The sequence below is a fragment of the Aquibium oceanicum genome (assembly GCF_001889605.1).
GTDB classification, from domain to species: domain Bacteria; phylum Pseudomonadota; class Alphaproteobacteria; order Rhizobiales; family Rhizobiaceae; genus Aquibium; species Aquibium oceanicum.
In genome coordinates, this window is sequence record NZ_CP018171.1 from 500562 (window position 1) to 556558 (window position 55997).

Annotated in this window: 53 protein-coding genes and 1 pseudogene (2 of these 54 cut by a window edge); 29 read left to right on the forward strand and 25 right to left on the reverse strand. The window is 64.6% G+C overall.

Features of this window, described 5'->3' with window-relative positions; all coding sequences use genetic code 11:
- From BSQ44_RS02565 to BSQ44_RS02575, 3 genes are all read right to left on the reverse strand, one after another.
- Nucleotides 1-479: the 5' portion of a TadE/TadG family type IV pilus assembly protein gene (locus tag BSQ44_RS02565; protein ID WP_072601797.1), read on the reverse strand. 148 nt of this gene lie to the left of the window's left edge; 479 of the gene's 627 nt are visible here — the first part of the coding sequence; it begins with the start codon at nucleotides 477-479; its stop codon lies off the left edge, out of view.
- A 49-nt stretch (nucleotides 480-528) separates the two neighbouring features.
- Nucleotides 529-1080, reverse strand: coding sequence for a TadE/TadG family type IV pilus assembly protein (locus BSQ44_RS02570; protein WP_072601798.1), 552 nt, complete (start codon nucleotides 1078-1080; stop codon nucleotides 529-531).
- Between the two features lie 196 nt (nucleotides 1081-1276).
- Entirely contained in the window at nucleotides 1277-1678 is a 402-nt protein-coding gene (locus BSQ44_RS02575; protein WP_072607813.1) for a pilus assembly protein N-terminal domain-containing protein, read from the reverse strand.
- 361 nt (nucleotides 1679-2039) lie between these two features.
- Between BSQ44_RS02575 and BSQ44_RS02580 the strand changes: the two genes are divergently transcribed.
- The 9 genes from BSQ44_RS02580 to BSQ44_RS02620 all read left to right on the forward strand — a co-directional run bounded on the left by BSQ44_RS02580 (nucleotide 2040) and on the right by BSQ44_RS02620 (nucleotide 11095).
- Nucleotides 2040-2213, forward strand: coding sequence for a Flp family type IVb pilin (locus BSQ44_RS02580; RefSeq protein WP_072601799.1), 174 nt, complete (start codon nucleotides 2040-2042; stop codon nucleotides 2211-2213).
- Between the two features lie 122 nt (nucleotides 2214-2335).
- Complete coding sequence (locus BSQ44_RS02585; protein WP_072607814.1) at nucleotides 2336-2857, forward strand: A24 family peptidase; 522 nt, start codon at nucleotides 2336-2338, stop codon at nucleotides 2855-2857.
- A 144-nt stretch (nucleotides 2858-3001) separates the two neighbouring features.
- Nucleotides 3002-3811 (forward strand): Flp pilus assembly protein CpaB, encoded by an 810-nt coding sequence (cpaB, locus tag BSQ44_RS02590; protein WP_072601800.1) that lies wholly within the window; start codon nucleotides 3002-3004, stop codon nucleotides 3809-3811.
- A complete protein-coding gene (locus BSQ44_RS02595; protein WP_072601801.1) occupies nucleotides 3808-5358 on the forward strand; it encodes a type II and III secretion system protein family protein in 1551 nt (516 codons plus the stop codon). The genes cpaB and BSQ44_RS02595 overlap by 4 nt, the downstream gene beginning before the upstream one ends.
- A 62-nt stretch (nucleotides 5359-5420) precedes the next feature.
- Complete coding sequence (locus tag BSQ44_RS02600) at nucleotides 5421-6095, forward strand: CpaD family pilus assembly protein (RefSeq protein ID WP_235633328.1); 675 nt, start codon at nucleotides 5421-5423, stop codon at nucleotides 6093-6095.
- A 24-nt stretch (nucleotides 6096-6119) separates the two neighbouring features.
- Complete coding sequence (locus BSQ44_RS02605) at nucleotides 6120-7400, forward strand: CpaE/TadZ family protein (protein ID WP_072601803.1); 1281 nt, start codon at nucleotides 6120-6122, stop codon at nucleotides 7398-7400.
- 31 nt (nucleotides 7401-7431) lie between these two features.
- Nucleotides 7432-8910 carry a CpaF family protein gene (locus BSQ44_RS02610; protein ID WP_072601804.1) on the forward strand — a complete coding sequence of 493 codons (1479 nt, stop codon included), beginning with the start codon at nucleotides 7432-7434 and terminating at the stop codon, nucleotides 8908-8910.
- A gap of 32 nt (nucleotides 8911-8942) precedes the next feature.
- Nucleotides 8943-9956, forward strand: coding sequence for a type II secretion system F family protein (locus tag BSQ44_RS02615; protein ID WP_072601805.1), 1014 nt, complete (start codon nucleotides 8943-8945; stop codon nucleotides 9954-9956).
- A 119-nt stretch (nucleotides 9957-10075) separates the two neighbouring features.
- Entirely contained in the window at nucleotides 10076-11095 is a 1020-nt protein-coding gene (locus BSQ44_RS02620) for a type II secretion system F family protein (protein WP_072601806.1), read from the forward strand.
- Nucleotides 11096-11608: 513 nt separating this feature from the next.
- On the opposite strand, the gene BSQ44_RS02625 is transcribed toward BSQ44_RS02620, so the two are convergent.
- Nucleotides 11609-12421, reverse strand: coding sequence for a tetratricopeptide repeat protein (locus BSQ44_RS02625; protein ID WP_072601807.1), 813 nt, complete (start codon nucleotides 12419-12421; stop codon nucleotides 11609-11611).
- A gap of 117 nt (nucleotides 12422-12538) precedes the next feature.
- Between BSQ44_RS02625 and BSQ44_RS02630 the strand changes: the two genes are divergently transcribed.
- Both BSQ44_RS02630 and BSQ44_RS02635 read left to right on the forward strand, forming a co-directional pair.
- A complete protein-coding gene (locus tag BSQ44_RS02630) occupies nucleotides 12539-13909 on the forward strand; it encodes a leucyl aminopeptidase family protein (RefSeq protein ID WP_072607815.1) in 1371 nt (456 codons plus the stop codon).
- Nucleotides 13910-13995: 86 nt separating this feature from the next.
- Nucleotides 13996-14856, forward strand: a complete 861-nt coding sequence (locus BSQ44_RS02635) for a C40 family peptidase (RefSeq protein ID WP_072601808.1) — start codon at nucleotides 13996-13998, stop codon at nucleotides 14854-14856.
- A 10-nt stretch (nucleotides 14857-14866) separates the two neighbouring features.
- On the opposite strand, the gene BSQ44_RS02640 is transcribed toward BSQ44_RS02635, so the two are convergent.
- The 8 genes from BSQ44_RS02640 to BSQ44_RS02675 are packed head-to-tail and all read right to left on the reverse strand — an operon-like array spanning nucleotide 14867 to nucleotide 24265.
- Complete coding sequence (locus tag BSQ44_RS02640; protein WP_072601809.1) at nucleotides 14867-15817, reverse strand: 2-hydroxyacid dehydrogenase; 951 nt, start codon at nucleotides 15815-15817, stop codon at nucleotides 14867-14869.
- A 25-nt stretch (nucleotides 15818-15842) separates the two neighbouring features.
- Nucleotides 15843-17465 (reverse strand): ABC transporter ATP-binding protein, encoded by a 1623-nt coding sequence (locus BSQ44_RS02645; RefSeq protein ID WP_072607816.1) that lies wholly within the window; start codon nucleotides 17463-17465, stop codon nucleotides 15843-15845.
- Nucleotides 17466-17473: 8 nt separating this feature from the next.
- Nucleotides 17474-17863, reverse strand: coding sequence for a type II toxin-antitoxin system VapC family toxin (locus BSQ44_RS02650; protein ID WP_072601810.1), 390 nt, complete (start codon nucleotides 17861-17863; stop codon nucleotides 17474-17476).
- Complete coding sequence (locus BSQ44_RS02655) at nucleotides 17860-18108, reverse strand: type II toxin-antitoxin system VapB family antitoxin (protein WP_072601811.1); 249 nt, start codon at nucleotides 18106-18108, stop codon at nucleotides 17860-17862. Before BSQ44_RS02655 ends, BSQ44_RS02650 begins: the two co-directional genes overlap by 4 nt.
- A 49-nt stretch (nucleotides 18109-18157) precedes the next feature.
- Nucleotides 18158-19309 (reverse strand): ABC transporter permease, encoded by a 1152-nt coding sequence (locus BSQ44_RS02660; RefSeq protein ID WP_072601812.1) that lies wholly within the window; start codon nucleotides 19307-19309, stop codon nucleotides 18158-18160.
- 1 nt (nucleotide 19310) lies between these two features.
- On the reverse strand, nucleotides 19311-20411 hold the full coding sequence (locus BSQ44_RS02665) for a microcin C ABC transporter permease YejB (protein WP_072601813.1): 1101 nt from the start codon (nucleotides 20409-20411) through the stop codon (nucleotides 19311-19313).
- Nucleotides 20412-20450: 39 nt separating this feature from the next.
- Complete coding sequence (locus BSQ44_RS02670; RefSeq protein WP_072601814.1) at nucleotides 20451-22319, reverse strand: extracellular solute-binding protein; 1869 nt, start codon at nucleotides 22317-22319, stop codon at nucleotides 20451-20453.
- Nucleotides 22320-22336: 17 nt separating this feature from the next.
- Nucleotides 22337-24265, reverse strand: coding sequence for an extracellular solute-binding protein (locus BSQ44_RS02675; protein ID WP_072607817.1), 1929 nt, complete (start codon nucleotides 24263-24265; stop codon nucleotides 22337-22339).
- Between the two features lie 338 nt (nucleotides 24266-24603).
- On the opposite strand from BSQ44_RS02675, the gene BSQ44_RS02680 reads away from it, so the two are divergent.
- The gene (locus tag BSQ44_RS02680; RefSeq protein ID WP_072601815.1) at nucleotides 24604-24801 is read left to right on the forward strand and encodes a hypothetical protein; all 198 of its coding nucleotides are present in this window, start codon (nucleotides 24604-24606) and stop codon (nucleotides 24799-24801) included.
- Nucleotides 24802-24821: 20 nt separating this feature from the next.
- Here BSQ44_RS02680 and BSQ44_RS26750 read toward each other — a convergent pair whose 3' ends face one another.
- Nucleotides 24822-25241, reverse strand: coding sequence for a helix-turn-helix domain-containing protein (locus BSQ44_RS26750; protein ID WP_157894494.1), 420 nt, complete (start codon nucleotides 25239-25241; stop codon nucleotides 24822-24824).
- A gap of 169 nt (nucleotides 25242-25410) precedes the next feature.
- Here BSQ44_RS26750 and BSQ44_RS26755 point away from each other — a divergent pair, with 169 nt between their 5' ends.
- Nucleotides 25411-25557, forward strand: a complete 147-nt coding sequence (locus tag BSQ44_RS26755) for a hypothetical protein (RefSeq protein ID WP_157894495.1) — start codon at nucleotides 25411-25413, stop codon at nucleotides 25555-25557.
- A 120-nt stretch (nucleotides 25558-25677) separates the two neighbouring features.
- Here BSQ44_RS26755 and BSQ44_RS26760 read toward each other — a convergent pair whose 3' ends face one another.
- Together BSQ44_RS26760 and BSQ44_RS02685 are read right to left on the reverse strand one after the other, a co-directional pair.
- Complete coding sequence (locus tag BSQ44_RS26760; RefSeq protein WP_157894496.1) at nucleotides 25678-26271, reverse strand: hypothetical protein; 594 nt, start codon at nucleotides 26269-26271, stop codon at nucleotides 25678-25680.
- 413 nt (nucleotides 26272-26684) lie between these two features.
- Nucleotides 26685-27455, reverse strand: a pseudogene (locus BSQ44_RS02685) (c-type cytochrome); the annotation flags it as partial.
- 170 nt (nucleotides 27456-27625) lie between these two features.
- Between BSQ44_RS02685 and BSQ44_RS02690 the strand changes: the two are divergent.
- Together BSQ44_RS02690 and BSQ44_RS02695 are read left to right on the forward strand one after the other, a co-directional pair.
- On the forward strand, nucleotides 27626-28354 hold the full coding sequence (locus tag BSQ44_RS02690; protein WP_072601817.1) for a 3-deoxy-manno-octulosonate cytidylyltransferase: 729 nt from the start codon (nucleotides 27626-27628) through the stop codon (nucleotides 28352-28354).
- A 10-nt stretch (nucleotides 28355-28364) separates the two neighbouring features.
- Nucleotides 28365-29234 (forward strand): prephenate dehydratase, encoded by an 870-nt coding sequence (locus BSQ44_RS02695; RefSeq protein WP_072601818.1) that lies wholly within the window; start codon nucleotides 28365-28367, stop codon nucleotides 29232-29234.
- A gap of 7 nt (nucleotides 29235-29241) precedes the next feature.
- Here BSQ44_RS02695 and nudC read toward each other — a convergent pair whose 3' ends face one another.
- Both nudC and BSQ44_RS02705 read right to left on the reverse strand, forming a co-directional pair.
- On the reverse strand, nucleotides 29242-30183 hold the full coding sequence (gene nudC, locus BSQ44_RS02700) for an NAD(+) diphosphatase (protein ID WP_072601819.1): 942 nt from the start codon (nucleotides 30181-30183) through the stop codon (nucleotides 29242-29244).
- A 25-nt stretch (nucleotides 30184-30208) separates the two neighbouring features.
- A complete protein-coding gene (locus BSQ44_RS02705) occupies nucleotides 30209-30562 on the reverse strand; it encodes an HIT domain-containing protein (protein WP_378214934.1) in 354 nt (117 codons plus the stop codon).
- A gap of 420 nt (nucleotides 30563-30982) precedes the next feature.
- Here BSQ44_RS02705 and BSQ44_RS02710 point away from each other — a divergent pair, with 420 nt between their 5' ends.
- From BSQ44_RS02710 to BSQ44_RS02730, 5 genes are all read left to right on the forward strand, one after another.
- Nucleotides 30983-32263, forward strand: coding sequence for a PRC-barrel domain-containing protein (locus BSQ44_RS02710; protein WP_072601821.1), 1281 nt, complete (start codon nucleotides 30983-30985; stop codon nucleotides 32261-32263).
- A gap of 101 nt (nucleotides 32264-32364) precedes the next feature.
- A complete protein-coding gene (locus BSQ44_RS02715; RefSeq protein WP_072601822.1) occupies nucleotides 32365-32841 on the forward strand; it encodes a DUF421 domain-containing protein in 477 nt (158 codons plus the stop codon).
- A 144-nt stretch (nucleotides 32842-32985) separates the two neighbouring features.
- Entirely contained in the window at nucleotides 32986-34446 is a 1461-nt protein-coding gene (locus BSQ44_RS02720; RefSeq protein ID WP_072601823.1) for a phospholipase D-like domain-containing protein, read from the forward strand.
- A gap of 19 nt (nucleotides 34447-34465) precedes the next feature.
- Nucleotides 34466-34684 carry a hypothetical protein gene (locus BSQ44_RS27140; protein ID WP_072601824.1) on the forward strand — a complete coding sequence of 73 codons (219 nt, stop codon included), beginning with the start codon at nucleotides 34466-34468 and terminating at the stop codon, nucleotides 34682-34684.
- Between the two features lies 1 nt (nucleotide 34685).
- Complete coding sequence (locus BSQ44_RS02730) at nucleotides 34686-35342, forward strand: cytochrome c oxidase assembly protein (RefSeq protein ID WP_235633329.1); 657 nt, start codon at nucleotides 34686-34688, stop codon at nucleotides 35340-35342.
- A 355-nt stretch (nucleotides 35343-35697) separates the two neighbouring features.
- On the opposite strand, the gene BSQ44_RS02735 is transcribed toward BSQ44_RS02730, so the two are convergent.
- From BSQ44_RS02735 to otsB, 5 genes are all read right to left on the reverse strand, one after another.
- Entirely contained in the window at nucleotides 35698-36894 is a 1197-nt protein-coding gene (locus BSQ44_RS02735; protein WP_072601825.1) for a hypothetical protein, read from the reverse strand.
- Nucleotides 36891-37286, reverse strand: a complete 396-nt coding sequence (locus BSQ44_RS02740) for a phage holin family protein (protein WP_072601826.1) — start codon at nucleotides 37284-37286, stop codon at nucleotides 36891-36893. The genes BSQ44_RS02735 and BSQ44_RS02740 overlap by 4 nt, the downstream gene beginning before the upstream one ends.
- Nucleotides 37283-37882, reverse strand: a complete 600-nt coding sequence (locus BSQ44_RS02745; RefSeq protein WP_072601827.1) for a hypothetical protein — start codon at nucleotides 37880-37882, stop codon at nucleotides 37283-37285. The genes BSQ44_RS02740 and BSQ44_RS02745 overlap by 4 nt, the downstream gene beginning before the upstream one ends.
- 293 nt (nucleotides 37883-38175) lie before the next feature.
- Nucleotides 38176-39597 (reverse strand): alpha,alpha-trehalose-phosphate synthase (UDP-forming), encoded by a 1422-nt coding sequence (locus tag BSQ44_RS02750; RefSeq protein ID WP_072601828.1) that lies wholly within the window; start codon nucleotides 39595-39597, stop codon nucleotides 38176-38178.
- Nucleotides 39598-39680: 83 nt separating this feature from the next.
- A complete protein-coding gene (otsB, locus tag BSQ44_RS02755) occupies nucleotides 39681-40445 on the reverse strand; it encodes a trehalose-phosphatase (protein WP_072601829.1) in 765 nt (254 codons plus the stop codon).
- Nucleotides 40446-40555: 110 nt separating this feature from the next.
- On the opposite strand from otsB, the gene BSQ44_RS02760 reads away from it, so the two are divergent.
- On the forward strand, nucleotides 40556-40876 hold the full coding sequence (locus BSQ44_RS02760) for a hypothetical protein (protein WP_072601830.1): 321 nt from the start codon (nucleotides 40556-40558) through the stop codon (nucleotides 40874-40876).
- A gap of 89 nt (nucleotides 40877-40965) precedes the next feature.
- On the opposite strand, the gene BSQ44_RS02765 is transcribed toward BSQ44_RS02760, so the two are convergent.
- On the reverse strand, nucleotides 40966-41253 hold the full coding sequence (locus BSQ44_RS02765) for a hypothetical protein (protein ID WP_072601831.1): 288 nt from the start codon (nucleotides 41251-41253) through the stop codon (nucleotides 40966-40968).
- Nucleotides 41254-41535: 282 nt separating this feature from the next.
- Here BSQ44_RS02765 and BSQ44_RS02770 point away from each other — a divergent pair, with 282 nt between their 5' ends.
- The 7 genes from BSQ44_RS02770 to BSQ44_RS02800 all read left to right on the forward strand — a co-directional run bounded on the left by BSQ44_RS02770 (nucleotide 41536) and on the right by BSQ44_RS02800 (nucleotide 53710).
- Nucleotides 41536-43581 (forward strand): alpha-1,4-glucan--maltose-1-phosphate maltosyltransferase, encoded by a 2046-nt coding sequence (locus tag BSQ44_RS02770; protein ID WP_083534939.1) that lies wholly within the window; start codon nucleotides 41536-41538, stop codon nucleotides 43579-43581.
- Nucleotides 43578-46883 (forward strand): maltose alpha-D-glucosyltransferase, encoded by a 3306-nt coding sequence (gene treS, locus BSQ44_RS02775; RefSeq protein WP_072601832.1) that lies wholly within the window; start codon nucleotides 43578-43580, stop codon nucleotides 46881-46883. The genes BSQ44_RS02770 and treS overlap by 4 nt, the downstream gene beginning before the upstream one ends.
- Complete coding sequence (glgB, locus tag BSQ44_RS02780; RefSeq protein ID WP_072601833.1) at nucleotides 46880-49090, forward strand: 1,4-alpha-glucan branching protein GlgB; 2211 nt, start codon at nucleotides 46880-46882, stop codon at nucleotides 49088-49090. Before treS ends, glgB begins: the two co-directional genes overlap by 4 nt.
- Nucleotides 49091-49097: 7 nt before the next feature.
- On the forward strand, nucleotides 49098-51167 hold the full coding sequence (gene glgX, locus BSQ44_RS02785; RefSeq protein ID WP_072601834.1) for a glycogen debranching protein GlgX: 2070 nt from the start codon (nucleotides 49098-49100) through the stop codon (nucleotides 51165-51167).
- Nucleotides 51164-53005: a malto-oligosyltrehalose trehalohydrolase gene (gene treZ, locus BSQ44_RS02790; protein ID WP_072601835.1), complete on the forward strand. Its 1842-nt coding sequence runs from the start codon at nucleotides 51164-51166 to the stop codon at nucleotides 53003-53005. The genes glgX and treZ overlap by 4 nt, the downstream gene beginning before the upstream one ends.
- A 78-nt stretch (nucleotides 53006-53083) precedes the next feature.
- The gene (locus BSQ44_RS02795; RefSeq protein ID WP_157894497.1) at nucleotides 53084-53368 is read left to right on the forward strand and encodes a DUF2934 domain-containing protein; all 285 of its coding nucleotides are present in this window, start codon (nucleotides 53084-53086) and stop codon (nucleotides 53366-53368) included.
- 30 nt (nucleotides 53369-53398) lie between these two features.
- A complete protein-coding gene (locus BSQ44_RS02800; protein WP_072601837.1) occupies nucleotides 53399-53710 on the forward strand; it encodes a hypothetical protein in 312 nt (103 codons plus the stop codon).
- 31 nt (nucleotides 53711-53741) lie between these two features.
- Here BSQ44_RS02800 and BSQ44_RS02805 read toward each other — a convergent pair whose 3' ends face one another.
- Both BSQ44_RS02805 and BSQ44_RS02810 read right to left on the reverse strand, forming a co-directional pair.
- A complete protein-coding gene (locus BSQ44_RS02805) occupies nucleotides 53742-54290 on the reverse strand; it encodes a sigma-70 family RNA polymerase sigma factor (protein WP_072601838.1) in 549 nt (182 codons plus the stop codon).
- A gap of 173 nt (nucleotides 54291-54463) precedes the next feature.
- On the reverse strand, nucleotides 54464-55120 hold the full coding sequence (locus tag BSQ44_RS02810) for a hypothetical protein (RefSeq protein ID WP_072601839.1): 657 nt from the start codon (nucleotides 55118-55120) through the stop codon (nucleotides 54464-54466).
- A gap of 264 nt (nucleotides 55121-55384) precedes the next feature.
- Here BSQ44_RS02810 and ku point away from each other — a divergent pair, with 264 nt between their 5' ends.
- Nucleotides 55385-55997 carry the 5' portion of a non-homologous end joining protein Ku gene (gene ku / locus BSQ44_RS02815; RefSeq protein WP_072601840.1) on the forward strand. Its footprint extends 209 nt past the window's final position, so the window shows 613 of its 822 coding nt (coding positions 1-613); the start codon lies at nucleotides 55385-55387; the stop codon falls past the right edge of the window.

The following is a 55997-nucleotide window of genomic DNA, read 5'->3' on the forward strand; positions in this document are numbered from 1 at the left end:
ACCTCGGCGCGAATGAGAAAGCTGCCCGGTACCTTGAGCGCGGCGGGAACGGTCGTCGTGCTGTCCTTCGCCAGGTAGTTGCTGGCCCCGCCGTTCACGAGCTTGCGCGACCAGACCACCTTCACCTTGGGCACGGATTCGTTCGTGATCCGGATTGCGGTCACGTAGACCGACGGCGATGAGCGGTTGTAGGGCTGGACCACGGCCTCCCCGACCCGCATGATCGCGTCGATCTCGGACCTCGAGATCGTCTGCTGCTGGGTGATCAGGTCGCCGACGATGACGCCGACGCGCGACGTCTTCTTGTTGGCTTCCAGGCCCTGGGACACCTCCATGGTCATGAAGTAGAGTCCCAGGAGCACCGGCACCACGAAGGCGAACTCGATGGCCGCGACGCCGCGTTGATCCTTCGCCAGTTTCTCGATCTGGTCGCGGATGCGCATGAAAATGCCCGTCTTGTTCCGACTTGCCTTGAGCATGGTGGTCACGCCTTTTCCCCTGGACCGCGGTCGGTCCCCCGGATGTCCGTCAATCGTTGAAAGGTTCGTTCTGCCAGGTCACCGTCGCGAAGTGCAGCGTGTAGCCGCCCTTGATGTTGGACATGGACTTGCGCATGAAATCGGTGATGACCGGCCAGCGGTAGAAGACCCGCAACATGTTCTTGCTCAGCGACGGACCGGGCTTCACGGCGAAGCCGGTGGTGTCGATGTCCCCGTCGGAGGTGAACTTGATGCGCTCTTTCGCGGCGTCGGCGAACGTCGCGTACTGGCGAAGGTCGACGACCAGGCCCGGACATCCCGCCGCCACGATGATCTTGAGATCGTCGCAGATCGCCGACTTCAGCGAGGCCTCGGTGACGTCGGCCGCCTTGATCTGGCCCGTGCGTATCTGCCGCGCGATGGTGTCGGTGGTGTTGACGAGGACCTGCTGTCCCGCGAACGAGATGCAACTCTCCAGGATCGCGAATACCAGCAGGGAAAAGGGGATCGCGAGCGCTGCGAACTCGATGGCGACCGCGCCGTCCTCGTCCCGTGCGAAGCGCACGAAGGACCGGCGAGGCACACCCGGCCTTGCGTCCATTCTCGAAAACTTGATCCGTCTTGCCATGATCCGATACCTGCTAACCCCGTGCAGATTAAATCGGACCATACCGGAGGGCCGTTGAATTCCCGTTTGCCCGACCGGGACAATTGTCGGTTACGCGGCAACGGTTTCTTAACGGGAGTTTGGTCGCTGACCGGGCGACCCCGCCGCGATGACCTGCGGCGTTCTCGAACTACTGGCTCACATTCATTTCCGCTTCGGACATCCGCTCCGCATCGCTCTTGTAGGAGCCTTCGCAATAGGGCGTGCAGGACAGTGTCTGGACTTCCGAGCGGCGATAGATGCGCACCGACTTGGCGTCCTGGCGGCTGACGTAGATCTGCTCGTCGACGATCGGCGCGCCTTCCATGTCCAGGACGACGAGATTGGTGACGCCGAAACCCTTGCCGGTCAGAACGATCGTCGTCGCATCCTGCACGGACGCATCGGCGATCTCGGGATTGCCGACCACGATCGTGTCGGCCGGCCGGGCCAGCTTCACGATCTTTGCCTCGTTCATCAGAATGGAAATGCCCGCGTCCGCGTGGGCGGGAGCTGCGTATCCGGCCATTGCTGCCAGGAAAAGGGCGCCCATGAGCGCCTGCGCGCGTTTTTCGGTGTTCCGAGCCATCGATCGTCTCCGCCTGCGGGATCAATCGCGAAGATGCGCCCGGAATGGTGAATGTTCGGTTAAGCGCCTCTCGCGCGAGTCCTTATATGCGGCAGGGCGTCCGGCGCGGGCGGGAGATCGTTTCCTGGCGGTCGGGCCATCCTGCCGACCCTCCGCTTTATCCGCCCGTTAACCACCGGAAGTTGGTCGTGCGCGTTAGGAATTCGGTAAGGCAATTTCTTAAGTCGATCGCAATTCCTTCCGCCTAGATTGCCCTCATCCGATCAACACGCCGTAGAACAGTTGACGGTACTGCTGTAACCAACGTCGAGTAGGAGTTCAGGAAATGACTAAGCTTTTCGCACGTTTCGCCAAGGACGAGTCCGGTGCAACCGCCATCGAGTACGGCCTCATCGCCGCTCTGATCGCTGTCGCCATCATGGTCGGCGCCCAGGCGCTCGGCACCTCGCTGAACACGAAGTTCAACGAAATCTCCACCGCGGTCGACGGCGCCAGCTAATAGGCGTCCCGCGCTAGGCGGTTTGCGACAGGGCCGCTCTCCGGAGCGGCCCTCTTGCGTTGACGGCTTCCTGGCCGTCCCCAGTCGAGAAAGACTTGAACGAGATCGATCGGAGCCGGGATATGCTCGAGGCAGCCATTTTCGTCATCTTTCCTTTCTGTATGGCGTTCGCCGCCATTTCCGATCTTTTGTCCATGACGATCGCCAACCGGGTGTCTCTTCTCCTGGTCGCGTCCTTCGCGGTGCTGGCGCCGCTGACGGGAATGGACTGGTCCGTATACGGGATGCATTTCGCGGCGATGGCCTGTGTCCTCGCGGTGACCTTCACGCTCTTCGCGATCGGCGGCATGGGAGGCGGCGACGCCAAGCTCATTGCCGCGACCTCGATATGGATGGGCTTCGGCCCGGTGCTGATGACGTACCTCGTCATATCGGCCGCCGTCGGCGGTCTGCTCACGCTCGCGATCCTGCGCTATCGCGGGTCGACGCTCGAGGTTTACACGGGCGGCAACATCTTCCTGAGGAATCTCGCCGATCCGTCCAAGGGTGTGCCCTACGGAGTCGCTCTCGGCATTGGCGGCCTGTTCGCCTTCGCCGAATCCCCGCTCGCGATATGGGCGCTCGGTCAGATGAGCGGCTCCTGAGCCTCTTTCGAGTGCGTTGATCGCGAGGGATGTGACGTAACGTTCGATTAAGCACGATCGTAAGCGTTGCATTAACCCTAATTTGACGATTCGTGCCCCATTCTTCGTCCGGTGAAAAAAATCGCCGGGTAAAGGTGCGGGTCGATGAATACTTCACGCTTGATCATTCTGGGCGTCGCGGCTGTTGCCGCGGGTGGCGCTGGCTACATCGCCAAGAACATGACGTCGCCGCCGCCGCCGGACCTCGTCGCCGCCGCGCCGCCGAGGCCTGCGATAGAGCTGACCGAGGTTCTCGTCCTCGGCGAGGACGTTCCCGTCGGGCAGCCCCTCGAAAACCAGATGCGCTGGCAATCCTGGCCTGAATCGGCGGTGAGCGAAGGCTTCATCCTGCGCCGCGATGAAGCCGATGCTATGGAGAAGCTTCAAGGCTCGATCGCCCGTCTGGCAATGTATGCCGGCGAGCCGGTGCGGCGCTCCAAGCTGATCGGCGAAGGCCAGAGCTTCATGTCGGCGATCCTGCCTTCGGGCAAACGGGCGGTCGCGACGCAGATATCGGCCGACACCTCGGCTGGCGGCTTCATCCTTCCCAACGACAATGTCGACGTCATCATGACGCGCCGGGCGGAATCGGGCGGCAGCAACGGCTTCATCACCGAGACCATCCTCAAGAACATCCGCGTCCTCGCGATCGATCAGATGATCCAGGAGGACGAGGAGGGCAAGAAGGTCAAGGTCGGCGAAACCGCCACACTCGAACTCACGCCGCAGCAATCTGAAATCATCACGGTCGCCCAGCAGTTGGCGGACCGTCTCACCCTGGCGCTGCGACCGGTCGCGGACGCCCAGGACAAGCAAGAAGGCGATGCCGAGTACCTGGTCTCAGGCAATGGGCGGCGGGGAACCGTGCGCGTCATCCGGTCCGGGGAAGTGAGCGAAGTGGGGGCGCGCAAATGACGTCACGAGCAGTTTTCGGCCATCAGATCCGCGGCGTCACGAAGGTGACGTCCCGTCTGGCCGCGGCACTCTTGGTCGCCGGTTCCATCGGAGCGATCACGGCCGCCGTTCCCGCCTCCGCGGAAACGGTGATCAAGTCCACGAACCACGGCAGCGAGCGCATCAAGCTCGGGCTGAACAAGTCCGTGGTGATCGACCTGCCGCAGGACGCATACGATATCCTCGTCGCCAATCCGGCGGTCGCCGACGCCGTCACGCGCACCGCGCGCCGCATCTACCTGTTCGGCAAGCAGGTGGGCGAGACCAACATCTTCGTCTTCGGCGCCAATGGCGAACAGATCGCCAGCCTCGACCTCAACGTCGAACGCGACGTCGCCGGCCTGGAGGACTATCTCGAGCGCTTCATCCCCGGCTCCGACATCCGCGTCGAACTGCTGAACGACAACGTGGTCCTGACCGGTACCGTGGAGACGCCGCTCGATGCGGCCCGCGCCGTGCAGCTCGCGCAGGCCTTCGTCAAGGGCGGTGAAGCGACCACGGGGCAGTATTCCCAGACCGCGGCGGCTCCCACCGATGGCGGCGGCGTCGACATCGACAATCCGGACTCCGAGCGCCAGACGAGCGCGATCATCAACATGATCAAGATCACCGGCGAGGATCAGGTCACGCTGAAGGTGACGGTGGCCGAAGTGAGCCGCGTCGTCATGAAGCAGCTGGGCGTCAACCTCATCGGCAGCGGTTCGTCCGACGGCATAACCTGGGGCGCGATCAGCGACGGCATATCCGGCCTCGGCAAGCAGCTTTCGGGATCGCAGCTGCAGCTCGGAGCCGCCTTCGGCTCCACGACCATCAATTCCTACCTCAACGCGATGGAACAGGCCGGCGTCATGAAGACGCTCGCCGAACCGACGCTGACCGCCGTCTCCGGCGAGAAGGCAACCTTCAGGGTCGGCGGCGAGTTCAATCTGGTAACCGGTCAGGACGTGGACGACGACGGCGTCATCACCTACGACATCGAGAAGATCGACTACGGCATCGGGCTTGAATTCCAACCGGTCGTGCTGTCGCCCGGCCGCATCAGCCTCAAGATCCGCACCTCCGTCTCCGAACCGACCACCGAAGCCTCCGTCGCGCTGAGCACCGGCGGCAGAAATAGCGGAACCAACCTCCTGTCGATCCGCAAGCGCCTGGCCGACACGACCGTCGAGCTTCCGTCCGGCGGTTCGATGATGATCGCCGGCCTCGTGCGAGACGACATCCGCCAGGTCTCGGCGGGGCTGCCGGGACTGGCCAAGCTTCCCGTGCTCGGAACGCTCTTCCGCAGTCGCGACTTCGTCCGCAACGAGAGCGAACTCGTGATCATCGTCACGCCCTATCTGGTGCGGCCGGTCGCGCGGCAGGAACTCGCGCGCCCCGACGACAACTTCAACGCGCCCAGCGACGGCGCCGGCATATTCCTCGGCCGGGTCAACCGCGTCTACGGCACCATGAACACGCAAAAACCCAACGGCCGCTACCACGGCGTCGTCGGCTACATCTACAAGTGATCCGGGGGACGGACCTCATGTGCAGCGCCTTCAATAGAATGTCGTCCGCGGGACGTTCCCGCGTGTTTTCGGCGCCCGGTGCGCTCCTGGTGGTCGGCGTCGCCGCCGTCCTGACCGGTTGCGCCAAGCGCGACTCGATCGTCGTCGGCTCGGTTCCGGACGACTACCGCACCAACCATCCCATCGTCGTGTCGGAGAAGGACGAGATCCTCGACCTGCCGGTGGGTGTCAGTGATCGGCGGATGACCCAGGTGCATCGCGTCGCGGTCGCCGGCTACATTGCCCACTACGATCATCGCGCCGCGGCACCCGTATCGATCATGGTGCCGGCCGGCGCGGCCAACTCCGCCGCCGCCAGCGCGGTGGCGCACGACATCGCGTCCTATCTATATGCCAAGGGCGTCCCGTCGGGGCGCGTCGTTACGGTGCCTTACAGTTCGGGTGCGCCGGATATCGCCGCTCCGCTGCGGATCATCTATCCGAGGATGCGGGCAAGCACCGACCAGTGCGGACGCTGGCCCGACGATCTTCTGAAGAACAGCGAGAACAAGCACTATTCCAACTTCGGCTGCGCCTATCAGAACAATCTCGCGGCGCAGATCGCCAACCCCGCGGACCTTCTCGGCCCGCGCGAACCGGGCGAGATCGATGCGGAGAACCGCGGAAATGCGCTGGAGCAGTACAAGCAGCGCCAGATTGCGCCCGAGTTCATCACCACGTCCGAAGTCAACTATTGATCAGCAGATGCGGGACCGATCGCGATGAGCAATCTTGCCTACGATACCGACGTTCTCGGAAGCGCGAGCGCCGAAGAGATCGCCCAGCTGAATGCAATGCGGCCGGTTCCCCGGATCTCGATCCACGCCTTCTGCGAGACGGAAAGCGTCTCCAAGCCGATCGAGCGAGCCGGCGAGGACAGGCGGCTGTCGAAAGCGCACATGCGCATCGTCATGGGCGGCCTGGAATCGGCCCTCGACTACTACGTGACGACGCCGACGCCGAACCTCATCATCCTGGAATCCCGGGCCGAGCCGAAGGAACTCCTGCACTCGCTGGAAAGACTGGCCGAGGTCTGCGACCCTTCCACCAAGGTCATCGTCATTGGCCACTACAATGATGTCGGCCTCTATCGGGAACTGCTCCGTTTCGGCATTTCCGAATACGTCGTGGCGCCGATCTCGCTGGCCGACGTCGTCGCCAACATCTCCCGCATCTTCGTCAACCCGGAAGCCGCGCCGCTCGGCAAGGCCGTCGCCTTCATCGGGGCCAAGGGCGGCGTGGGATCCTCGACCATCGCGCACAACGTGGCATGGACCATGTCGACGAGCTTCGAATCCGAAGTCGTCGTGGCCGATCTCGACCTGCCGTTCGGCACCGCCAACATCAATTTCGACCAGGACCCCGCCCAGGGCATCGCCGAGGCGGTGTTTGCGCCGGAGCGGATCGACGAGGTCTATCTCGACAGGCTGCTGGCGCAGTGCGCGGAGCACCTTTCGCTCCTCGCAGCGCCCTCCAGCCTGGACCGGGTCTACGACTTCGATCCCGAAGCCTTCATGCAGATCATCGACACCGTCCAGCGCAGCGCGCCGCTCCTGGTGCTCGACGTGCCGCACGTCTGGAACGGCTGGACCCGCAACATTTTGACCGAGGCGGATGAGGTCGTGATCACGGCCACGCCGGAACTCGCCAACCTGCGCAACGCCAAGAACCTCGTCGACACGCTCAAGAAGCTGCGTCCGAACGACCGGCCGCCACATCTGGTCATCAACCAGGCGGGCGTTCCGAAGCGGCCCGAGATCAGCGCGGTCGATTTCGCGGAACCGCTGGGCCTGATGCCGCTCGCGGTCATCCCCTTCGAGGCGCAGCTGTTCGGAAACGCCTCCAACAACGGCCGCATGCTCGGCGAGATGGATGCCCAGCACGCGATCGTGAAGTCGATCTCCGAGATCGCGCACATCCTGACGGGCAGGGCGGAACTGAAAGCGAAGCCGAAACCGGGCCTGGCGAACCTGATCGGCAAGTTCAGGCCGAAGAAGAAGTAGTCGGAATTCCTGCGAAACTGGTGTTTGGGACATGTTTGGAAAAAGAGGCAGCGACAGCGGCAACAGGACGATACCGGAACCGCGGCCGGCATCCGCCGCGCAGCCGGCAGGTGTCGCCGAGCGGCCGGCCGCGCCCGCCACTCCGTCGAAACCGGCCGAACAGCCGCGTCGCGTCGTCGAGGCGCCGCCGCTTGCCGCTGAGCCGAAGAAGGCGCCGCGCGAGCGCAGCGAAGGCTACTACGACACCAAGAGCCAGGTGTTCTCGGCCCTGATCGACACGATCGATCTGTCCCAGCTCGCCAAGCTCGAACCAGACAGCGCCCGCGAGGAAATCCGCGACATCGTCAACGACATCATCGCGATCAAGAATTTCGCGATGTCGATCTCCGAGCAGGAGGAACTGCTCGAGGACATCTGCAACGACGTCCTCGGCTACGGCCCGCTCGAGCCCCTTCTGGCGCGCGACGACATCGCCGACATCATGGTGAACGGGTCGAAGCACGTCTACATCGAGGTGAACGGCAAGGTCGAGCAGACCGGCATCCGGTTCCGCGACAACCAGCAGCTCTTGAACATCTGCCAGCGCATCGTCAGCCAGGTCGGCCGCCGCGTCGACGAATCGAGCCCGATCTGCGACGCGCGCCTTCCCGACGGATCCCGCGTCAACGTCATCGCGCCGCCGCTTGCCATCGACGGCACCGCGCTCACCATCCGCAAGTTCAAGAAGGACAAGCTCACCCTCGACCAGCTCGTGAAGTTCGGCGCCATATCGCCGGAAGGCGCGGAAGTGCTGAAGATCATCGGGCGCGTGCGCTGCAACGTCGTGATCTCGGGCGGCACCGGTTCGGGCAAGACGACGCTGCTCAACTGCCTGACCAACTACATCGACCGCGACGAGCGCATCATCACCTGCGAGGATTCCGCCGAGCTGCAGCTCCAGCAGCCGCACGTGGTGCGCCTGGAAACCCGCCCGCCGAACCTCGAAGGCGAGGGCGAGATCACCATGCGCGATCTCGTCAAGAACTGCCTGCGCATGCGTCCCGAGCGGATCATCGTCGGCGAGGTGCGCGGACCCGAGGTGTTCGACCTGCTCCAGGCGATGAACACGGGCCATGACGGCTCGATGGGCACCATCCACTCGAACTCGCCGCGCGAGTGTCTGAACCGTATCGAATCCATGATCGCCATGGGCGGATACACTCTGCCGCAAAAGACGGTGCGCGAGATCGTCGTGGGATCCGTCGACGTCATCATTCAGGCCGCCCGCCTGCGCGACGGTTCGCGCCGCATCACCCACATCACTGAGGTGCTGGGCATGGAAGGCGACGTAATCATCACGCAGGATGTCGTCCTCTACAACATCCAGGGCGAGGACCAGAACGGCCGCCTCATCGGCAAGCACGTGTCGACCGGCGTCGGACGCCCGAAATTCTGGGAACGCGCGCGCTACTACAACGAGGAATCGCGCCTCGCCAACGCTCTCGAGGCGATGGAAAAGCAGGCTGGCTGAGGACTGGATGGCAGTGAACGGGGCACCGCGCAATGTTCGGAATTGATACGACGGTCCTGGCGATGATCGCGCTCGCCGGCCTGTCCGCCGGCGCGCTCGCCTATGCGTTCATGTTCAACTCGATCACCAACGAGCGCAAGGCCGGCAAGCGGCTCGAAACGATCAAGAAGGCCGAGACCGACCGCACCGTGGTGAAGGCCTCGCGCGACCGCCTGGCCGAGGCCGCCAAGCGCCGCAAGTCGGTGCAGGACTCCCTGAAAGACCTCGACGAGAAGCAGAAGAAAAAAGACCTCAACATCAAGAAGCCGCCGCTCAAGGTGCAGATCAAGCAGGCGGGGCTCGAAACCCCTCTACAGCGCTTCTATGTCTATTCGGCCATCTCGGCGCTTGTCTTCGCGGCCCTTGCCTTCGGTCTGGGCGCGCCCTGGTGGGTGGTGCCGGGCGCCGCGCTGGCCGGCGGCTTCGGCGTTCCCCGCTGGGTGATCGCCTTCATGCGCGGCCGGCGGATCAAGGCTTTCCTCGACGAGCTGCCGAATTCCCTGGACATCATCGTGCGCTCGGTGAAGTCGGGCCTGCCGCTCAACGACGGTGTCCGGCTGATTGCCAACGAGGCCCGGGAGCCCGTCCGTACCGAATTCCGCCGGATCGTCGAAGCGCAGCAGCTTGGCCTCTCCATTCCCGAGGCGTCCATGCGCATGACGGAGACCATGCCCTGCGCGGAAGCCGGCTTTTTCGGCATCGTGATCCAGATCCAGAGCCAGGCCGGCGGCAATCTTTCCGAGGCGCTCGGCAACCTGTCGCGCGTGCTGCGCGACCGCAAGCGCATGAAGGCCAAGATCGGGGCGCTGTCGATGGAAGCCAAGGCCTCGGCCGCCATCATCGGCGCGCTGCCGTTCATCGTCGCCTTCCTCGTCTATCTTTCCAGCCCGGCCTACATCATGCCGCTCTTCACGACGAGCACGGGACATCTGGTGATCGGCTGCTCGCTGGTCTGGATGTCCGTCGGCATCTTCGTGATGAAGAAGATGATGAACTTCGACATCTAGCGCGGGTCGTCCGAAGGCGGGACCGGCCTCGCCAAGGACGACGGCGCAGGAACATGAACGGGAAGCGCGGCACGCGGATCTGAACGGCCGATGAGCGCTTTGGAGTGGAAGCGGAAGCGATGACCGAACAAATCAGCAAGGCGATCTTCGATCCCTCCTTCCTCATCGCGCTGCTCGTGGGCGTCGCGGTCTTCGCCACGATCTTCACGGCGCTGCCGGCGCTCGGCGGCAACGAGTTGAAGACCCGCATGAAAACGGTGGCGCTCGAGCGCGACGAGCTTCGCGCCAAGCAGCGTGCGCGGCTTGCGGCGGATGCCGAGCGGCGGCGCAAGGGCCTGCGCGAGGAGCAGTCCGTGGGCATGCGCAGCATCGTCGACCGGCTCGACCTGAGACGGGCGCTCGCCGACGAGGCGACGCTGTCCAAGCTCAGGATGGCCGGCTTCCGCGGCCAGAACCCGCTGACGCGGTTCCTCTTCTTCCGCCTCGTCCTGCCGTTCGTCGGCCTGCTGCTCGGCGCGGCCTACATCTTCCTGTTGAACGGGCTCCCCGAACAGCCGCTGTTCATCAAGTGTTTCGTCATCGTCGTATGCGCCTATGGCGGCTTCTACGCCCCGGTCGTCTACGTCAACAACAGGGCGACCAAGCGCAAGCAGTCGATCCAGAAGGCCTGGCCCGACGCGCTCGACCTGATGCTGATCTGCGTGGAATCGGGCATGTCAATCGAGGCCGCCTTCCGAAAGGTGGCCGAGGAGATTGGCGTCCAGTCGGTGGAACTCGCCGAGGAACTCGTGCTGACCAACGCCGAGCTCTCCTTCCTGCAGGAGCGCCGCCAGGCCTACGAGAATCTGAGCAACCGCACCGGACTGGAATCGGTCAAGAGCGTCAGCCAGGCACTGATCCAGGCGGAACGCTACGGCACGCCGATCGCGCACGCGCTGCGCGTGCTGGCCCAGGAAAGCCGGGAAATGCGCATGAACGAGGCCGAGAAGAAGGCCGCCGCCCTCCCGCCGAAGCTCACCGTGCCGATGATCCTGTTCTTCCTGCCGGTCCTGTTCGCCGTGATCCTCGGCCCCGCCATCATGCAGTTCAGCGAGCAGGGCGTGTTCGGCGACAAGGGCCAGTCGACGGCGTCGGAGTAGCGTACACGGAAACCGCCTCCCGCCGCATGGCGGGGCGCGGAGCTTTAGAACTGCTCCCGACGCGTTTGAGCTGCGGCGAACCCTCGCCTTCTCAGGCACTCGTTTTCGATGCTCTGTAGGAAGATCCGTCCGCGCCGATGAGTTGGTGGGGCTTCTTCCCTTCATCCCGTCGACGGGGAGAAGTGCCCTGACGGGTCGGATGTAGGCCGCGGGAACAAACCAACGCCGCGAGCTGAACCACCCACGAGGCAACACGGGCCTGTGCTCCACCCACTCCCTCCGCCATCCCTCATCGGAACTCGGTGACGCAAAACCACCACTGCCCGCAAGCGACGAGCAACGCTCCGATCCTCGCTTCAGGGTTCTCGGCGACAAAGGGATGAGCCCCCGGATGGCGGACAAACTTGATTGTGGAATGAAAAAACTGCCGGCCGTGCGATACGGCGTATCGGCCGCGACCATGCGCGGCCTGGCCGTTCGAGGGCGTCGAGCGGCCGACGCCCGCCGGTCGGGTCAGTTGGTGTTCTTCTCTTCGTCCTTGATCTCGCTCCAGGCGTTCTGCTGGGCGAGCATCGAGCGGAGATAGGTTACGTTGGCTTCAGCCTGTTGGGGCGAGAGTTCCTGGCGTGCCAGCGTCTCGGCCTCCTCGAAGCGGCCCTGCAGGCCGACCACCAGTGCGAGGTTCTGGCGCACGCGGCTGTCGGCGCCCGGTGCGGCGGCCGCCTGGCGCATGTAAGTCTCGGCCGACTTCAGGTCGCCTTCCAGGAGGTAGGACATGCCGAGATTGGAGAGCACCGACGGCTCGTTCGGCTTCAGGTCGAGTGCGCGGCGATAGAGAGAGCGGGCGTCGCCCTGCTTGCCGAGCTGGTCGAGGATCGCGGCCTCGGCGGAGAGAAGCCGCCAGTCCGGATATTCCGGCGTCTGCGCCCTGCGCACGGCGTCGAGCGCCGGTTCGAGCTGCCCGGCGGCGGCCAGCGCCTTGCCGTAGGCGGCGAGCACGTCGCGGTCCTTCGGATACGTGATGGCAAGCTTGCGCATCACCGCCAGCGACTGGTCGGTGCGACCGTCAATCTGCAGGACCGAGGCGTAGCGAAGCGCCACCGCCTTGCTCGACGGGTCCTTGGCATAGCTTCGACCCAGCGTTCCGGCCGCGGCGTCGAGTTCCTGCGACGACATCTGCGCGATCGGCTTGCCAGAATCGCGGCCGATCGAACCGGTGGTGAGCTTCGAATTGGCGCAGCCCGTAAGGGCGGCCGCGAGCACGAGTGCCATGGCCCCGGCCTGCCACGTTCTGGCAGTTGCGTTTGCCCCGGTGATGGTCAACATGCCGTCTTCTCCGCTTCGTCTCGTCGTGCCGGATGAGCCAAAGGAATATTCCGTTAACCCTAATGGTTGGTTAAGGAGGCGCAGGCCCGCGCCACCGAAACAGCCGAGGAACCCGCCATGCCCGTCGAACTGACCGCGACGAAAACTGCCGCCGCACGCCCCATCCACCTCGTCACCAGGGGAAAGATCGAGGAGGCAGGGTTCGCTCCGGCGACCGTGGAATGGGCGAAGGCGAACGGTTTCACCGGCCAGCCCGGGCGGGTGCTTCTGCTGCCCGGGGAAGGCGGCGCGGCCGGTGCCCTGCTTGGCATCCCCGTCGGCAGCGAGGGCCACGCACCGCTGATCACCGGCGCGCTGGGCAAGGAACTTCCCGAGGGCGACTGGTCCTTCGCGTCCGCTCCGGCGGATCCGGCGTTGGCCCTGCTCGGCGCCGTTCTGGGCGGCTACAGGTTTACCCGCTATTCCGGCAAGCCGGGCAACGCGGTCCGCATCGCCGTTCCCGAAGGCGTAGATGCCGGGCGTGTCCGCCGCATTGCCGACGGCGTCTTCCTGGCGCGCGACCTCGTCAACACGCCCACCGGCGATCTCGGCCCCGCGCAACTGGAAGACGCCGTGCGCGCGCTCGGCGCGGCCCACGACGCCGAGGTGAGTTCGATCGTCGGCGACGCGCTGCTTGCGGAAAATTTCCCCATGATCCATGCGGTCGGCCGCGCCTCCACGGAAGCGCCGCGCCTCATCGATCTGCGCTGGGGCCGCGAGGACGCCCCCAAGGTGACGCTGGTCGGCAAGGGGGTCTGCTTCGACACCGGCGGTCTCGACATCAAGCCCGCCAGCGGCATGCTGATCATGAAGAAGGACATGGGCGGCGCTGCCAACGTGCTCGGCCTCGCCTCGATGATCATGGCCGCACGCATGAACGTAAGGCTGCGCGTGCTGATTCCCGCCGTCGAGAACGCCATCGCCGGCAATGCCTTCCGCCCGGGCGACGTGTTGAAGAGCCGCAAGGGGCCGACCGTGGAGATCGGCAACACCGATGCGGAAGGCCGGCTGGTGCTGGCCGACGCGCTGGCGCTCGGCGACGAGGAGGAGCCCGCGATCATGATCGACATGGCGACGCTCACGGGCGCTGCCCGCGTCGCCATCGGTCCCGACCTCGCGCCGTTCTACGCCAACGACGACGGTCTCGCAGCAGCCATCGAGGAGGCCGCCAGGCATTCGGCCGACCCCGTCTGGCGCATGCCGCTCTGGGCCGCCTACGACGAGAAGCTCTCATCGAAGATCGCGGACATGAACAACGTCACGACGGACGGCTTTGCCGGCTCCATCACCGCTGCGCTGTTCCTGCAGCGTTTCGTCGAAAAGGCGAAAGCCTGGGCGCATTTCGACATCTTCGCCTGGAATCCGGCGGCGCGCCCGCACGGGCCGTCGGGCGGCGAGGCCCAGGCGATCCGGGCGCTGGAGACGCTGCTCGCCAAGCGATATTCCTGAGCCCGTCGCGTCGGGGGCGGGAACCACGCGCCCCCTGTATCGCGCCCCTATGCGGTGATATCTTCGGCCCGCAACGGACACTTTCCATGACGATCCTCGACAAGAGACTGCATGCATTTCGCGCCGATCTCGCCGACGAACGCCTCGCCGGCCGTGTCGAGGCGGAGCGATTCGTGTCGCCGACGCAAATGCAGGTCGCCCGTCCCGTCCTCGACATGCTCGCAGCGTCCGGGGCCGACGCGGGCGTGAACACGCAGCTGCTTCTCGGCGCACCGGTATCCGTCTTCGACACGCGCGACGGCTTCGCCTGGGTGCAGGCGGGGGACGACGGCTATGTCGGCTATGTCGACGCGACCGCGCTGTCGCAACCCGCCGATGCTCACACCCACGTCGTGTCCGCGCCGCGCACCTATCTCTATCGTGAACCGGACATGAAGAAGCCGCGCGGTGACGCCCTGTCCATGGGCTCCCGGCTGACCGTCACCGGCCATGCGGAGACCCGGGGTACCCGCTATACCATACTGCCCGATGGCCAGGCCGTGGTCGAATCCCACATCCGCCCTCTCGGCGAACACGCCTCCGACTGGGTGGCGGTAGCGGAATCGTTGGAGCACACGCCCTATCTCTGGGGTGGGATTTCCGGGTTCGGCATCGACTGTTCCGGCCTGATCCAGCTCACCATGCGCATGGCGGGCCGGGACGTGCTGCGCGATTCGGACATGCAGGCCGCCGCAATAGGTGACGCGATCGATCCCGGTACCGATCTTGAAGGGCTGCAACGCGGCGATCTGGTCTTCTGGAAAGGCCACGTCGCGATCATGACCGACGCGGAAAACATCATCCACGCCAACGGCCACTCCATGCTGGTGTCGCGCGAGCCTCTCGCCCGCGCCGTCGCCCGCATCGGCTACCTCTACGGCCAGCCGACCGGCTTTCGCCGCCCCTGAACGTGAAGCGTCAGTAGCCGGCTTCCCGATCCACCAGGCTATGCAGCGCCTCGCCGCGGTCGCACGCGTCCATCTGGTCCAGCATGGGTCCTGTCAAATGGGCGGGGTCGGACGTCGCGGCGGCGTGCGGGGTGACGAAAACCTTCTCGTGCGTCCAGACCGGGCTGTCCAGCGGAAGCGGCTCGGTCTCGAAGACGTCGAGGCTCGCTTCCCTGAGCACGCCTTCGTCGAGCGCGCGCACGATGTCGGCGTCCTTCTGCAATCTGCCGCGCCCCGCATTGATCAGCACCGCGCCGCCGATGGCGTTGTCGCGGCGCAGTTTTGCGAGCAGATCGAAGTCGATGATGCCCGTCGTCGCCGGTGTCAGCGGCAGCAGGACGACGAGGATGTCCGTCGCCGCGAGGAAGGCATCCAGTCCCTCCGTTCCGCCGAAGGTCTCGACCCCGTCCATGGTCGTCCCCGTGCGGCTCCAGCCCTTCACGGAATAGCCGAGCGCCAGCAGCGCGGCGGCCGCGGCCCGCCCGAGATTGCCGAAGCCCATTATGCCGACCGACACCGTGCCAGCCGGCGCTTGCGGCGGCTCGTGCCAGACCTTGCGCTTCTTCTGGTCGCGGTAAAGCCGCCCCTGCCGGTGATGGTCGAGCACCCGCCAGCAGACATACTCCGTCATGTACTGGGTCAGGTGGTCGGCAACCACCCGCACGATCGGCACATCCGGCAGGCCGGGATCGGCGAAGAGATGATCGACGCCGGCGCCGATCGAGAACACCGCCTTCAGGTTCGGCAATCGGGCAAGCACGTTCGGCTTCTGCTTCCACACCACCGCATATTCGATCGAAGGATCGGCTTCCCCTTCCGGTTCCAAGGTGACCGGGCGGCGGGCCGAAAGCAGTTCGTGCCAGCGTTGCGGGTTGAAGCCCGTGACGGACAACAGGATGCGGCCTTTGTTCGGGTCGGACATGTGCAGTCTCGCAGGTTCGGAAGAGTTACTCGCTGACCACGCCTGCGGGCGCGGTGGCGATGTCGAAGGCGGCGGCGATCAGCGCCTTGGTATAGTCCGTCCTTGGATTGCGGAAGATCTGTTCCGATGGGCCAGCCTCCACGATCTTCCCATTGCGCATGACGATCACCTCGTTGGCCAGCGCGCGCACCACCTTCAGATCGTGGCTGATGAAGAGGTAGGCGAGGTCGTGCCGCTTCTGCAGGTCGCGCAACAGATCGACCACCTGCGCCTGGACGCTCATGTCGAGAGCCGAGGTCGGCTCGTCCAGCATGACGAATTTCGGCTTCAGCACCATGGCCCGCGCGATCGCGATGCGCTGGCGCTGTCCCCCGGAGAATTCGTGCGGGTAGCGGAACCGGGTCGCCGGATCGAGCCCGACCTCCTTCAGGACATCGACCACCAGCGCGTCGCGCTCATCCGCCGAGAGGCCTGGCTCGTGGATGCGCAAGCCTTCCTCGATGATCTCGGAAACCGACATGCGCGGGCTCAGCGAGCCGAAGGGATCCTGGAAGACGATCTGCAACTCGCTCCTGAGCGGCCGCATGTGATTGAAGGACAGTGTGTCGATCTCGCGGCCGGCGAATTCGATGCGTCCCTTGGACGAGATCATGCGGCAGAGCGCGAGGCCCAGCGTGGTCTTGCCCGAGCCGGATTCGCCCACGACGCCCACGGTCTGGCCTGCCCGCATGGTGATGTCGATCCCGTCCACCGCCTTCACGTGATCGACCGTGCGGCGCAGAAAGCCTTCCTTGATCGGGAACCAGACCTTGATCTCCTTCCCCGTCATCACCTCGCGCGCGGTCCGGTCGGTGGCTGGCGGTTCGCCCTTCGGCTCGGCGGCGAGCAGGTGGCGGGTGTAGTCGTGCTGCGGGTTTTCGAAGATCTCCTTCGTCGGTCCGCTCTCGACGATCTTGCCCTTCGTCATCACGCAGACGCGGTCGGCGATGCGCCGCACGATGCCGAGATCGTGGGTGATGAACAGCATCGACATGCCGTTCTTCTCCTTGAGCCCGTCGAGCAGTTCGAGGATCTGCGCCTGCACGGTCACGTCCAGCGCCGTCGTCGGTTCGTCGGCGATCAGGAGTTTCGGCTCATTGGCCAGCGACATGGCGATCATGACGCGCTGCCGTTGGCCCCCCGACAACTGGTGCGGATAGGCGCCGAGCCGCTTCTCGGGTTCGCGGATGCCGACCTCGTTGAGGAGTTCGATTGCCCGGTCGCGTGCCTGCTTGTCGCTCATGCCCTGGTGCAGCTTCAGCACCTCGCCGATCTGCCGCTCGATCGAGTGGAGCGGATTGAGCGAGGTCATCGGCTCCTGGAAGATCATGGTGATGTCCTTGCCGCGAACCCGCCGCAGCTCGGTGTCGTCCTTGGCGAGCAGATCCTCGCCCTCGAATAAAACCGAGCCGGACGGATGGCTGGCGGCCGGATAGGGCAAGAGCTTCAAAACCGACAGTGCCGAGACGGACTTGCCGGACCCCGACTCGCCGACCAGCGCCACGGTCTCGCCCCTTCCGATGTCGAAGGACACACGGTCGACCGCGAGCTGTTCCCGCCCGCCCTGCGCGAAGGCGACGGAAAGATCCCGTACGGAAAGGAGAGGCATGCCTATGGTCAAAGTGCCGCCTCGACGTCGGTCAGCGTGAAGTCGCCACCCTTGTAAAGCAGCGGCTCGCTGCGAGTCTTGGCCAGCGCGTAGGCGAAACAGTCTCCGAGGTTCAGTTTCGCAGGGTGGTTGCCCTTGCCGAAGCGCTGGTAGGCTTCGCGGGCGAGGTGGGCTTGTTCCTCTCCCAATGTCGCAATTATCAGGCCTAAAGTGTTCATGAGTGGATCGAGATTTTCGGAAAGTTCGGGCATGGTTCCGCGATCGATGCGCAGACAGACCTCCAGATAGTTCACAGGCGAGATTGTCGGCTGCTCCGCCTTTGAAATGGCGGCGCGGAATGCCATGCGCTCGGGCTCACCAAAAAGAATGGCTAGAACAGCCGACGCGTCCACGATCACTTGGGCAGTCCCCACTCGTCATAAAGGTCGGAATGGTCGCTGGTGACGCCCGGGGGAGGCGGCGGAAGCCGCGCGAGAATCTCATCCACCTGTCTGATTTTCTCGGTGACTTCGCGCGAGCGATGAAGTCTCGCCAGCTTCTCCTCTATCGCGTTCTGGATAGCCGAGGTGACTTCTTCGCCCGTCTCCTCCGCCAGTTGCCTAGCCAGCCGTTCCACCCGTTCGCTCTCGATGTTCATGCCCATAACGCTCTCCATGATTGAAGATCGCTCGACTTATACCATCCCCATCCGCTCACCTGAACGTCTTCCGCGGGTCGAACGCGTCGCGCGTGGCCTCGCCGATGAAGATCAGCAGCGACAGCATCAGCGAGATCACGATGAAGCCCGAGAGGCCGAGCCACGGTGCGTTGAGGTTCTGCTGCCCCTGCTTGAGGAGTTCGCCGAGCGAGGGTGATCCCGGCGGCAGGCCGAAGCCGAGGAAGTCCAGCGAAGTCAGCGTGGTGATCGAGCCGTTCAGGATGAAGGGCAGGAAGGTCAGCGTGGCCACCATGGCGTTGGGCAGGAGATGCCGGAACATGATCGTCCGGTTCCCGACGCCCAGCGCCCGCGCGGCGTTCACGTATTCGAAGTTGCGAGCGCGCAGGAATTCCGCCCGCACGACGCCGACGAAGCCTACCCAGGAAAACAGCAGCATGATGCCGAGCAGGATGAAGAAGCCCGGCGGCAGCACCGCAGCGATGATCAGCAGCAGGTAGAGCACCGGGATCGACGACCAGATCTCGATGAAACGCTGGAACAGCAGGTCGGTCCAGCCGCCGAAATAGCCTTGCACCGCGCCCGCCGACACGCCGATGACGGCCGAGGCCAGCGTCAGCGCCAGCCCGAACAGGATCGATATGCGGAAACCGTAGATGACTCGGGCCAGCACGTCGCGCGTCTGGTCGTCGGTGCCGAGCCAGTTCCAGTTGCCGAGCGTGCAGCTCGGGTCGTCGGCTCCCATCGGATAGCGCTGGCAGCGCGTCTCGCGGTCGTAGAACCAGGAAGGCTTGGCCGGTGCCGCCTCCGGGATCTCGTTGTTGACGGTGCGGTAGGAATAGCGGATCGGCGGCCAGATCAGCCAGCCGTTTGCCTCGATCTCCTCGTAGATCACCGGGTCGCGGTAGTCGGTGATCGCGAGGAACCCGCCGAACTTCTCCTCCGGATAGTCGACCAGCACGGGAAACAGGATCTCGCCATTGTAGGAGGCGATGATCGGCTTGTCGTTGGCGATGAACTCGGCAAACAGCGACAGCACGAACAACACCAGGAAGATCCAGAGCGACCAGTAACCGCGCCGGTTGGCCTTGAAGTTCTCCCAGCGGCGCTTGTTGAGCGGCGACAGCCAAGGACGCTCGGCGCGCTCGCGAACCTTCTCCACCTCGCCTTTTGTAATCGCCTCCGACATCTCAGACCTCGCGCCGCTCGAAGTCGATGCGCGGATCGATCCAGGTGTAGGTCAGATCCGAGATCAGGCTGACGAGCAGGCCGATCAGCGAGAAGATGTAGAGGTTGGCGAAGACCACGGGATAGTCCCGGTCGAGCACTGAGCGGTAGCCGAGCAGGCCGAGCCCGTCGAGCGAGAAGATGTTCTCGATCAGAAGCGAGCCGGTGAAGAAGGCCGAGATGAAGGCGCCGGGGAAGCCGGCGATGATGATCAGCATCGCGTTGCGGAACACGTGCCGGTAGAGCACCTGCCGCTCCGACAGTCCCTTGGCGCGCGCCGTGATCACGTATTGCTTGCGGATCTCCTCCAGGAAGGAGTTCTTGGTCAGGAGCGTGGTCGTGGCGAAGGCCGACAGCACCATCGCCGTCAGCGGCAACGTCAGGTGCCAGAAGTAGTCGAGGATCTTGCCGCCGAGCGACAGCTCGTCCCAGTTCTCCGAGGTCAGCCCGCGCAGCGGGAAGAAGTCCCAGAACGACCCGCCGGCGAAGAGCACCATCAGGAGGATGGCGAACAGGAACCCCGGAATGGCGTAGGCGACGATGACGACGCCGCTGGTCCACACGTCGAAGGTCGAGCCGTCCTTCACCGCTTTGCGGATGCCGAGCGGAATGGAGATCGCGTAGGAGATCAGCGTCAGCCACAGCCCGAGCGAGATCGACACCGGCATCTTCTCGATGATGAGGTCGAGGACCGAGATGTCGCGGAAGAAGCTCTCGCCGAAGTCGAAGCGGGCATAGTCCCACAGCATGTTGAAGAAACGCTCGAGCGGCGGCTTGTCGAAGCCGAACTGCACCTCGAGCTGGCGGATGAATTCCGGGTCGAGCCCCTGCGCGCCGCGATACTGGCTGGTCGCGTCGCCGCCCGCATCGAAGCTCTGGCCGCCCGTGTCCCCGCCGCCGCCCGAAATGCGGTCGGTGGCGTCGCCACCCTGTCCGGTGACGCGGGCGATCACCTGCTCGACAGGGCCGCCCGGCGCGAACTGTATGACGGTGAACGAGATCGCCATGATCCCGAACAGGGTCGGGATCATCAAGAGCAGGCGTCGAAGGATGTAGGCGCCCATCAGCCGCGGCCTCCCCGTCGCGTCGTCCCCATGCTGCCCCTATGCCTTGCCAATGGCCCTCGCCTTGTCCTCGTCGATCCACCAGAGCGCCTCGACGGGGAACCCGTAGTCGGGCTTCGGCTCCCTGAAGCCGAACATGTCCCAGAAGGCGGCTCGGTGATTCGCCGCGTACCAGTTTGGAATCCAGTCGCGCCGCGCGCGCAAGACCCGGTCGAGCACGCGCATCGCGACGGTGAAGGATTCGCGGTCCCCGGTGCGCTCGATGATGGCGATCAGTTCGTCGACGGCCGGATCGGACGTGCCGGGCAGGTTGCGCGAGCCGGGCAGGTTCGCCGTGCGCGAATGGAAGTAGTTGGACAGTTCGTCGCCCGTCGGCGTGGCGGAGAAGGACGACGCCATCGAGATCATATCGTAGTCGAAGTCGAGCTGGCGCGCCTGGAACTGGGTGGCGTCCACCAGCCGGATCGTGGCGTCGATGCCGATCGCCCGCATGTTCTCCACGAAGGGCGAGGCGATGCGCACGAAGACCTCGTCGCGCACCAGGATCTCCAGCGCCAGCGTCTCGCCGTCCGCGTTGCGCAGGAAGTCGCCCTCGCGCTTCCATCCCGCCTCGCCGGCAAGCTTCGCCGCCTGCCGCAGCAGCGAGCGGTCGCGGCCCGTGCCGTCCGAGACCGGCTGGGTCACCGGCTCGCCGAACGCCTCCTCCGGTATGCGCCCGCGAAAGCGCTCCAGGAGCGCTAGCTCCGCCTCGCCAGGCACGCCTTCGGCCTTGTAGGGCGACTGTTCGAAGCAGGACTGCGAGCGCTCGTAGGACCCGTAGAAGAGGTTGCGGCGCGTCCATTCGAAATCGAAGCAGAGCCCGACGGCCTCGCGCACGCGCGGATCGGCGAAGCGCGCCCGCCGCTGGTTGAGCGCCCAGGCCTGCATCGACGGCCTGAGTTCGCTCGGGAAGTCGCGCTTGACCACCTTGCCTTCGACGAGCGCCGGAAAGTCGTATCCCGTCGCCCAGACGCGCGAGGTGAATTCCTGGCGGTAGAGGATGTTGCCCTTCTTGAAGGCCTCGAACGCCGCCTGCCGGTCACGGTAGAACTCGATCCGGATGCGGTCGAAATGGTAGAGCCCGCGGTTCACGGGCAGTTCGCGGCCCCAGTAGTCCTCGACGCGCTCGTACTCGATGGTCTGGCCGGGCCGGGCGAGCCCGACCTTGTACGGGCCGGAGCCGAGCGGCGCGAGGATCTGCGAGCCGTCGAAGGGATGCGTCTCGAACCAGGTCTTCGACACGATCGGATAGGAGGCGACGCTGAGCACGGTGCGATCCGACTGATTGCCGGAGAAGACGAGACGCAGGGTAGCGTCGTCCACCGCGACCGCCTCCTTCATCTCGAACAGCGGCAGTTGCAGGCTCGGATGCCCCTTCTCCTTGAAGATGTTGAAGCTGAAGGCGGCGTCCTGCGCCGTCACCTGCGAGCCGTCGTGGAACCGTGCTTCGGGCCGCATCCTGAACTCGAAGGTGTTGCGGTCCTCCGAAAGCGTCACGCTCTCGGCCAGCAGTCCGTAGATCGCGTCCGGTTCGTCGATCGCGCGCGTCATCAGGCTGTCGAAGCACATCTCCATGCGTGGCGGCGCGTCGCCGCGGGGCACGAATGTGTTGAGCGTGTTGAAGGTCAGGACGTTCTGGTTGAAGGCCCAGTTCGGCGGCGAGAAATTGAAGGTGCCACCCTTCGGCGCCTCCGGGTTGGCATAGTCGAAATGATCGAAACCCGGCTGGTACTTCAGCGCCCCGAAGGCCGAGAGCCCGTGCAGCGGTTTTCCCGTCGGGACGTCGGCGAAACCCCGGCGTCCGAAGAGCGGCGACAGCATCGCTGCGCCGGAAAGGGCCAGGAATTCGCGGCGCGCCAATCCGTTCATGGTCTTTGCCCCTGGAATCAGTTCTGGCTCCGGTACTTGGCCGCGAGCGCGGCCTCCTTTTGCGGATCGATCCACCAGGAGAAGGTGTCGATGCCGAGATAGTCAGGCTGCTCCTCGGGAATGCCGAACTTGTCCCAGTAGGCATAGCGCATCGTCGGCTGGAAGTACTGTGGCACCGCGTAGTAGTTCCACAGGAGCACCCGGTCGAGCGCGCGGGTCGCCGCCACCAGTTCCTCGCGGTCGGCCGCCATGATGATCTTGTCGATCAGCGCATCGACGACCTCGTTCTTGATCCCGGCGAGGTTGCGCGAACCCGGATTGTCGGCGGCAACCGAGCTCCAGTAGTCGCGCTGCTCGTTCCCCGGCGACATCGACTGCGGAAAGCGGCCGGTCACGGCGTCGAAGTCGAACGACTGGTAGCGCTGGATGTACTGCGCCGTATCGACGATCCTCAGCGTCGCGTCGATGCCGAGCTTGCGAAGGTTGGCGATCAGGCCGCCGGAGATGATTTCGGACGTCGGCGAGGCGCCGAGAAACTCGACCGAAAACTGCTCGCCGGATTTTTCGTTCACCATCTTGCCGCCGCGGATCACCCAGCCCGCTTCGGCGAAGAGCCGCACCGCCTCGCGCAGGTGCTGGCGTTCGGCTTGCGGCGTGTCGTTGACCGGAAGCGCGAATTCCTCGGTGAACAGTTCCGGCGGGAGATCGTCGCGGAACGGTTCGAGCAGTTCCAGCTCGAGCCCTTCCGGAACGCCGGTGGCCGCGAGTTCGGAGTTCTCGAAATAGCTGCCGAAGCGTTCGTTGAGCCCGAAGAACTGGGTGCGGTTCTGGTCCTCGAAATTATAGGCAAGCGTCAGCGCCTGGCGCACCCGCCGGTCCTGGAAGCGCGGCTTGCGCGTGTTGAAGACGAAGGCCTGCATGCCCTCGATGGCGCCCGATTCGAACTCGCGCTTGATCACGTCGCCGGCCTGCACGGCCGGGAAATCGTATTCGGACGACCAGCGCCGGGTGCTGACCTCGCGGCGGACATCCTCGATGCCGCCTTTCTTGAAGGCGAGGAACTCGGCATTGTCGTCGAGGAAATAGGTGTAGGTCAGCCGGTCGAAATTGTTGCGCCCGACGTTCACGGGCAGGTCGGCGGCCCAGTAGTCCTCGACGCGCTCCCACGTGATGCGCGATCCCGGATCGAAGCTGGCGACCTTGTAGGCTCCCGAACCCAGCGGCGACTCCAGCGTCGGCTGCGTGATATCGCGTTTTCGCCCGCTCGCGTCCTCGCCCTCGAACCAGTGCTTGGGCAGCACGGCGAGGTCGCCCATGATATGCGGCAGTTCCCGGTTGCCCTTCTGGTCGAAGGTGAACTCCACCTCACGCTCCGAAAGCGCCACCGCGTCGGTCACGTTGGCGTAGTACCGGTTGTAGGCGGGGCTGATCTCGGTCAGCTTCTCGAACGACCACACCACGTCCTCGGCGGTGATCGGCTCGCCGTCGTGCCAGCGCGCCGCCGGATTGATCCGGTAGGTGGCCGAGGAATAGTCGTCGGGATACTTGTAGGCTTCCGCGATCAGGGGATGGCTGGTGCCGGGCTCGTCGGGCGACTGCTGCATCAGCGTGTCCCACAGGAGCCCGCCGAACTCAGTGAAGCCCGCCGCTGGCGTGCCGCGCACGATGAAGGGATTGAAGCTGTCGAAGGTGCCGAAGGCGGCCGAACTCAGCGTCCCGCCCTTCGGCGCGTCGGGGTTCACGTAGTCGTAATGCGCGAAGTCGTCACCATACTTGGAATCGCCGATCAGCGACGTGGTCCTGTGCCATTCGCCGTCCTCTGCCCGTGTGTCCTGGGCCTGGGTATCCTGGGCCTGGGCATCCTGCGCCCTTGCCGCCTGCCCGGCGGAAAGCGCGGCGAGCGCGGCGGCGGCGAGCGAGGTCACGAGCGTCTTGCGAAAAGCCATTCCGATGATCACCAGCTGAAGACTCCTTCCTGAGAACCTAGGCCGCGCGGCAAATGGGGGAACCCCAACGGCCACACAAGCCGACGTTAACAAAAAAAGCCCGGCGGAACCCGACGAAAGTGGGGCAGCCGGATTACAATTTCGTCAGGTAGCTTGGGTGCTTCATGTGGAAGACGGAGCGGGATCAGACGCTGATGACTCCGATCGCCTCCGGCGACCATGAGGTCATGGCGGCGATCCACGACGCTACCCGCTCCTAAACGGTGAGATGGACCCTCCCGCTTGCTACCATCATCCGGCAGTTTGTGGAGCACCAAGCTCTTGAAGGAGCCGCCAAGATGTCGACTATCTCCGGCGCGGTCGAACACCTGGAACTCGCATATGGACAATTCGCCAAGTCGGTCGACAAACTCCGCGACAAGGCCGCAGAGATCGACGGCGAGGCTGGGAGCCGCGCGGCAAAAGAAGCCGACGCACTTTTGGGACGGGCGCTGCTCGACGCCGCGCCATCTATAACCGATCTGAGTTTGTCCTGAAATACGCTGTTGATCTATCACTATAACACGCGACGAAGTCTTCCTAACGCCTTGGTATCGTTGATACACTCATCTATTTTACTTTTTAATTCTTCCCACTCTCCAATAGCCGTTAAATATTTTTCTTTATTGCTTGTATCAAGATAGCGCTTCATATCTCTATGTCGATCATCAATACTATTTCTAATAACTTCAATATCTCTATTATTTACCCTTATATTTAGTCCAATCGCTCTCGCGTATGAAGAAAGCTCTATGTTTTGTTGAGCGGAAAACAAACCCCTAGTATTTAAAAGCCCATTTACAATTTTCTCGGCGGTGGAACGCCGTACATGCTTATTTTTGATTAGGTTGTACAATGTCGTCCGGCTAATCCCCGCATGCTTCGCGATTTGTCGAAGCGACATCCCGGTAGATCGTTGCAGTTCGGTGACGTCCAAGGAAACAACCAATTTTGCGATCCTCAGTTTTCTTTATGTACCAACATGGACATGTCTGCTCGAAGTTCCAAGCGCCATTCTCGGTAAACCGGTCCATAATTGTTCATATTGGAGTTGTGAACCATCATACACATTCCTATTCTTGCAAGCGAATTGGAGGAACACTGTGATGGACATGAGCTTGGCGACCCTCGTTCTGCTTGCCGTACAGACGGTCCTCGCGGGCTGGATGGTATACATCATGCTCAAGAAAGACGCCCGCGACGACTATGTCGCCCATCGGCTACTGAAGAGAGGCGATGAGGACAAGGGATAGACGAGAGCGACTACAACTAGGTTGGTACCTAGCGACTTGCAGGACACGTATTAGGTGTCTTGCGCAGGATAAGAGACTGGGCCGGCTCCTCGCGCGTCCTAGGGGCTCTCTCGGAGCGCTTCATTCGTCGCTGGTGCCTTTTTGCGCCGCAGCCCGCTCTTTACGATCTCTGGTCCATTCTTTTCGCTGTTCTCGCTCTTTGGCGCGGTCCGGGTCAGAATAGGCGTCCACCAGTATCCGGCGTTGACCGCTAGAAACTGATTGCCAGCTCTCCCGAATGGCTTTCAATTCGTCGGCGACCTGGAGGAGAGGAGACCCAAACCGCATCATCGAGTCATAGTCGGCGATATTGAGGACGTACTTTCGGCTCTCTCGAACGGAACCGGGTGAATCTCGCCATGATACTCTAACTTCGAATGAAAACCCTTTTAGCGTGGCATACTCATCCACGCCGCTTACGATAGCTTGGCCGGGTCTAAGAATGCTCAGGGTCTGACCAGGCACCTTACCCAGTTCTGGAAGTCGGCGGGGAAGCGGGGGTTCGAAGTCCACTTCGACCCCATATGCAGCCGTATTGCCAGTATTTATTACGTGCATGTCGAACTGATTTAAGTGCCACTGGTTCGGCTCTAGGGTCACCACGACTTCCGGAGTTGGTGACGTGCTATCTGCCATCCGCCGCGTATGACGAGCCAGAACAATGGTCGCCCACATCAGAGCGGCGGTCGCCAAAGCGGTGACAATTACAGAACTTACTTGAACCCCACCTAGTAGGTCGGAATAGCCATCTTCTATCCGCGTTCCTCGTTACCGTTGTGTTCCATCATATCACGAGGGAGAGCACGGCTCCGATAGAACGGTGCCCAATCCGGTGCCCATCTCCTTCTGTTCCACTTAAGCCCACAGCGAAATCAGTGACTTAGCCAAAGAAAAAGCCGGGCGGAACCCGGCTTTTTCGAGGCGTTTGCATTACGATTTCGTCATTGAGCGGCGGGCGTTTCTTCCTCCGCCGGTTCAGCAGGAAGCACCGCCGGCTGCTCGGCCGCGTCGGGAGTGGCGGGCTCGATTGCCGCCGGCTGCTCCGCGGGGGTCTCGGTTGCCGGAGCGGCCTCCGTCGGCTCATCGGCCGCGGGAGCTTCCTCCGCAGGTGCGGCCTCCTCGGTCGCCGCGGGCTGCTCGCCTTCCGTCGCTGGTGCGGCATCGGCGGGCTGCTCTTCGGCGGCCGGAGCCTCGGTACCCTGGGCGGCGGGCGCAGCTTCCGGAGCCGCCTCGGTGCCTTCCGCGGGCGCGGCTTCGCCGCCTTCAGCCGGCGCGGCTTCGCCCGCCGGGGCCTCGGCCGCTTCGGTCTCCTCGACCACCGGCAGCGGCTCGGGGGTGTCGGCGTGCTCGCGCAGATAGGCGATGATGTCGGCGCGGTCCTGGTCGCCCTTCAGGCCGGCAAAGGCCATGGCGGTCCCGCGTACCAGGCCCTTCGGCGAATGGATGAACTCGTCGAGATGCTGGTAGTCCCAGACCACCGAGCCGCCCTCGGAAAACTCCTTCAGCGGGCCGGAATAGGCAAAGCCCTCATGCGAGGCGATCGGGCGCATCACGACGCCCCACAGGTTCGGACCCACCTTGTTGGCGCCGCCCTGCTCCACCGTGTGGCAGGCCGCGCAGCGCTTGAACAGCGTCTCGCCCGCGCCGACGTCCGCCGAGGCGAGCCGCACCGCGATCGGAACGATCTCGGGGACCTCGGGTCCGCCCGCGCCTTCGGCTTCCGCAGCCTCGATCGCGTAGCCGGGCGTCTCGGGAGCCGGGCTGGCGAAGATCGCATCCGAGAGCAGCGCGATCGAGAAGACGACGAAGATCGCGCCGAGCAATCCGCCGAGCAGTTTGTTGAGTTCGAATGAATCCATTGATCCCGCAGCTCCTGAACGCGGCCGGAATTCGCCCGCGCGCCCGCATTCCGACCGGTCGGAGCCGGTCAAATTCGGGCGGAAACTAGGTCTTTTGCTCTGGCGTTGCAACTCCTATAAGGGCCCCACCACATGAGACCTTTTGCCACTTTCGCCCGCGTTTTTACCGCATGTCCGTTCTCGTTCTGATCCCCGCGCGCATGGCTTCGACGCGCCTTCCGGGCAAGCCGCTGGCCGATATCGCCGGCCGGCCGATGATCGTCCACGTCGCCGAACGGGCCCTTGCGAGCGGCCTCGGGCGTGCCGTGGTGGCGACCGACAGCGCCGATGTTCTGGAGGCGGTGCGCGCCCACGGCCTCGAGGCGGTGATGACGCGCGGCGACCATCCCTCCGGCTCCGACCGCATCTTCGAGGCGCTCGAAGCGCTCGATCCGGACGGCGAGGTGGAGGTCGTCGTCAACGTGCAGGGCGACCTGCCGACCATCGATCCCGCTATCGTCGCCGCCGCGCTGAAGCCGCTGGAGGAGCCCGCCGTCGACATCGCCACGCTGGGGGTGGAGATCGGCCGCGAGGAGGAGAAGACCAATCCGAACGTGGTCAAGATCGTCGGCGCGCCGCTCGGGCCGGACCGGCTGAAGGCGCTCTATTTCACGCGCGCCACCGCTCCCTGGGGCGACGGCCCGCTCTATCACCACGTCGGCCTCTATGCCTATCGCCGCGCCGCGCTCCAGCGCTTCGTGTCGCTGCCCGCGTCCAGTCTGGAGTTGCGCGAGAGGCTGGAACAGCTCCGCGCGCTGGAGGCCGGCATGCGCATCGACGTCCAGATCGTCGACACGGTGCCGCTCGGGGTGGATACGCCCGGGGAACTCGAACGCGCGCGCCGCATCCTGAGCGCCTGAGGACAAAACAATGCCGCCGAAGACCGACAAGATCTCCTTCCAGGGAGAACCCGGAGCCAACTCCGACACGGCGTGCCGCAACATGTTTCCCGACATGGAGCCGCTGCCGTGCCCGACCTTCGAGGACGCCTTCAACGCGGTCGAGGCCGGCAAGGCGGATCTGGCGATGATCCCGATCGAAAACACCATCGCCGGCCGCGTCGCCGACATCCATCACCTCTTGCCGCAGTCGAAGCTCCACATCGTGGGCGAATATTTCCTGCCGATCCATTTCCAGCTGATGGCGCTGCCAGGCGTCGGGCTGGAGGAGATCAAGTCCGTCTACAGCCACATCCACGCGCTGGGCCAGTGCCGCAAGGTGATCCGCAAGCACCGCTGGAAGCCGGTGGTCGCGGGAGACACCGCCGGCGCCGCGCGCGTGGTGGCGGAGGAAGCGGTGCGCTCCAACGCCGCGCTGGCCCCCCGGCTCGCCGCGGATCTCTACGGGCTCGACATCATCGCCGAGAACGTCGAGGACACGGAAAACAACGTCACCCGCTTCGTGGTGCTGTCGAAGTCGAAGCGCTGGGCCGAACGCACGGTGCCGGACGCGCGCATGATGACGACCTTCATCTTCCGCGTCCGCAACGTGCCGGCCGCGCTCTACAAGGCGATGGGCGGCTTCGCCACCAATGGCGTCAACATGACCAAGCTGGAGAGCTACCAGCTCGGCGGGAAGTTCTTTTCCACGCTATTCTATGCGGATATCGAGGGCCACCCCGACGACCGCAACGTCGCGCTCGCGCTGGAGGAATTGCAGTTCTTCTCCCGCGAGGTGCGCATCCTCGGCGTCTACGACGCACACCCCTTCCGCGACACCCAGACCGAGGACGAGGAGTAGGCGCGGCCTATTCCGCCTCCGCCCACGCGCGGATCAGGTGGTGCGCGATCGCCATCCTCGGCGGCACCTTGATGCCTTCGGGATGATCGCCGGCGATGATCCGGTGCGTCTCCTCGCGCGAGAACCAGCGGCAGTCCTCGAGTTCTGTGCGGTCCGCGTCGATCTCGTCGCTCACCGCTTCCCCGAAGCAGCCGATCATCAGCGAATAGGGAAACGGCCATGGCTGGCTGGCGTGGTAGACCACGCGGCCGACGCGGATGCCGGCCTCCTCGAACGTTTCGCGGCGCACCGCGGCCTCGATCGTCTCCCCCGGCTCGATGAAGCCGGCGAGGCACGAATACATGCCAGGTGGAAAATGCGGGCTGCGGCCGAGCAGGCATTTTTCGCGCTTGACCGCGAGCATGATCGCCACCGGATCGGTGCGCGGAAAATGTTCGGCACTGCAATTGGTGCAGGCGCGCTTGTAGCCGCCGATCCGGATCTCCGTCGGCGATCCGCAGCGGCCGCAGAAACGGTGGTTCTGGTGCCAGGCGAGCAGTGCGGCCCCCTGCGCCAGCGCGCCCAGCGCGCCGTCGTCGAGCAGGCCCTGTGTGTAGACGGAGCGGAAATCCAGCGCCTTCATCGTTTCCGGCAAGCCCTCGGCCTCGACGCCAGCGGGCGCGGCGAGCACCGGCCCGGCATCGTCGCGTCCGAGCAGGACGGCGTGTTCCAACTTGGCCCAAAGAGCCTCCGCCTCCGCGCGCGAGTACCACGCCTCGAACCCGGCGCCGTTCTGCTTCAGGTGCATGCGCCCCGAACGGATCAGGATGATGCGGGCGGCCGGCTCCTTGAGCGCCTCCGTCACGCAGTCGTCGCGCCGGTTTTCCGACTGCCGGTCGATCCGGTTGCCTGCGAAGCCGACGAAATGGCTCGGTTCGCGCTCGGGCGCGTCGAAAAGTCTGAAGTTCATGAAGGGAATTCCTGTGAGCGAGACGTCATAGCGCCTTTCGGATCGTCTCGGCAAACCGGTGCAGGTCCTCGCGCCGGTACGGCTCGCGCTGTCCGAAGCCCCAGACGGGTCCGGGCCAGTTGGGGTCGCCTTCCGAGCGCGCCACGACGTGCACGTGCAGCTGCCGCACCACGTTGCCGAGAGCGCCGGTGTTGATCTTCAGGCATCCGGACGCCTTCTTCAGCCCCTCGGAGACGAGATTGGTCTCGAAGGTGAGCATCGCCTGGTCGAGCGGGGTCAGGTCGTGGATCTCCACCGCGCCCGGTCGCTGCGGCACCAGGATCAGCCACGGCCAGCGCCGGTCGTCCATGACGCGCAACTCGCACAGCCCGAGCCACATCAGCTGCACGCTGTCCTTGTCGAGCCTGCGGTCGAGCTCGAACCCGGGGCGACTGCCCTTCAACAATTTCGGTTGTCCTCCCGATAGCTGCGCGCAAGGCTAGTCCGCGGCAGGGCAGGGAGCAAGGTTTCCTTCCACGAGCCGCGGGGATCGTGGAACGTCCCGCTGACGGGCTGACGATCCCCTTTCCATGGCCGCCTTCACTACCGACCCTCAAAGCGGAGAATTCCGCGCGCCTGCGACCGCGCATTTCGTGATCGATGCAACATTGCGTGATTTTTTCCGGAACACTTCAAAGATCGGATCGTTCGCCAAGGGAGCGTCACACAACGCGCTTCACGTGAAAATTTGAAAATCACGGAAGAAGCCACCGCTCAATACGCCCCAATTCTTAAGAACACAGATCGAGAGGAAATCGACATGAAGAACGGAACGAAACTCATGTTCGCCGCAGGCCTTCTTTGCGGTACCGCCGTTCCTGCCATGGCTCAGTCGGCCGACCAGAACGCCTCCGTGCAGGCCTGCCAGCGTCTGCAGCTCATCGTCAACGATTACGAAGACCGTTTCCGCGGCGAGTGGATCGACCGCGCCAATGCCGTGATCGACGATGAAGGCCGCATGGAATGCGCCCGCTACGTCGCCCAGGCTGAGCGCGCGATCGACGAACTGGATCGTCGCGACCGCATGGCGCAGGGCCAGGCCGACGAGCAGCAGATGCAGGCCGATGCAGATCAGAGCCGCATCATCGTGGACCAGCCCGAGCCGCGCGTGACGGTCGAGCAGAACGCGCCGCGCATCACCTATTCGCAGCCGCAGGCGTCGGTCGACGTAAACCAGGGTACCCCCCAGGTGATCGTGCGCCAGGCGCAGCCGACGGTTCGCGTCGAGATGCCGCGTCCGCAGATCACCATCAATCAGCCTCAGCCGGAAATCATCGTCCGCATGCCGCAGCCCGACGTGGCCGTGAACGTGCCGGAGCCGGAGTTCAACGTCTCCCAGGCGCAGCCTGACGTTAAGGTCGAGCAGGGCAAGCCGCAGGTTCGCGTCCAGATGGACCAGCCCGAGGTGAACGTCGAGGACCGCGATCAGGCCGAGGTCCAGATTGAGCGCGACCAGCCGGTCGTCACCCGTGAGGGCGGCGAGCAGCAGGCTGCCGTGAACATCGAGCGGGCCCAGCCGCGCGTCAGCTACGAGCCGGCCGAACCGAAGGTCGAATTCGAGCAGGCGGGTGAGCCGCAGGTGACGTTCAACCGCACCGGCGAGCCGAACGTGCGCATCGAGCGCATGGAAGGCGAGCAGCAGGACCAGACCGCGAGCATCGACCAGGAGGAAATGTCTCCGGATGCCGTGATGCGCCTGCAGGGCGACCGTGAGCCGCAGGGCGACGCCATGATGGTCGTCGTCTCGGATCTGGTCGACCGCGACGTGGTGAACCTGCGCGGCGAGGACCTCGGCGAGGTCGAGCGTGTCGTGGTCCAGGGTGAACGCACCTACATCGTGCTTTCCGATGGCGGGTTCCTCGGAATGGGTGGCCGCGAGGTCGCGCTGCCGCTGGATCGCATCACCGGCGTCCGTGGTGACGACGAGCTCGTCCTTCAGGGCCTGAACCAGCAGGACATCGACGCGATGCCGCGCTGGAACGGCGATACCAGCCAGGAACTCGGCCAGGACGAAGAGGTCGAGATCATCATCGAGGCGTAATGCGCCCGACTGACTGACCACGAAATCCGACCGGAGGCCGCCTCGGCCTCCGGTTTCTTTTTGCCGGTGCACGCGCACGCAACCCGACGGGGGAGACCGAAATGGATTGGTCGAACATGCTGTTCCAGGATTGGGAAGGCATCGCGCGGACGCTCTTCGTGGGTATCCTCGCCTATGTCTGTCTCGTCTGCTTCCTGCGCATATCGGGCAAGCGTACGCTCGCCAAGCTGAATGCGTTCGACCTCGTGGTGACGGTCGCCCTCGGTTCGACACTCTCGGCGATCCTGCTGCAGGAGAGCATCCCCCTTGCCGAAGGGGCCACCGCCCTGGGGCTGCTGATCGTCATGCAGTATCTCGTGACCTTCACCTCGGTGCGCTGGAGCGGCTTTGCCCACACGGTCCGCTCGCAGCCGTCCCTGCTCGCGCGCAACGGTGAGTTCTGCCGCGACGCGATGAGGCGGGAGCGGGTGACCGAGGAGGAGGTCAGAAGCGCGATCCGCGCCAACGGCGGTCGCGAGGTCGAGGACACCAGCGCCGTCATTCTCGAAAGCGACGGCAGCATCAGCGTCGTCCAGTAACGATCCTGATCTGCTATGCTGCGGCCTCGAACCGGTATGCAACAAGGCACGCAAAACCGCGTTTACCGGCCGGAAGCCACGTTGGTTCCCAGGCGGGAACATACATGCGCGCCCACTGTTGTGGGCGGGTCGGCAGGGGAAGACATGGAACCTGAAAAGCTGAATCTGACGCTGCAACCGGGGCGCAACTGCTGGCGGATCGACCATGCGGAGCGGTTCGCCATCTTGGTCGATGCCGCCGCCTACTTCAAGGCGGTGAAGGAGGCCTTCCTGACCGCCCGGCACTCGATCTTCCTGATCGGATGGGATTTCGATACCCGCATCAAGTTCGAGCCCGAGGGCAGCACGCTCGACGGTCCCAACAAGCTCGGCGACTTTCTGAGCTGGCTCGTCAAGCAGCGGCCCGAGTTGAACGTCTACGTCCTCAAGTGGGATCTCGGCACTGTCTATTCGCTGGGACGAGGCACGACGCCCTTCGCCATCCTTGGCTGGACCACCAACAAGCGTCTGCGATTCAAGCTGGACCGGATGCATCCGCCGGGCGCCGCTCACCACCAGAAGGTCGTCGTCGTCGACGATGTGCTCGCGTTCTGCGGCGGCATCGACATGACGAGCGACCGATGGGACACGCGAGCCCACCTCGACGAGGACGATCGCCGCAAGAGGCCGAGCGGTTGGAGCTATGGGCCGTGGCACGACGCGACGGCCGCGGTCGACGGCGACGCGGCCGCTGCCTTGGGCGAACTCGCCCGGGACCGGTGGAAGAGGGCGACCGGCGAGAAGCTTGAGCCGCCACCGCCGCTCTCCCCGGTCTGGCCCGAGGATGTCCAGCCGACCTTCACGAACGTCAAGGTCGGCGTTGCCCGCACGATACCCGAATATGGCGAAGCGGAGGAGGTGAACGAGATCGAACAACTCTACCTCGACGCGATCGCCAGCGCGCGCAAGACGATCTACTGCGAAAGCCAGTACTTCGCCTCGCGGACGATCACGGAGGCGATCGTGGCGAGGCTGGAGGAAGAAGACGGACCCGAGATCATCGTCGTGAACCCGGAATCGGCCGACGGCTTTCTCGAGGCGGAAGTGATGGATTCGGCGCGCTACAAGATGCTGCGGAAGGTGAAGAGCAGCCGCCATGGCGACCGCTTCCGCATCTACACGCCCGTCACCGACAATGGCCGGCCGATCTACGTCCACGCCAAGATACTCATCGTCGACGACTGCTTTCTCAAGATCGGATCCTCCAATCTCAACAACCGCTCGATGGGGTTCGACACCGAGTCCGACCTCGCATTCGAGGTGATCGACGAGGCTTCGCCGCTGCGCGAGAAAATCCTGAATGTCTGCCACGACCTGGTCGCCGAGCACCTCGGCGCCAATCCCGTCACGGTGCGCGAGACGCGCCAGAAGTGCGGCGGCTCGCTTATCGCGGCGATCGAGACCCTGCGCGGCGAGGGCCGAACGCTGTGTCCGTTCGAGCCCGAAGAGATCAACGCGGTGGAGGAGGAACTGGCCGACAGCGACGTCCTCGATCCCGAGCAGCCGCCGAAAATGATGAAATCCCTCATGGCGACCCTGCGCCACCATACGGGGTTCCTGCGGTGATGCGGCGAGGCGTCGGGCCATGAAGAATGGACCGGCGGTAGGCTCCTCGCCGCTGTTCGGCCTGTTCGCCGCCCTGGCCGCCGCGGTCGCGGCACTTTCCCTCTTCCTCTCGGAGCCCTTCCATTCGCAGGGTCTCGAGGCTCCGCATGCGACGGCAGCGCCGGCGACCGCCAGACTGGAGGTCGCCGGGCCTGCTCCGCAATCGCTCGCCGGCACAGCCAGACGGGATAAGGACTAGGGTGGAAGGACGAGGCATCGCCCGCGGCGGAGTTGCCTCGGCGCGGCGGCGAAGCTTCGCCATCGCTGCCCTCGTTGCCGGCACCGTCATTCTCTGCGCGCTCTGGCTGTCGCCGCTCCCGGCAATGAGTCGGCGCGCCTTCTCGCCTCACATGATCCTGCACCTCGGCGTCACGGTGGTCGCGGCGCCGCTGATCGCGGTCGGGTTGCTCGGTCTGGGGAAACGGTCGGCGGGAACCGACCGGCCGCTCCTGCTGGCGGTGGTCGCGTCGCTGTTCGAGCTGGTCGTCGTGTGGGGCTGGCACGCACCCGCCGCTCACGAGGCCGCCGCTGCGCGCGATCCCGTCTTCGTCGCCCAACAACTGAGTTTCCTCGCCGCCGGCCTCGGCATCTGGACGGCGAGCTTCTCCGGCGCGTCGCGCGCCCAGGCCGGCATCGGCGTGCTCGCCATGATGTTCACCTTCACGCACATGGCCATGCTCGGCATCCTGCTCTCGCTGGCGCCCGACCTGATATACTCTCCGATCTATTGCCTCGGCGCCTGGGGCTTCGATCCCCTCGACGACCAGCGACTGGGCGGCGCGCTGATGGCGGTGTTCGGAGGTCTACCCTACCTGCTCGGCGGCATCGTCCTGGCGTTCAGGCTCGTCAGGGAGTGACCGGGGGGGGCCTGTTCGATGATCCTGCCCTACACCTCTTTTCGTCATCCTCGGCCGACCGCAGCGAAGCGGAGAGAGAGCCGAGGATCCAAGCCTGAGAAGTGACGAAGGTGAGGTGGTAGACGAAGGGCGGTTTCCCGCTCCGTCTCGCGTGATCGCGAAGTTCGGGCACCGATCTTAAAGAGCCCGCGCGACGCCGCTTCGCGGCTGCTCAGTCCTGGAATGACGAAGATGTGGGACGCGCGCTAACGGTCAGCGTGGTTCGGACGAAGGCTGTGCGAGACTCGTTTCGCCCAAAAAAATACCCCGCCCTGAGGGGCGGGGTAGCTTCGATTTCGGTTCGACGTTCGGGAGATCAGACCGGCTTGCCGGTGGTGGTCCCTGACGCGCTGGTTCCGGAAGTAGACGACGCGCTCGAGACGCCCGCCTTCTCCTTGGCCGAGTCCTTCGCCGTTTTGGCGGCCGTCGCGGCGACGGTTCCGACCTTCTCGGCGACCGGCTTGCCGCCCTCGGGCGTCAGGCCTTCCTCGTCCGCCGAAGACTTGGCGGCAGCGTAGCTCTTGGCGGCCACGTCCTTGGCATCCTCGTAACCGCGCTTCAGACGGCGCTCGGCTTCGTCGCGCAGTTCGTCGCGCGTCTCGCCGAAGGTCTCGTCTTCCAGGCGGGTGCTCGGAAGCATGGCGCCGATCGCCGCGCCGACGGCCAGGCCGATCGCTCCGATGACCAGCGGCTCGCGGTCGAGCGCCGACATGAAGCCGTCGCGTGCCTGGGAAACGCCGCGGCTGGCATATTCGCCCGCGTCGGAAGCGTAGCGACCCGCCGTGCGGCCGGCATCCGCCGCGTAGTGGCGGGCATCGCTGGCGTAGCGCCCGGCGCCGCGCATGGCGGAGTTCGCGTAGCGTCCGCCTTCGCGAGCCGCATCCGACGCGTAGCCACCGGCGCGGGACGCCATCCGGCTCGCACCTTCCGCTGCGCTGCCCGCGGCATGGGCGGCGCCGGAGGCTGCGTTCCTTACCGAAGCAGACGCCGAGGACGCGGAACCGCTTACCCGGCTGGACGCGTCGGCGGCAGCGCCGCTCACCTTGTCGGAGGCGGCTCCCGCCTTGTCCTTGGCCTTGTCCTTCCAGGAACTGCCGCTGCTCCCTTCCCGCTCGACGTAGCCCACGCCTTCGGCGCTCGCCTTGTCATCGTCGTAAGGATAGCCTGCGGGATAGCCTGTGACGTCCGCGGTCGCCGCGTCCGGATAGGGATAGAGGTCGTCCTCGTAGCCCAGGCGATCGTCGGGATAGGGGTAGTACTCGCGACGCACCGGGCGCGGACCGGCGAAAAGCCAGGCGACGCCGGCGCCGATCAGCGCGAGGGCGAGCGGATTGTCCCGCACCTGGCGTCCGAGGTTGGACACCGCGGCGGAGCCGTTCGAATCGCGCATGTAATGCAGCGCTTCCTCGAACAGCTGGCCCGGAGCCATGCGATCACGGATTTCGTCGGCCGTTCCGGCCATCTTGGCGCGCACTTCTTCGGCGTGGCGCTCGTGTTCGGTCGAGGATGTCATCGCACCTGCTCCCTTGCAACGTCTATGTCACGACGCACCTGCGTCATGGATTTGTCGGGCGTGAGCTCCGAGGGCGACATGTTCGTCGAGCCGCGGCGGATCATCATGTAGCCCACGAGGGCCACGACCACTCCGACCAGCAGCGATGCCCAGCCCGCGCCGAGCCCCAGTTCGGCAAGCGCGACCACCAGAGCCTGCAGCAGCACCAGGAGGGCAGCCAGCAGACATACGGCTCCGGCCGCGACTTCCATAGCTCCGGTACCGAACTTCGACAGCTTCTCCTGCATTTCGGAACGCAGGAGGCGCGCCTCCGTCCGCACGAGTTCTGACATCTGGTTGACGAGATCCGTCACCAGCGTACCGAGGGAGCGCGGATCCTGTTCGATGCTCATAGCGGGCCTCCTGTCGTTCTGGATGGCGTCACCGAGCCTTCGCCGGCGGGATAGGCGCGCGGCGGCGTTGACGGTTTGGAAGGCGTCGGGGTCGGATAGGCGCGTGCTGGCGTGTTTTCGCTCGCCCTGCGCTCGGCGTGGCGCGAACTGCTCTGCGCGAAGCGTCCGAGCGCAATGCCGGCCAATACGCTGGCGGCGATGAAGCTCATCGGGTTGCGCCGGCCGAACTCACGCACGCTGTCGAGCATTTCGGCACCGGACGTGTTCTGCACGCTGCGCGACAGTCTTTCGAGACCGTCGGCCGCCTGCCCCACGAAGCCGGAGACGGGGCTGCCGTCCTTGTCGAGTTCGTCACGCGCCTTGCGCACGGCGTCGGCGAAGGTGTGGAGATTGTCGGCGGCCTGACCCTTGATCTGCTCGCCGCGAGCATAAGCCTCGTCGCGGGCGCCTTCGGCCATCGACTGGGCTTCTTTCTTAATCGCGCCCGCAGCGTCGCTGACGACGCGGTTCGCGGAATCCTTTTCCTGCTCCAGCCGGCCTTTTGCGGCCTGAGCGTCGCCGCCCGGTGAGGCGTACGTCCTGTTTTCGTCAACCATCGTCAATACTCCTTATGCCAGGCCTAAGAGGGAAAGCACCGCGAGGACCACGACGATCAAGCCGATCAGATAAATTATGGAATGCATGAGTTGTCACCTCCGGATGTCGAGATCGTGTTGCGGCTACAACCCGCGGAAGCCCTGGGTGTTCCACTGCGGCGGAACTTTCGCCGGAAGGGGAGGTGACAAGCCGCGCATGACACCTGGCCGCCGGCGGCGCGGCCGACGCGCATCAGCGGAACGGACGGATTGGCGGAACCCGCCCTATTAAGGTCGATTCTTAGCCGGCAATGTCAGCCGCGGATTGTGGACGCGTCGGCGACCGGTCCGGCGGCGTCTTGCGGAGCGTCTTCTTCCTCGAGCACGTCGAGGAAGTTCTGCATCCATGTCCCCGCCTCGCTCTCCCGCACCCGTTCGAGCAGCTTTTCGTGGCGCTGCCTTCTTTCCTCGAGCGGCATGTTGAGGGCGTGGTACATCTGTTGCGCCATCTCATCGGTGTCGTGCGGATTGACGATCAGGGCTTCGTGCAGCTCCTCGGCGGCGCCCGCGAAGGACGACAGGATCAGCACCCCCGGATCCTCCGGATCCTGCGCCGCCACGTATTCCTTGGCGACCAAGTTCATGCCGTCGCGAAGCGGCGTCACGAGCCCCACCTGGCTGGCGCGGAACATCGCGGCGAGGATCGGGCGCGGGATGGGCCGGTGGATATAGCGGATCGGCGTCCAGTCGAAATCGGCGAACTTGCCGTTGATCGAGCCGGCGAGGCCTTCCAGCTTCTCGCGGATTTCCGAATAGGCTGTCACGTCCTCTCGCGTCGGCGGAGCGATTTGCAGAAAGGAGACCGTCTTTTCGAGTTCGGGATGGAGATGGAGCATGCGCGAGAAGGCCTCGAACCGCTCAGGAATTCCCTTGGAATAGTCGAGGCGGTCGACGCCGATCACCTGATGCTGGCCGAGGATGGCGCGCCGCATGCGGTCGATGCTGACCTCCTCCACCCCTGACCGCGCCATTTCGATGAAGGCATCGACGTCGATTCCGATCGGCAGCCGCAACAGCCGCACCTTTCGGCCCTTGTAGGTGATCTCGCCATCCTCACCGACAGCGTCGGGGAAGAAATCCTCGGCGCAGCGATGGAAATTGTTCATGTCGGCGGAGGTCTGGAACCCCAGAAGGTCGTACTGGAGCATGGATTCGACCAGCGCCATGTGGTTGGGCGAAGCGGCCAGGATGTCGGGCGGGGGGAAGGGAATGTGGAGGAAGTACCCGATCCGCTGCTGGCACCCGAGCGCGCGCAATCGGGCAGCGAACGGGATCAGGTGGTAGTCGTGGACCCAGACGAGGTCGTCCTTCTTGAGGAAGGGCTTCAGCAGGGAGGCGAATTTGCCGTTCACCCGCATGTATCCTTCGAAATATTGCGGGCGGTAGTCGACCAGGTCGGTCCGGTAGTGGAAGAGGGGCCACAGGACGCTGTTGGAATAGCCGATATAGTACTGCGTGTAGTCCTCGATGGTCATCGGCGTGGAGATGACGTCGACCTTCCCGATGGTGTCGACGCCGAGTTTCTCGCTCTCGTCCTCCAGCGTGTTGCCGTCCCAGCCGAACCACACCCCACCTTTCGCCTTCAGCGCATCGGCGACCGCAACCGCCAATCCACCCGATTGTGTCGTCTTGCGAAGGTCCGCCACCCTGTTCGAGACAACCACAACCCGGCTCATCGTTCAGAACTCCCCAATTTAAAAGTCTCCATCGCTGGTCACACCCGAAGGCCTAACCGCCTCGCGCACCGATCCGTTCCCCGCTATCGGCCCGGGCCCTGCGCCAGCCGCTTCATCCAGGCATGCAGCGCTGACGGATCGGCGAGGCGGTATCCGGCCTCCGTCGGTCCTTCCCCGATCTTCACCGACACGCCATCCCATCGCGGCATCACGCGAAAGGCGTCCTCGTCGGTCACGTCGTCACCGAAATAGACAGGGCGCCGCCCGCTGAACGGCTCTTCGGCCATGAAGTCGGCGATCACGTCGGCCTTGGTGCGACCGCTGAACTTGAACTCCAGAACCATCTTGCCGGCCAGCAGGGAAACGGAAGGATACTCCTCCGCGAGCGATCTCGCCAAGGCGACGCATTCTTCTTCGGCTGCCGGGTTGCGCCGGTAGTGCAGAGCGACGGAGGTCCGCTTCGTCTCGACCGAGGTGCCCGGGTATTCGCGCGCGAACCCCTCGACCCGCGCCGCCAGCCGATCCAGGTCGCCGGAATCGAATTCCGTCCGGTGCACATCTCCCTCGACACTCCGGCGCTCCGCTCCATGCGCGCCGCCGACCGGCAGCGTGAGCGGAGAGAGGAAGCGATCGATCGCCGCGATCTCGCGGCCCGAGATGACCGCCAGGGAACCTCCCGCGGCTTCGCCGATCGCCACCAGCGCGTCGCGGACATCGTCGCCGATCGTCACCGCGTCCGGGTCGTCGACGATCTCGGCAAGGGTGCCGTCGAAGTCGAAGAAGAACGCGGTGGTCGCCGGATCGAGCGCAATCGATGCGAAGTCCGCGGGCTCCTCGGTGTGTTTCATCGTGCCTGCTCAGCCTCGTTTCGTATCCTTGCCCCGCCGGGGATTTCCGCTGGCGGGAACCCGCAGGACGCGGCGGGGTTGTAGCCCGGAACGAGAGCGAGGTTCCACCCATGGCCCAGTTCGAACCGCATGTCATCCATCACAGCGACGCGGCGAACCCGCAATATTCCGTCCAGTTCATCGGCGATGCCGGCGAGAGCGTCACGGTCGAATGCCGGCTGAGCGCCCGGGAAGAAGCATATAGCCGCGACGATGTCGTCGAGGCCGCATACGAAATCGTTTCGCGCCTCGGCCGCCAGGCCACGGGGCAGGAGCGGCGAATGACCGCCTCCGAAACCGTTGCCAGCCGGGACGCCGGACTGAGCCGCCCGGTGGGCGAGACGGAAGCGCGGACCCACACCTCGGAAGGCGCCGACCGTGGAACCGCCTGAACGAAAATGTGTCGCCGGACGGCGACACATCGAAAATGGTATGGGAGAGGGTCCGCGACGGTCATCCGCGGACCTCTCGATCTGAATTCCTAGCGATAGGCCCAGGAACGGAACAGCGCGCCGGCGTCGGTCTCGTTGGGACGGCGCATCTCCGACCTCTTGCGCTCGGCATCGGCCGCTTCGAAGGCAGCGGCGAGCTGCTTGACGGCTTCCTTGGCGCGAACCAGCACTTGTTCCTGGCTCTCGCGTGAGCCCTCGGAGACGTCGATGGTCACGGTGGCGCCACATGTGGTGGCGAAGCGGATCGTGGACTCCGGCTCGTCGATGGCGGAGAGCGGTTTGCCCTCACCCGCGAAGCCGCGGCTCATCATGTTCATGAAATCCTCCCGGCGGTTTATTGGCGCTATGCCCGCGCAATCACACCAACGTCGTCGCGTCGTGTTTGTTCCATGAGCGAATCGAAATTTACGCGGGCCGTTCCGGCTCGCCTGATTCAAAGGGGAACTTTTGACCTGTGGTGCTGTTTCAAGTTACATTGGACGGGAGAAACTGATGCTAGGGCGACACACGAATCCTTCGAGCCACGCCTTGGGCGCCGCATATTCTGCGTTCGCCGAATCCGTCGACTCCAAGTTCCGTGCCGCACGATGAAGAGCATCATGAAGGCAGTGAGCGGAAGCCGGAGCGCCAGGAAGACGAAGACCGCTGTCCCGCAGGACGACACGGTCGGACGTGAACTCCTGCATGACCTTGCGGAGCGCCGTCTGGCGATCGAGGGGATCGACCCCGAAATCGACGGAGGCCGCTTTCCCGCAAAGACGGTCGCCGGCACGTCCTTCGTCGTCGAGGCCGATGTCTTCGGCGAAGGCCACGACGTCATCGACGCCGCGCTCCTGTGGCGCCGCAAGGGCGATGAGGCGTGGACCGAGACGCCGCTGGAATTTCTCGAAAACGATCGCTGGCGCGGCGAGATCATCTTCCCCGATATCGGCGATCACCAGTTCACGGTCATCGCCTGGCGCGATCTGTTCGGCGGCTGGGCGCGTGACGTGCGCAAGAAGATCGCCGCCTCGCAGAAGGTGAGCCTCGAAATCACCGAAGCCTCCCACATGGTCGCGGACGCCGCGGCGAATCCCCGCGATCCCGACGGCGCCTCGGCGCTGGAGAGCCTTTCGAGTTTCCTGCAGGGCGAGGGCGACGAGGAGCGCAAGCTGGCTCTGCTCCTCAGCGACGAGACGGCGGCCCTGATGAAGGCGTCCGCCCCCCGCAACAGCCTCACCCGCTACGAGCGGGTTCTCGACGTCATCGTGGAGCGCGAGAAAGCGGTCTTCGGCGCCTGGTACGAGATGTTTCCGCGTTCGCAGGCCTTCGACGTCGACCGCCACGGCACCTTCAACGACGTCATCGACCGGCTCCCCTATGTCCGCGATCTCGGCTTCGACATCCTCTACTTCACGCCCATTCATCCCATCGGCAAGACCAACCGCAAGGGCCGGAACAACACGCTGACGCCGTCCGAGGACGATCCCGGCAGCCCCTATGCGATCGGCTCCGCCGAGGGCGGGCACGACGCCATCCATCCCGAACTGGGCACGATCGAGGATTTCGACCGGCTGGTGAAGGAAGCAGCCGACCACGGGCTGGAGATCGCGCTCGACTTCGCCATCCAGTGCTCGCCCGACCACCCCTGGATCAAGGAACATCCGGAGTGGTTCGACTGGCGTCCGGACGGTACGATCAAGTTCGCCGAAAACCCGCCGAAGAAGTACGAGGACATCGTCAACGTCCACTTCTACCGGGATTCCATCCCCGGCCTCTGGTACGCGTTGCGCGACGTCTTCCTCTACTGGATCGACCACGGCGTTAAGATCTTCCGCGTCGACAATCCGCACACCAAGCCGTTCCCGTTCTGGGAATGGGTCTTTGCGGAAATCCGCGCGAAGCATCCCGACGTGATCTTCCTGTCGGAGGCGTTCACGCGGCCGAAGGTGATGAAGCGTCTGGCGAAGGTCGGCTTCACCCAGTCCTACACCTACTACACCTGGCGCAACCTCAAGTGGGAGCTCGAGCAGTACCTGACTGAGCTCACGCAGGAGGAGTGCCGGCACTACATGCGTCCGAACTTCTTCACCAATACGCCCGACATCAATCCCGTCTTCCTCCAGCAGAGCGGCCGCCCGGGCTTCCGCACGCGGCTGATCATGGCCGCGACGCTGGCCGGCAGCTACGGCATCTACAACGGCTACGAGGTCTGCGACGCGGCGCCGATGCCGGGCAAGGAAGAGTATCTCGATTCCGAGAAGTACGAGATCCGGAACTGGGATTTCGACCAGCCCTTCCACATCAAGGACGACATCCGGCTGATTAACCGCCTGCGGGCGGAGCACCCGGCGCTGCGCGACTTCACCTCGCTGCGCTTCCACAATGCATGGGATGACAACGTGCTCTATTATTCGAAAGGCGACCCGAAATCGGGGAGCTATCTCCTGTTCCACGTCAATCTCGACCCGCACAACGCACACGAGTTCGACTTCGAAGTGCCGCTGTGGGAGTTCGGCATTCCGGATGACGGATCGATCGAGGTGCAGGACCTCGTCAACGGCAACACCTTCGCCTGGTACGGCAAGCACCACAGGCTGGCGCTCGACCCGCATTCGCGGCCCTATGCCATTTGGCGTCTTCTCGGACCGGTGACCCAGGCATGAAGGTGATCAGCAACAAGATGGACGGCGCGATCGACCGCAGCCAGTCCGATTGGTACCGCGACGCCATAATCTACCAGATGCACGTCAAGGCCTTCCAGGACTCCAACGACGACGGCATGGGCGATTTCGCCGGCCTGATGCGGCGGCTGGATTACATCCAGGATCTCGGCGTCACCGCGATCTGGATCCTGCCCTTCTATCCTTCGCCACTGCGCGACGACGGCTACGACATCGCGGATTACCGGTCGATCAACCCGTCCTACGGCACCATGCGCGACTTCAAGGCCTTCGTGGCCGAAGCGCACCGGCGCGGGCTGCGGGTCATCACCGAACTCGTCATCAACCACACCTCCGACCAGCATCCCTGGTTCCAGAAGGCGCGCCACGCCAAGCCGGGCTCGGCCGCGCGCGACTTCTACGTCTGGAGCGACGCCGACACCAAGTTCCCCGAAACCCGGATCATCTTCCTCGACACCGAGACGTCGAACTGGACGTGGGACCCGGTGGCGGGCCAGTTCTTCTGGCATCGCTTCTATTCCCACCAGCCGGATCTCAACTTCGACAATCCGCGCGTGCTGCGGGAAGTGCTGAAGGTCATGCACATGTGGCTCGACGCGGGCGTCGACGGGCTGCGCCTGGATGCGATCCCCTATCTGGTCGAGCGCGAGGGCACCAACAACGAGAACCTGCCCGAGACGCACGAGGTTCTGAAGAAGATCCGTACCGAACTCGACGCGCATTATTCCGATCGTATGCTGCTCGCGGAGGCCAACCAGTGGCCGGAGGACACGCGGCCCTATTTCGGCGAAGGCGACGAGTGCCACATGGGGTTCCACTTCCCCCTGATGCCGCGCATCTACATGGCGCTGGCGCAGGAGGATCGCTATCCGATCTCCGACATCATCCGCCAGACGCCGGAAATCCCGGAAGGGTGTCAGTGGGGCATCTTCCTGCGGAACCACGACGAGCTCACGCTCGAAATGGTCAGCGACCAGGAGCGCGACTACCTCTGGCGCACCTATGCCGAGGACAAGCGCGCGCGCATCAATCTCGGCATCCGCCGCCGCCTCGCCCCGCTGCTGCAGAACGATCGACGCAAGATCGAACTCCTGAACTCCCTGCTGATGTCGATGCCCGGCACGCCGATCGTCTATTACGGCGACGAGCTCGGCATGGGCGACAACTACTATCTCGGCGATCGCGACGGCGTTCGCACGCCCATGCAGTGGTCCCCCGATCTCAACGCGGGCTTCTCGCGCGCCAATCCGCAGCAGCTCTATCTGCCCGTCATCATGGACCCGATCTACGGCTACCAGGCCGTGAACGCGGAGAGCCAGCAGCGCGACCCCTCTTCGCTGCTCAACTGGATGCGCAAGCTGATCAGCGTGCGCAAGCAGCACGCGGCCTTCGGGCGCGGCACGCTGACGCTGCTTTATCCGCGCAACCGCAAGGTCCTCGCCTACATCCGCGAATACGGCAACGACCGTATCCTGTGCGTCGCCAACCTGTCGCGCCAGGCGCAGGCGGTCGAACTCGACCTGTCGAAGTGGAAGGGCGCCGTGCCGATCGAGCTCACCGGCCGCTCCCCCTTCCCGCCGGTCGGAGACCTGCCGTACCTGCTCACTTTGCCGGCTTACGGTTTCTACTGGCTGCTCCTCGCCGAAGAGGCGGAGGCGCCCAGCTGGCATCAGCAGGTGCCGGATATCCTGCCGGAATTCATCACCCTCACCACGCGTGACGGCAAGGTCAGCACGGCGCTGTCCGGTTCGGCCGGCGCGACGCTGGAAAGCGAGGCGCTGCCGCAGTTCCTGCGCCTGCAGCGCTGGTTCGCCGCCAAGGACCAGACCATCAAGACCGCGAAGGTCGTACCGCTCGCCGAGATGGAGCGCGGCAAGCATCTGCTCGCCGAATGCCAGATCGACTTCGGAGAAGGCATCCAGCGATATCTGATGCCGCTTTCGGCCCGCTGGGGCGAGGAAAACCTCGCCTTCGGTTCGCCGACCCTCTCCTATACGTTGGCGAAGCTGCGGCAGGGCCCGAAGCTCGGAGCGCTGCTCGACAGCGTCCACGACGAGGATTTCGGCAAGACCATCATCGCGGCGATGCAGGAAGGCGCTTCCCTCGAGGGGACGGCTGGCACCGTGTCGTTCGACAACAACGGCAATCCTTCCGTCTACGCGGAGGCCGGGACGCCCCGGCCGCTCGGGGTGGAGCAGAGCAACGTCTCGATCGCCTTCGGCGATTCCATCATCCTCAAGGTCTATCGCCGGCTTCGCAGCGGCGTTCAGCCCGAAGTCGAGATGGCCCGTTTCCTCACCAATGTCGGCCACTTCGACAACATGCCCGCCTATCTCGGCGCGATCGAACTCGCCCGCGAGGGCGACGAGCCGACGGTGCTCGCCAGCGCCTTCGAATTCGTCCGCAATCAGGGCGACGCGTGGGAGGTGCTGTCCTCGGCGCTCCAGCGCGACATGGAAAACGCCGACATGATCTCGACCGCCGCTCCTGTGTCGGAAGAGGAGGAGAACGCTTTCTTCTTCCCGCTCAACCTCGGCGAGACGCTCGGCCGTCGCACCGCCGAGCTGCACCGGGCGCTCGCGACCGAGACCGACGACGAGGCCTTCAAGGCCGAGAAGACGGGCAAGTCCGACGTCAAGGAATGGGTGAAGTCCGCCCGCGCCGATCTCGACGAGATGATGAAGGCGCTGAAGTCGGCGCGCTCGCGCTACACGGATCGCACCGCCGAGATGATCGGCGAGGTCCTCGACCTGAAGGGCGACCTGTCGAAGCGGCTGGATGCCTGCCTCTCGCACACGCCGTCCGGCGGGCGCTCGCGCATCCATGGCGACTACCATCTCGGCCAGGTCCTGGTGGCGGCGGATGATATCGTCATCATCGACTTCGAGGGCGAACCGCGCCGCTCGATCGAAGAGCGCCGGGCCAAGATGTCGCCGTTGCGCGACGTCGCCGGTATGCTGCGGTCGATCGACTATCTCGCGGCCGATGTCACGCGCCGGCGCGGACCGATGGCGGTTCCGGCGGACGATCGTGCGGTCGAACGGGCCGAACTGTGGCGCCAGCAGTCGCGGGCGGGCTTCATCGAAGCCTACAATTCCGCGATCGAGGGCAGTCCCACGCATCCGGACGACGAGGCGTTCGCGCGCGATCTCCTCGATCTCTTCCTCATCCAGAAAGCAGCATACGAGGTGAGCTACGAACTTGCGAACCGCCCGACCTGGGTGGACATCCCCCTTCGCGGACTGCTCGACCTCGTCAACGACAACAATGGAGCAGCCTCATGAACGCGGCAGGCACAAATCCCTATGCCGCGCCGACGGCGGACATCAACGCCATCGTAAGCGGCCGCCACGGCAATCCCTTCGTCGTTCTCGGCATGCAGGGCGGCGGCGACGAACCCCTGATAGTCAACGTCTTCGCGCCGGAGGCCGGCGAGGTAACCGTCCTCGACCGCGACGGCAACACCCCGATCGAGAAGCTCGAGCGCGTCCATCCGGACGGGTTCTTCTCCGGCGTCGTGCCGGACCGCAAGGACCGCTTCGCCTACCGGCTCGGCATGTCGGCCGGCGACCATCGCTGGGAGATCGACGATCCCTACAGCTTCGGCCCCATCCTCGGCGAACTCGATGAATATCTCATGGGGGAGGGCCGCCACGCGGAGCTCTACAAGCGTCTCGGCGCGCATCCGGCCGAGGTCGGCGGTGTTCAAGGCGTGGTCTTCTGCGTCTGGGCCCCCAACGCCCGGCGCGTCAGCGTCGTCGGCGACTTCAACGCCTGGGACGGCCGGCGCCATCCGATGCGAAAGCGCCTCGGCGTGGGGGTCTGGGAACTCTTCGTTCCGGGCATCGGCACCGGTCACCGCTACAAATACGAGATCCTCGGCGTGCATGGCGATTTGCTGCCGCTGAAATCCGATCCGCTGTCCTTCTCGTCCGAAGTTCCGCCCGCCACCGCCTCCATCGCGTCGGGCCTGCCGAAGTACGAATGGGGCGACGAAGGCTGGATGTCGCAGCGCGCGGCGCGGCACGCGAAAACCGAACCCGTGTCGATCTACGAGGTCCATCTCGGAAGCTGGCGTCGCGGCGCCGATGGCGAGGTGCTCGACTACGACGCTCTGGCGGAACTGCTCGTCTCCTACGTCAAGGAAATGGGCTTCACCCATGTCGAGCTGCTGCCGATCAGCGAGCATCCCTTTTCGGGGTCCTGGGGGTATCAGCCGATCGGCCTCTTCGCCCCCACCAGCCGCTTCGGCTCGCCGGAGGCCTTCGCCAGGTTCGTCGACGAACTGCACCAGGCGGGCATCGGCGTCATCATCGACTGGGTCCCGGCGCACTTCCCGTCGGACGCGCACGGTCTGGTGCGTTTCGACGGCACCGCGCTTTACGAGCACGAGGATCCGCGGCTCGGCTACCACCAGGACTGGAACACGCTGATCTACAATTTCGGCCGCGTGGAGGTTTCGAACTTCCTCCAGGCCAACGCGCTGTTCTGGCTCGACCAGTACCACATCGACGCTCTCCGCGTGGATGCCGTCGCCTCGATGCTCTACCTCGATTACTCCCGCAAGGCGGGCGAGTGGATCCCGAACCGGCACGGCGGCAACGAGAACCTCGATGCCATCGCTTTCCTGCGCGAAACCAACCAGCGCGTCGCCGATCTCCATCCCGGCGCCCTTACGATCGCCGAGGAATCCACCGCCTGGCCTGGGGTCAGCCGGCCGGTGGGAGACGGCGGTCTCGGTTTCAACTACAAATGGAACATGGGCTGGATGCACGACACGCTGGCATACATCAGCCTCGATCCCGTGCACCGCAAGCATCATCACCACCAGATGACCTTCGGTCTGGTCTATGCCTTCTCGGAGAACTTCGTCCTTCCGATCTCCCATGACGAGGTCGTGCACGGCAAAGGCTCGCTTCTCGGCAAGATGCCGGGCGACCGATGGCAGAAGTTCGCCAACCTGCGCACCTACCTGTCCTTCATGTGGACGCATCCGGGCAAGAAGCTGCTCTTCATGGGCTGCGAGTTCGGCCAGGAGCGCGAGTGGAACCACGACCAGTCGCTCGACTGGCACCTCCTGGACGATCCCATGCATGCGGGCGTGAAGGCGGTGGTACGCGATCTCAACGGCATCTATCGCGATCTGCCCGCCCTTCACGAACTGGACTGCGATCCCGCCGGGTTCGAATGGCTCGGATCCGACGACGCGGAAAACAGCGTCTATTCCTTCATCCGCCGCGGCCGCAACGGCGATCCGGTGATCGTGTTGTGCAACATGACGCCCATGCCGAGGTCCGGCTACCGCGTCGGCGCGCCGAAGGCCGGAACCTGGGCGGTGCGCTTCAACAGCGATGCCGCCGAATATGGCGGTTCCGGCGCCGGTACGACGGAACCAGTAGAAACCGAGGCCGTTACGTGGCACGGCAGGCCGCAATCGCTGGAGCTCGACCTGCCACCGCTCGCAGCGGTTGTCCTCGCTCCAGCCGAATAAGGTTCCCATGCGCCGCACCAGACAGATTCAGCCCGGGACGCCGTTCCCGTTGGGCGCCCATTGGGATGGCTCGGGGGTCAACTTCGCGTTGTTCTCCGCCCACGCCACGAAAGTGGAACTCTGCCTCTTCGATGGAACCGGACGGCGCGAGCTGGAACGCGTGACGTTGCCGGAATTTACCCATGAGGTCTGGCACGGCTACCTGCCGGACGTCCGGCCGGGACAGCTCTACGGATACCGGGTCCATGGACCCTACGAGCCGTCGGCCGGGCACCGCTTCAATCCCAACAAGCTCGTGCTCGATCCCTACGCGCTGGAACTGCGCGGCGAGATTCGCTGGCACGATGCCGTCTTTGGATACCGCATCGGCCATCCCCGCGACGACCTCTCCTTCGACCGGCGCGACTCCGCCTTCGTCATGCCGAAATGCGTCGTCGTCGATCCCGCCGTGACCTGGGGACCCGACATCCGTCCCCGGATCCCGTGGGAAGACACGATCATCTACGAGGCCCACGTGAAGGGCATGACGGCGCTGAACGAGCAGGTTCCCGAGCAGTTTCGCGGCAAGTTTGCAGGCCTCGCCGATCCGAACACAATTGAGCACCTCGTCAAGCTCGGCGTCACCGCGATCGAGCTCATGCCGTGCCAGGCCTTCTTCGACGACCGCCACCTGATCGAGCGCGGCCTGGTCAACTACTGGGGCTACAACACCATCGGCTTCTTTGCCCCGGCCACGCGCTACATCTCGCCGGGCGCCGGCATCCACGAATTCAAGCTCATGGTGCGGCGACTGCACGAAGCCGGCATCGAGGTGATCCTCGACGTGGTCTACAACCACACGGCCGAGGGCAACCATATGGGCCCGACGCTCTCGTTCCGCGGCATCGACAATGCCAGCTACTATCTGCTCGGTGACGATCCGCGCTACTACTTCGACACCACCGGCTGTGGCAACACCGTGAACCTGCGCAACCAGCGCGTGCTTCAGATGGTCATGGATTCGCTGCGCTACTGGGTCCAGGAATGCCACGTCGATGGCTTCCGTTTCGATCTCGCCAGCTCGCTCGGCAGGGATCGCGACGTGTTCGACCAGAACGCTGTCTTCCTCGACGCCATCCGCCAGGATCCGGTCCTCTCGCAGGTCAAGCTCATCGCCGAGCCCTGGGACACGGGCCCCGACGGTTATCAGGTCGGCAACTTCCCGCCCATGTGGGCCGAATGGAACGACCAGTACCGCGACACGACCCGGGGCTACTGGAAGGGCGACGACGGCCAGGCGCCGGATCTCGCCGGAAAGCTGCTCGGTTCCTCGGAGCTGTTCGAAAAGCGCGGCCGCCGCCCATGGGCCAGCATCAATTTCATCACCGCCCATGACGGTTTCACCCTCACCGACCTCGTCAGCTACAACGACAAGCACAACGAGGCTAACAAGGAGGAAAACCGAGACGGCCATTCGCACAACCTGAGCTGGAACTGCGGTGCGGAAGGCGAGACCGACGACGAGCAGGTGCTCGACCTGCGCGATCGCATGCGCCGCAATCTGCTCGCCACCGTGCTGTTCTCGCAAGGGACGCCGATGATCCTGATGGGCGACGAGAACGGCCGCAGCCAGGGCGGCAACAACAACAGCTACTGCCAGGACACCGAGATGAACTGGCTGCGCTGGGAGGACGTCGGCGAGCGCGACCAGGCCTTCTTCGCCTTCGCCCGCCGCATCGTCCAGCTGCGCAAGAATCAGCCGCTGTTGAGGCAGCGCCTGTTCCTGCACGGCGATCTGGAGCGCAACGGCGGCACCACCGTCGGCTGGTTCCGGCCCGACGGAAAGCAGCTGGAGCGTTCGGACTGGGACAACCCTCACACCCATTCCTTCGCGCTTGTGCTTGCCAATGCCGATCAGAAGCTGATGATCGTCCTCAACGCGCATTACGAAAGCATGGACTTCACCTTGCCGGAGCCGATGAAGGGGGGCTGGAGCCTGCTTCTGGATACCGAGGACGATTCCCATGCCGGTCCGCTCGAAGGGCGGATGGTACGGGCCGACGCGCGTGCCCTGTTGCTCATGGAGACCCGGGCGTGAATGGGGCACAGGCGAAGGAGTTCAGAACCTTCCCGAAGAGCTGGGGTTCGGAGTTCGTCCGAGACGGCGAGGTCCGCTTCCGGCTCTGGGCTCCCGGCCTCGAAAGCCTGACCCTTCGCCTCGACGGCGCCGATGCGCCCATGGAGCGGCGGGAGGACGGCTGGTTCGAGCTTCTCGCTACCGGCGTGGAGCCCAGGGCCGAATATGCCTTCGTGCTGCCTGACGGCCACGTCGTTCCCGATCCCGCCGCGCGCGCGCAGGCCGGCGACGTCCACGGCCCCTCGCTCGTCGTCGACCCGACCGCTTACCGCTGGCGCCACCCGCGATGGACCGGCCGCCCGTGGGAAGAAGCCGTCATCTACGAGCTTCACCTCGGCACATTCACCGAGGAGGGGACCTTCCGCTCGGCCGCCCAAAAACTCGATCATCTGGCGAGCATGGGCGTCACCGCCGTCGAGATCATGCCGGTCGCCCAGTTCGCCGGCAATCGCGGCTGGGGCTACGACGGCGTCCTGCTCTATGCGCCGCATCCCGCCTACGGCTCTCCAGACGACTTCAAGTGGTTCGTCGACGAAGCCCACGCACGCGGCCTGATGGTGCTTCTGGACGTGGTCTACAATCACTTCGGGCCCGACGGAAACTACCTGTCGCTCTACGCGCCGGACTTCTTCCATCCCGAGCAGCACACCCCTTGGGGTGCCGCTATTTCCTACGAACTGGACCCTGTCCGCAGCTTCTTCGTGGAGAACACGCTCTACTGGCTCGAGGAGTTCAATCTCGACGGGCTGAGGCTCGATGCGGTCGATCACGCCGACGACGCGCTGCTTGAGGAGATCGCGGCACGCGTCAGGGCGGAGGAGTGGGGCAGGCCGATCCACCTCACCACCGAGGACAACCGAAACGTCACCCACCTGCACGAACGCGGCGAAGGCGGGAGCGTCACCGCCTACACGGCGGAGTGGAACGACGACTTCCACAACGTAACGCACGCGATCGCCACCGGCGAGGACGAAGCCTACTACGCCGATTTCGTCGATGATTCCTGGGGCAAGCTGGCGCGCTGCCTGGCGGAAGGATACGCCTACCAGGGCGAAATCTCGCCGCAGCACGGGGAGCCGCGCGGCGAGGCGAGCGCCCATCTGCCGCCCACCGCCTTCGTCGACTTCCTGCAGAACCACGATCAGGTGGGCAACCGCGCCTATGGCGAGCGCCTCGGAGAACTCACCCAGCCCAACATGCTGCGCGTGTTCTACGCCATGCTGCTCCTGTCTCCCCACATCCCGCTGCTCTTCATGGGCGAGGAATTCGCCGAGGACCGGCCTTTCCTGTTCTTCACCGACTTCCACGGCGATCTCGCCCGCGCGGTGACCGAGGGCCGGCGCCGCGAGTTCGCGAAGTTCTCCGCCTTCCACACGCTGGACGAACTGAAGACCATCCCCGATCCCAACGCGCCGGAGACGTTCGAAGCCTCCCGCCTCGACTGGCGCAAGACCGAGGTGGGTGCCGGACGCATCTGGATGGAATACATCCGCGAACTCCTCGGCATCCGCAGGCAGTTCCTCGTGCCCGCGCTCAGGAATGCCGGGGCGAACTCCGGCCGGATCGTCTCGGCGACCGACGGGCTGATCGCCATCGACTGGAATCTCGGCGGCGAAACGCTGATGATGCGCGCGAACCTGTCGGACCGCCTTCGTCCCGCCCCATCGATCGATGGCGATATCATCTTTTCCGAGCCGCGCGGCCAGATCGCCGAACCGGGAGCGCCGTTCCAGATGCCCGCGACCTCGCTTGTGACGGCATGGCGCAATGGTGCGGCCGGCAGCCCGGTGGTATCCTGATCGCCGGCTGGCATTTCCGAACAATTCGCCAGCAGCGACGTTGTGATCAAAACCGGTGAGCGACGGAGGTTTATGGGAATGGCGAACGACCGCAGCGAAGCCTTGAAGCAGAAGGCGTACGAAATCTGGGAGCGCGAAGGGCGACCGGAAGGCATGCACGACGAGCATTGGGCGCAGGCCCAGCGCGAACTGGATGGCGAGGTCGCCGAGAAGCCGAAGGCAGCGCGCAGCCGCAAGAAGCCGGCCGCCTCGGAAGAAACCGTGGCCGTGGCCGCCGAAGTGCCGGTGAAGAAGACCGCCGCCGCGAAACCGGCTGCATCGCCCGCGCCGAAACCCAAGAAGCCGGCACGCACGAAGCCCTGACCGACTGACGAACTTCAAGGAGACGACGACATGGCGGAAACCCGGATGCTGACCGGCCACGACGAGATTCGTGATTGGGCGGCCGCGAGAATGGGCGCACCCGCCATCCGTCAGACGTCGACTGCGATCGAGAACAACGAGCCGTTCCTGCTCCTCGTCTTCGATCAGCGTGCCTACGAGGACCAGGACCAGGGCCAGGACCGCCCCACGGACCTCGGTGCTCCCGAAATTGTCGAGTGGGACGAGTGGTTCGAGATCTTCGACCGCCGCAATCTCGGCCTCGTGGTGGCGAAGGATGTTCCGGGCGTACGGGAGAGCTTCCACGAAATCGTCGCCCGCTGACCGGGCGACGTCGGCGCGATAGCCGGTCGACCTAGCCGGTCTTGGACGCGTCCATCATCGAGGCGACGGGATAGATTTCCGCGCGTTCGACGCTACTCTCGCCCGACGCCTCGCCAAGTTCCTCGAGCAGCCGGTGCCGCGCGCGGTTCAGCCGGCTCTTGATCGTTCCCATCGCGCAATCGCAGATCTCGGCCGCCTCCTCGTAGCTCATGCCGAGCACGCCGATCAGCACCAGCACCTCGCGCTGCTGTTCGGAAAGCCGCTGCAGCGCCGAGGCGATTTCGTGGCGCCGCGCCGACCATTCCTGCGTCGCGTCCATAGCCGGGCTCAAAGACGCGTCGTCGGAGGCGCCGGGTGCTTCGCGGTTTGCGATCCTGATCTTGGTGTAGAAGGTGTTGCGCATGATCGTGAACAGCCACGATTTCATGCTGGTGCCGGCTTCGAACTGATGGATCTTGGCGAGAGCCTTCGTCAGGGTTTCCTGCACCAGGTCGTCCGCGTCGCTGGGGTCCCGGTAGAAGGTGCGCGCGAAGGCACGCAAGGCTGGAATGAGACTGACGATCTCGCTGTCAGGGGACATACGCCATACCCTCACGGCCTACGCTCAGCGTTGCCTTCGCCTGCCGGCCTCCAAACTGGATTGCGTCGGTCACCGCCGCCCAAGGGTGACATTAACCAGTTGAATGCTCCGGCGGCGGGATGGTTCCAGCGAAAAGCCTCCATCTGCCCGCCCCAGGGAATGCGCGGAGCGGGTCACCGAATGCTGCTCCTTTCGCGCGAAAGTTCGCGCCTGAGGTATTTTCCGATACGCCGCCGCTGGCGCGCCGATCGCAGCTGACGGGCGGCGAAGGTCCGCGGGCGCAGGACGGTTGCCCCGCTGTCAGAGCGGTCCAGGTCGAACGTTCGCTCCGCTCCCGCCATCCCATCCTCGGACATGTAGGACGCGACGATCGTTATGGTGATGGAGACCACGTCGTCCACCCGAAACGGGTAGTTCTGCTCCTCGCCTGCGCAGTCGAGGGCGCGCTGGACCACCTCTTCGTAGGAGCCGAGGTCGAGCATCTCGCTGGCCTTGAGGGGGCCCTGGAACCAGTGCGGGAGCGGGTTGCCTTCGGCCGAGCGAGTCGCGTCGAGATCGCTCAGCGAACAGACGATCGGCTCGTCCGGGCTCCTGCCGGAATTGGCCGAGACCATGACCGCCTCCACGTAGACCGCTTCCGCGCTCATGTTGGCGACGAGGCACTTTGACTTGATGGTCTGTCCCGCGCCCCGGTTGATCAGGATCTTCGGACGCCGCAGGCGGCGGTAATTGTTGTAGAGGAGCTGGAAGTAGAGCGTCCACACGAACAGCGTGAGCACGCTGGCGACCGCGCTGACCGCGCCGCTGTTTTGCTGAAACCATTCCCACATCGCCTTCACATCGCTGTCTGGAACTCCTTCTTCCGGCCGAACAGATTGGCGTCACGGATGTTCGAACGGATTGGGGAACAAACGGCACAGCACCGGGTTCGGCGTCGACGGCCGTGGAAGAGTGATCTCCCCCGCAACGCCCGCGCCGTCGCAGAGCCGGCCGGACACTCCGGCGAGGCCGGCTCTGCCCCCCTTGTCTTCGTCGCTTGCGGAACAAGCCTGCACGATGCGACGTTGCTGTCGGTTCGAAGAGGCGGGAAGAGCATGGCTCCGCGCAATTTCTGGAAGGGCTACCTGAAGCTGTCGCTCGTCACCTGCCCGGTGGCGATGACGCCCGCCACCAGCGACCGCGAGAAGGTCCGCTTCCACTCCCTCAACCGAGAGACCGGCAACCGCGTCCGCAGCCAGTACGTCGATGGCGAAACCGGAAAACCCATCCGCGATGGGGATGAGGTCAAGGGCTACCCGACGGGCGAGGACCAGTACATCGTCATGGAAGAGAACGAGCTCGACGCCGTCGCGCTCGAAAGCACCCACACGATCGACATCGAGACCTTCGTGCCGCGCGATTCCATCGGCTGGATCTGGCACGACAAGCCCTACTACGTCACGCCCGACGACAAGGTCGGCGAGGAAGCTTTCTCCGTCATCCGCGACGCCATGCGCACGACGGACATGGTGGGCATCTCCCGCGTCGTGCTGTTCCGGCGCGAGCGTGCCGTGATGCTCGAACCTTGCGGCAAGGGAATCCTCGCCTGGACGCTGCGCTATGGCGACGAGGTGCGCGAGGCGAAGGATTATTTCCAGGAAATCGACCGCGACAAGCCGGACCAGAAGCTGATGCGCCTGGTCAAGAAGCTGATCGAGGAGCGTACGA

What these genes read in the sequence shown, in the direction of transcription:
- BSQ44_RS02570 (WP_072601798.1), bottom strand. Translation starts at nt 1,080, where the DNA reads ATGGACGCAAGGCCGGGTGTGCCTCGCCGGTCCTTCGTGCGCTTCGCA.
- BSQ44_RS02575 (WP_072607813.1), bottom strand. Translation starts at nt 1,678, where the DNA reads ATGGGCGCCCTTTTCCTGGCAGCAATGGCCGGATACGCAGCTCCCGCC.
- BSQ44_RS02580 (WP_072601799.1), top strand. Translation starts at nt 2,040, where the DNA reads ATGACTAAGCTTTTCGCACGTTTCGCCAAGGACGAGTCCGGTGCAACC.
- BSQ44_RS02585 (WP_072607814.1), top strand. Translation starts at nt 2,336, where the DNA reads ATGCTCGAGGCAGCCATTTTCGTCATCTTTCCTTTCTGTATGGCGTTC.
- cpaB (WP_072601800.1), top strand. Translation starts at nt 3,002, where the DNA reads ATGAATACTTCACGCTTGATCATTCTGGGCGTCGCGGCTGTTGCCGCG.
- BSQ44_RS02595 (WP_072601801.1), top strand. Translation starts at nt 3,808, where the DNA reads ATGACGTCACGAGCAGTTTTCGGCCATCAGATCCGCGGCGTCACGAAG.
- BSQ44_RS02605 (WP_072601803.1), top strand. Translation starts at nt 6,120, where the DNA reads ATGAGCAATCTTGCCTACGATACCGACGTTCTCGGAAGCGCGAGCGCC.
- BSQ44_RS02610 (WP_072601804.1), top strand. Translation starts at nt 7,432, where the DNA reads ATGTTTGGAAAAAGAGGCAGCGACAGCGGCAACAGGACGATACCGGAA.
- BSQ44_RS02615 (WP_072601805.1), top strand. Translation starts at nt 8,943, where the DNA reads ATGTTCGGAATTGATACGACGGTCCTGGCGATGATCGCGCTCGCCGGC.
- BSQ44_RS02620 (WP_072601806.1), top strand. Translation starts at nt 10,076, where the DNA reads ATGACCGAACAAATCAGCAAGGCGATCTTCGATCCCTCCTTCCTCATC.
- BSQ44_RS02625 (WP_072601807.1), bottom strand. Translation starts at nt 12,421, where the DNA reads ATGTTGACCATCACCGGGGCAAACGCAACTGCCAGAACGTGGCAGGCC.
- BSQ44_RS02630 (WP_072607815.1), top strand. Translation starts at nt 12,539, where the DNA reads ATGCCCGTCGAACTGACCGCGACGAAAACTGCCGCCGCACGCCCCATC.
- BSQ44_RS02635 (WP_072601808.1), top strand. Translation starts at nt 13,996, where the DNA reads ATGACGATCCTCGACAAGAGACTGCATGCATTTCGCGCCGATCTCGCC.
- BSQ44_RS02640 (WP_072601809.1), bottom strand. Translation starts at nt 15,817, where the DNA reads ATGTCCGACCCGAACAAAGGCCGCATCCTGTTGTCCGTCACGGGCTTC.
- BSQ44_RS02645 (WP_072607816.1), bottom strand. Translation starts at nt 17,465, where the DNA reads ATGCCTCTCCTTTCCGTACGGGATCTTTCCGTCGCCTTCGCGCAGGGC.
- BSQ44_RS02655 (WP_072601811.1), bottom strand. Translation starts at nt 18,108, where the DNA reads ATGGGCATGAACATCGAGAGCGAACGGGTGGAACGGCTGGCTAGGCAA.
- BSQ44_RS02660 (WP_072601812.1), bottom strand. Translation starts at nt 19,309, where the DNA reads ATGTCGGAGGCGATTACAAAAGGCGAGGTGGAGAAGGTTCGCGAGCGC.
- BSQ44_RS02665 (WP_072601813.1), bottom strand. Translation starts at nt 20,411, where the DNA reads ATGGGCGCCTACATCCTTCGACGCCTGCTCTTGATGATCCCGACCCTG.
- BSQ44_RS02670 (WP_072601814.1), bottom strand. Translation starts at nt 22,319, where the DNA reads ATGAACGGATTGGCGCGCCGCGAATTCCTGGCCCTTTCCGGCGCAGCG.
- BSQ44_RS02675 (WP_072607817.1), bottom strand. Translation starts at nt 24,265, where the DNA reads ATGGCTTTTCGCAAGACGCTCGTGACCTCGCTCGCCGCCGCCGCGCTC.
- BSQ44_RS02680 (WP_072601815.1), top strand. Translation starts at nt 24,604, where the DNA reads ATGTCGACTATCTCCGGCGCGGTCGAACACCTGGAACTCGCATATGGA.
- BSQ44_RS26755 (WP_157894495.1), top strand. Translation starts at nt 25,411, where the DNA reads ATGGACATGAGCTTGGCGACCCTCGTTCTGCTTGCCGTACAGACGGTC.
- BSQ44_RS26760 (WP_157894496.1), bottom strand. Translation starts at nt 26,271, where the DNA reads ATGTGGGCGACCATTGTTCTGGCTCGTCATACGCGGCGGATGGCAGAT.
- BSQ44_RS02690 (WP_072601817.1), top strand. Translation starts at nt 27,626, where the DNA reads ATGTCCGTTCTCGTTCTGATCCCCGCGCGCATGGCTTCGACGCGCCTT.
- BSQ44_RS02695 (WP_072601818.1), top strand. Translation starts at nt 28,365, where the DNA reads ATGCCGCCGAAGACCGACAAGATCTCCTTCCAGGGAGAACCCGGAGCC.
- nudC (WP_072601819.1), bottom strand. Translation starts at nt 30,183, where the DNA reads ATGAACTTCAGACTTTTCGACGCGCCCGAGCGCGAACCGAGCCATTTC.
- BSQ44_RS02705 (WP_378214934.1), bottom strand. Translation starts at nt 30,562, where the DNA reads ATGTGGCTCGGGCTGTGCGAGTTGCGCGTCATGGACGACCGGCGCTGG.
- BSQ44_RS02710 (WP_072601821.1), top strand. Translation starts at nt 30,983, where the DNA reads ATGAAGAACGGAACGAAACTCATGTTCGCCGCAGGCCTTCTTTGCGGT.
- BSQ44_RS02715 (WP_072601822.1), top strand. Translation starts at nt 32,365, where the DNA reads ATGGATTGGTCGAACATGCTGTTCCAGGATTGGGAAGGCATCGCGCGG.
- BSQ44_RS02720 (WP_072601823.1), top strand. Translation starts at nt 32,986, where the DNA reads ATGGAACCTGAAAAGCTGAATCTGACGCTGCAACCGGGGCGCAACTGC.
- BSQ44_RS27140 (WP_072601824.1), top strand. Translation starts at nt 34,466, where the DNA reads ATGAAGAATGGACCGGCGGTAGGCTCCTCGCCGCTGTTCGGCCTGTTC.
- BSQ44_RS02735 (WP_072601825.1), bottom strand. Translation starts at nt 36,894, where the DNA reads ATGACATCCTCGACCGAACACGAGCGCCACGCCGAAGAAGTGCGCGCC.
- BSQ44_RS02740 (WP_072601826.1), bottom strand. Translation starts at nt 37,286, where the DNA reads ATGAGCATCGAACAGGATCCGCGCTCCCTCGGTACGCTGGTGACGGAT.
- BSQ44_RS02745 (WP_072601827.1), bottom strand. Translation starts at nt 37,882, where the DNA reads ATGGTTGACGAAAACAGGACGTACGCCTCACCGGGCGGCGACGCTCAG.
- BSQ44_RS02750 (WP_072601828.1), bottom strand. Translation starts at nt 39,597, where the DNA reads ATGAGCCGGGTTGTGGTTGTCTCGAACAGGGTGGCGGACCTTCGCAAG.
- otsB (WP_072601829.1), bottom strand. Translation starts at nt 40,445, where the DNA reads ATGAAACACACCGAGGAGCCCGCGGACTTCGCATCGATTGCGCTCGAT.
- BSQ44_RS02760 (WP_072601830.1), top strand. Translation starts at nt 40,556, where the DNA reads ATGGCCCAGTTCGAACCGCATGTCATCCATCACAGCGACGCGGCGAAC.
- BSQ44_RS02765 (WP_072601831.1), bottom strand. Translation starts at nt 41,253, where the DNA reads ATGAACATGATGAGCCGCGGCTTCGCGGGTGAGGGCAAACCGCTCTCC.
- BSQ44_RS02770 (WP_083534939.1), top strand. Translation starts at nt 41,536, where the DNA reads ATGAAGGCAGTGAGCGGAAGCCGGAGCGCCAGGAAGACGAAGACCGCT.
- treS (WP_072601832.1), top strand. Translation starts at nt 43,578, where the DNA reads ATGAAGGTGATCAGCAACAAGATGGACGGCGCGATCGACCGCAGCCAG.
- glgB (WP_072601833.1), top strand. Translation starts at nt 46,880, where the DNA reads ATGAACGCGGCAGGCACAAATCCCTATGCCGCGCCGACGGCGGACATC.
- glgX (WP_072601834.1), top strand. Translation starts at nt 49,098, where the DNA reads ATGCGCCGCACCAGACAGATTCAGCCCGGGACGCCGTTCCCGTTGGGC.
- BSQ44_RS02795 (WP_157894497.1), top strand. Translation starts at nt 53,084, where the DNA reads ATGGCGAACGACCGCAGCGAAGCCTTGAAGCAGAAGGCGTACGAAATC.
- BSQ44_RS02800 (WP_072601837.1), top strand. Translation starts at nt 53,399, where the DNA reads ATGGCGGAAACCCGGATGCTGACCGGCCACGACGAGATTCGTGATTGG.
- BSQ44_RS02805 (WP_072601838.1), bottom strand. Translation starts at nt 54,290, where the DNA reads ATGTCCCCTGACAGCGAGATCGTCAGTCTCATTCCAGCCTTGCGTGCC.
- BSQ44_RS02810 (WP_072601839.1), bottom strand. Translation starts at nt 55,120, where the DNA reads ATGTGGGAATGGTTTCAGCAAAACAGCGGCGCGGTCAGCGCGGTCGCC.